Below are 49,731 nucleotides of genomic sequence, written 5' to 3' on the forward strand. Positions count from 1 at the left end.
GCGCACCCGGTTGGTTCCTGGGAAAATGCGGCTCTATCGCCGCCCATCGGGCGTCCGAAAGCCAAAACAGCTGGGCCATTCATGCCTCCAATCTCCCGATTGAAGGGTATGAATCTGATCCGCAGACCACGAGCAATACCATGATTGAGTCTGGAGCCTAACAACTATAAATTCTTTGCGGATAAACCATTAAAGAGCATAATCATAGAAATTTATTATAGACAGTGCTAATCAATCAGGGGGCACATTATGCTATTGCAGGTCCAAGATCCAAGATATAGAAACAACTCTGTAACTGAAGATAGCGAAACCCCACACTCGATAATACACCTTGGCTCATATAATGACGACCATATAACTGGAGGTGCCGGTGATGATGTCTTGTATGGAGACAAAGGATACGATCACATGTTCGGCAAAGCCGGTGATGATATGATATTCGGGGGGGAGGGGCATGACCATATCACAGGTGATGACGGCGATGACGTACTGAATGGTGAGGATGGGAACGACGGAATCTCTGGCGGACCAGGTGCCGACATCTTAACCGGGGGACCAGGAGCAGATTATTTCTTCTATGGATCTGCACAAAATACTATCGGCGACATCATTACAGATTTCTTGGGCCTACAAGACACCGTACCGGATAAAGAGCGGGATACTATTTCTCTTGCCCGTACAGGGGCTTATATCTTCAGCTACCATACTCCTCTGCCTTATGCTGTGTGGTATCAGAAGGAAGGCACAAGCCTGGTTATCATAGGTGACACAGACGGGAATCCCACGAATACGGAAATACGCCTGACTCTTGAAAACAAGAGTGCCATATATGCTGGCGACCTTGATATGTCCGCAACATTCCTGTACGGCCTTCTGGACCTGACACATCAATCAGGATTGCAGAAACTTGACCTGAGCGATCCCTCATACAAGGACGTAACCTGTGTTCTGGGATCAATGTACGCGCTTAATGAGATCAAGGGCCACGGCGGAGGACAGAAACTGGTTGGTGGGTATTATATCGATTGGCTGATGGGAGGAGACGGGGGTAACAATATCCTCAACGGCAGGGGGGGGAGACGATACCCTGTACGGGGGAGCCGGAGAACACGACAAAGCCATATACACATACGAAACCCGCAATATAGCGGTGACACTGGAAGAGCCGTACTTCCTTGCATCCGTTTACCTGAATGGTGCATTTGAGGGGATGCTGCGGGATATCGAAGACATAGACAGTGGCTCTGGCGACGACCATCTCATTGGCAATACACGCGACAACTGCCTGCGCGGTAATGATGGAAATGACACCCTCGAAGGGCGCGAAGGGAATGATGATCTGGATGGTGGACCCGGACGAGACAGTATGACGGGCGGTCCCGGGGCAGACCGCTTCCGATTCAGCGGCATGGCAACGGATTCAGTCGATGACCTTGTTACTGACTTCAATGCCAGCGAAGGAGATCGCATACATATCGCAACCAGTATTGATGCCAACGCCACCAAGGACGGAGTACAAGCCTTCACGTTCGCAGGAACAACAGCAGCATCCCCTCATTCCCTGTGGATACACCATACGACCCCAGACGGGGGAGGCGGCATCCAGTTACGGGGAGACACAGACGGAAACGCGGATACGCACGAATTCAGGGTCTCACTACCCGGGATACAAACACTCGACCCCACAACACTGATCATAGAAGATCTAATGTAAGCGTACCGGATCCAAATCAAGGTGCTGGCTCCGGATAACAGCAACCTCAGGCAGCTCTGACATTAGCAAGAAAACGCTCGACCAGCGAACGTAGTTGCCGCGCGTCTTCTGTCAGGGTCTGCGATGCGTTCAGAACCTTCCCGGAAGCAGCTCCGGTCTCTTGGGCCGCATCGCTGACACCGGAAATTGTCGATGTCACAGCCGTTGTCACCGTCGCAGCCTGACTGACATTGGCCGAGATATCCCGGGTAGCGGCGCTTTGTTCTTCTACTGCACTGGCAATGGCGGCCGCAGCATTGGTTGCCTCATCGACAGATGATACGATCATCTCGATGGCATCTGCGGCATTTCCGACAGCTGTCTGAATGGCGTCAATACGTTGCCGTATTTCTTCTGTGGCTCTTGCCGTTTGCGAGGCCAGATCTTTTACTTCACTGGCTACAACGGCAAAGCCCTTTCCATACTCGCCGGCACGCGCTGCTTCTATTGTGGCATTCAGGGCCAGCATGTTAGTTTGTCCGGCTATATCGGTAATCAAGTTAACAACAGCCCCAATTTCTACTGCCGTAGATTTAAGGCCCAGCACAGCATAAGTTGCGTCATGGGCCCGCATCATGGCCGAACGCGAAAGCTCGGAAGACTCATGAACCTGACGGCTGATTTCCTGAATTGAGGCCCCAAGCTGTTCAGAAGCACTGGCAACCATCTGAACATTGGTTGATACCTGTTCAGAAGATTGAGCAACCGACAAGGCTTGAGAGCTGGTTTCCTCGGCAATGGCAGACATGGACTGGGCCGTTGCATTCAGTTCATCTGTCGCACTGGCCACCGTTTGCAGAAGAGTTCCGACATCACGATCAAAAACCTGCATCAGCTCACCCAAACGGACACCTCTGGCAGCCCTGGCTTCAGCATCGGCTTGGCGCTCAGCCTGCAATGCCTCATTCTGGATCATATTGTGCCGGAACACTTCAAGTGCCGATGCAATTTCCCCAATCTCGTCCTTGTAGTCCAAGGCTGGAATGGCAACCGTCACATCACGCTCGGCAAGTCTGCGAATGGCGGCGGTAATGGACTTGAGGGGGTGACTGATGCCAAGCGCTACCACAGACGCAAACAAAATACCGGCCAACAAGACAAAAATAGCGATAATGCTAACTGTTGTCCGGGTACTGGCAAGAACATCAAGCGCTGCCGTGGATTGCTCGTGGAAGCCACGGACCCCGGCAATACGAATATCTTCTGCCATACGCACCAAGGCGGCACCGCGCTCTGCCATCTCGGGCTGAATAACATCCCTGTTATACAGGGAGATCTCGGCGACACGACTGAAGGAAGCCCTGTATCCCGTAATCAAACCAACAAGGCGGGCACCCACGTCGGCTTTCCCAACGCGTGCCAATTGCTGACGCAAAGACGCTGCACCAGCAAGAGCCTCATCCAAGGCCGGAATGACAGTCGAAGCAGGATCTTGTCGGTCATCAACCAAGAAACCGCGGGCAGCAAAACGCGCCGCCGTAAATTTCTCGGAAATCTCCGCTGCGCGAAGAGCCACAGAAGCCTGCCCGGCAGCCTCCGCATCTGCACGTACTTTGTTAAGCAAGGACAGGGTATCCGGCCCGAAGCGATCAATGGTCTCCTGAACCATCTTGTTGCGTTCCTCGGTCAGCGCTGCCCGCTTCTCGAAACTTTCCAGATAAGAAGCAATCTGCTTTACAGCCTGCCGAAGCTGGTCTTGCACATAGGGGTCCTGGGTATCCAGAATCAGGTTGTCAAAGTGTTGACGGACAACAGCCGCCTGGCGCCGCACAGGATCAACGTGCGACAAGTCATTGGTATAGAAAAACGCTGTTACCAAGCGCCTCATAGTCTGTAAATCGGCATCTGCCGCTGTACTTCTGACGGTCAGCTCGGCCCCAAACGTAATGGCACTCAGGGAACGCGCCGATTCCCGACCACTCCACCACAAAGCTGAAGCAAAACCAGCTGTTACAAGCAGCAAAACAGAGAAACCCGTAAAAATGCGCGTTGAAACCCGGAACTGCGACATCGCCTTGAACATGACAGAGTCTCTCCCCCAAGAGCAACAGTCACTCTGGCAGATCTGGAATCTGCAGAACGTGACTGAAACACAGAATATATTCTGCTACCAGGGGCTTCAATAATAACAAAATAAAACCATTGCAATTAGAGGCTGGAAATAAAAGAAAAAATATAAATTATAAATTGAGTATTTGAATTACCTCAATTTATCGATGCTTATGATTTCATAAGATATATTGGTCATAATAATATATAAATGAACATTATACGCAACTAAGTTCATAGAGAAATATAACCAAAGATATACAAAAGATACGCAAAAGGCGTGTCCAATAAGAAAAGTGGACACCCAGCCTGGATGGCATGATCCATGCCCATAAGAGCCATGGCAGCCCTTAGAAAGAGCGACAGGATCCATGGCAACCATACACATCAGCGCAACGCAACGTATTAGAAAAATTACGGAAATCCCTATAGACTTGGACAAACGACACGCGAGCCCAGGATCCAAGATGGCTCTCCTTGAAGCATTCCTGCGTCGCATTCTGCAAACAGGTGCCCTAGAGTGCGAAGATATAAAAGCCATAGAGCACGCGCTCTACCTTACAGAGGAAACAACAAGAGAGCGGAGCCGTATAACAAAACGGCCCGAATATGACACGTAAGGTCCCACACATAGATGGTTTTGGTAGCGTCGCGCCATAAAGTCGCATAACATTGATTATGACTATGAATGACGCAGCATGCCTTGAAGGCAAAGCGGAATAAAACGATACAACTACCATCTTAAGTATTTAGGAAGCGGTGGCTACAGGATGCCAGACAGCGACGACACGCCACAGAACAGCGCACAAAGCAATAAAAGAGGCCTTTGGGGCAGCCTGCGTGGTTTTTTCTCACAGGTAGCGACCCCTTCGCCCACATCGACAAACTCTGCACCGCTCCCCATGGAACCCATGAAGGGCGAAGAGGATCACTGGGTAGATCTTACGCTCGAAGAAATACTGCAACGCAAACCGGAACTGGAGGTCCATCTCGTCAGCCTAACCCAGTTCCGCCAAGCCATTGGAGATACATGGGACCGAGTTGGCGCAAAAGCTATTATGCTTGCAGAGTCAACTCTGCGAAAAGTTGCAGGGCACGGGAATCCGGTACGTGTTTTTGGCGAAGAGGGCGTTTTTCTCTTGGCATTCCCACGCCTTTCAGAACTTGAAGGACGCAGGCGCGCAACTGAAGCCGCGATTGCCGTTGGACAGAAGCTGGTTGGGGCCCGATTCCGTATTGTGGGAGATGGCATGTCTTCTCCGCTCGTTTGCCTCGCATCCAGCAAGGGAAACGAGCTTATTGATCCACAAGGAAATTTCGCAGAGCAGGCGATCCTTGCCATGGAAACAGAAGCAACACCGCTGGCAGAATCTGCGGCTGTTAACAATGCCGAGGCTACCGCAAAAGCAGGGCAAGACAGCACAGACCTCTTCATTTCGATGACTTCATCCGACAGCAATGACCCTGAGTGGTCCCCCATAGACTATGAAACAGACAGGCACGATAATGAGATCAACACGATCGATAAAAATAGCAAGCTAAGCCAATATAACCCAAAGTGGCGCACCATGAAACATAAGAGCCGAAATGAAAGCATAAAACTCATACCCATAGATCACAAAACAAATAGAAAAGAATATTTTAATGAGTGGGTTCCTATAAAAAAGGACAATACATGAAACAATATACAACAACGAAAGATAATCCTACTTACATATTAATCCATTTCAAATAGAATCGAGCAAATCTATCCACACATTTCACTTGTCAAATAGTATCACGCACCATATATAGGGTCTTCGGGAGAGACCACCGTACTTCAGTGCATACTGTCGGAATTGCCCCCACGTATACACCCTGAACATTGACCATCGGAAAAACCACATGGTTTCGCGAGTTCTGTTTGTTGACGACGAACAAAACGTTCTGTCTGCCCTTCGCCGTACATTCCACGGAGAGTTCGAGCTAGAGACAGCAGGGAACGCCGTGGAAGCCATGCGCCTTTTTCTGGATGGAGAGCGCTTTGCAGTTATGGTAACAGATATGGACATGCCGGCCATCAATGGCTTGCAGCTTCTTGAACAAGTCCGGAAACATTCTCCGCGTACCTGCCGTATTGTCCTGACAGGAAAACCGAACGCCGATGCCGCAACCGAGCTTCTGTCAGATGGCTTGGTTTTCCGCTACCTCCTCAAACCCTGCACACCTGCAAAACTACGTGACATTATTCGCGAAGGCATTGTTTCTTATGAGCAAGCTAACCTGCGCAGCAACAATGCTCGACATTTCGATACCCCAGCAACAGAATCGCGTCATGCACGACAAACCCAAGTTTATCGCTTGCGCAACGGGGATGAGGTAGCAGCCAGCGTCTTGGACCGGGATGGACGGGTTCTTGTTTCCAGCGGCACTGTCCTGGACCAAGATCTCCTGAGCAAACTCAGAAAGCTACTGGAAGAAGGCCGTATAGGAGAAAACCTGACCATTTACAGCACCCACTGAGAAATGGACCGAATTCTATGGTGGAGCTGACATACTTTTATATTACTATTGGTATTTCAATAGTCATAGTTCTTGCTCTTCTGCGCCGAAATGCACAGCTCTATACCGCGCACCGGAAGGATACGGCCGAACAGAAACGCATGGCCAGCGTCATCAATATTGCTGCAGACTGGGTTTGGGAGACAGATCGCCGGGGGCGCATCACAACCATCACACCATCCTTCACAGATATAACCGGAATCCCCGTATCTGATGTTGTCGGGAGAACGCGAAGGGAAATTCTCGGGCGACCAAGTAAAAGTTCTCCTCCCGGCTTGGAGAAAGCATTCCGCACGCGTGCACCATTCTCAAACCTGATCTTTACTATCCCCACATCAGAACAACAGATGATGCACATCAGCATCAGCGGAGCGCCCATTCTGGATCGTCACGGTCACTGGAAAGGTTACCGTGGCATAGGGAAAAACATCACCACTGACGTTGCAGCCCGGGAAGCCGTTCAGTCTGCTGAAGCACGCCTTCACATCGCTATAGAGGGAATCGCCGAGGGCTTTGCGCTGTGCCAGACTGACGGCACCATCACGTTGCGTAACAGACGACTGCGGCAGATGATTGAAAAGGCAGGGGGGCGCTTCAATAGTAAGTTCACCTTGCATGATGCGCTCTCATCATGTGCGGAAAACCCTGCCGATGTGCGGGATTTGCTGGACAACTGGTCTACACGCATCATGAGACCGGTGACGTTCCGCTGCTTGAACGGACAGTACTACCTTGTCCGTTTGCAGATCACACCGGACAACAACCTGCTGGTCACTGTGGGCGACGTCACGGAACAACAACGTGCCCAAGATGCCGAAAAACGTCTGGAAGAAGAGCGACGGCAGGCCCAGAAGCTCGAAGCAATCGGAACACTTGCCGGCGGCATAGCCCATGAAATCAACACACCAATTCAATACATAGGCGACAATGTGCGTTTTGTAGCCGGCGTACTGCCGGAACTGATTGCCATTGCAATGGACATGGCAGACAGCGCAAACAATGATACGTCCGTACAAGCGGCAACAGAAAGATGCAGGAAGCTGGATCTTGGTTTTATTGGGCCGGAAGCCCCCTTGGCTCTTGAGCAAGCCTTGGAGGGCATAGAAGCGGTCAGCCGGATCGTGCTGGCCATGAAGGAGTTCTCACATCCAAGCTTGAAAGATCCCGTCCCCTTCGACCTGAATCATAATCTGCAAAGCACCATCACCATATCGCGCAACGAATGGAAACTCGTTGCCGAAGTGGAAACAGACTTTGAAAACAACCTGCCCCCTGTAACCGGTTTGCCCGGCGATCTCAATCAGGTTTTCCTGAACCTGATCGTCAACGCCGCACATGCCATTACGGATTATAATGATACCCAAATGGGAAAGATCACGGTTTCAACCCGTCAGGACGGTGATTTTGTCGAGGTTAGAATTGCAGATACCGGATGCGGTATTCCCGATGGTATACGCGACAAAATTTTTGAGCCTTTCTTCACAACAAAGGATGTAGGCCGAGGAACAGGCCAAGGGCTGGCGATTGCTCACGACATTGTTGTGCGCAAGCACAAGGGCCGGATTGATATTCAAAACCGTGAGGGAGGTGGCACAATCTTCGTTGTGCGGATTCCCTTTGACCCTCCCTTGTCGCAAAATTATGAGGAGTCTGTTGAGACCTTCTCGGAAGAAGGACACTGGTGATGAGTCGCATCCTGTTTGTTGATGATGACCCAAGACTCCTGCAAGGGCTCAAGCGCCTGACCATAAGCCGGGGCAGCACATGGCACTGTGACTTTGCACTCTCGGGGGCCGAAGGTGTGAACCTGCTGCGTCAGGGGGCCTACGATATTGTTGTCAGTGATATGCAAATGCCGCGCATGAATGGCGCAGAATTCCTGGAGCAGGTTCGTATCCTGTCCCCACAAGCTGTTCGCATTGTACTCTCGGGCTACTCACACATAGAAAGCGTTGTTTCTGTTGCGGGGTCAGCCCATCAATATCTGGCAAAGCCATGTTCTTTTGAACAGCTGATGGACGTTATTGTCCGGGCTTTGGCACTACGACAGTCATTTTCAAGAACAGCCCTGCACAGCATCGCCGGCAAACTGCATTCCCTTCCCTCTCCATCAGAACGATACACGCGGCTTCTCGCGCTTCTGGAGTCACCGCTTACATCAACCGATGCACTTGCAACCGTCATGAAAGATGACATTGCCATGGTCGCCGAGGTTCTGAAGTTGACAAACAGCCAATACTTTGCCCTGACAAACACAGCAACGAGCATCGAACAGGCAATCCGGCTTCTCGGTACCGAGATCATACGCATGCTTGTCTTCAATGTCGGCATATTCAGCAGCTTCAAATTGACCGGGCCTGCTGCAATCCTTATGGGCGCCCTGCAAGCACGAGCCATGCGGCTATCAACAGAGTGCGCAGGACGTGCGGCCGATGCGGGATTACCCAGTACAACCGTACAGATGGCACGTATTGCCGGCATGTTATGTGAAATCGGCATTCTTGTTCTGTTGAATGACATGCCCCAGTCCTACACAAAGTTGGCCTGCGATACGGCAGTCACCCGGCTCCGCCTTCTGGAAGCGGAGCAGGAAATCATGGGCATCAACCACGCTGAACTCGGGGCCTATCTCTTGGGATTATGGGGCTTCCAGGATGACATTGTGTGGGCTTTAACTGCACTCTCACCTTGTGCACCGGCCGGGCACGATCCCGGCCCGATTGCCCCTATCCTGCAAAATCTGCTTGCTGAAGATCCGCTTGAATACACCACACAGTCATTGGCCACACCAGCGTGACATCACGCACCGGCCCTCAACCATTCAGACAACATCGCCTGACTATAGAGGCTGGCTACTTCACGAATAAAACGACTGAAGTCAGCGGAAGCGTTATCATCGGCATAGTCTGATATGGTCCGAAGCGCTGCGAACGGAATCTCATAATCCGCACAGACCTGTGCCACAGCGGCGCCTTCCATTTCAACGGCAAGAACCTCAGGAAGATCTTGTCTCAGGCCGTGACTCTTGGATGCATCAGAAACAAACTGGTCACCACTGGCGATCAAGCCTTCATGCAAACGAGGCGCCTGCAAGGCAAACGTATCGACAGCGTCAGCACCAACATGCCCACCGACGTCGGCAAGGATGGTTTGGGCCGCACTCCCCAGACGCGCAGACAACGCCTTGTCAGTCTCAAAATGACTAAGACCATACAGAGGCACTTCATGCCGTGGGAACAGAGGCGAGGCATCCATGTCATGCTGCACAAAACTATGTGCCAACACGACATCACCAACCCTCAGCCCTGTTCCTATGCCACCTGCAACACCCGTAAAGACAATCTGCTTCACGCCAAAATGCTCGACCAAAACGGTTGCCGTGGTTGCAGCAGCCACCTTGCCAATGCGGGAAAGCACTACGACCAGAGAATGACCGTGCCAGTTTCCAAGCCAGAAGTCTCGCCCAGCCACCCGCACGCACTGCTTATCGGGAAAAACATCCAGAACAGCTGCCAACTCTTCGTGCATCGCACTCATAATGCCGATTGAGGTCATGTACGCTCCAAATCCCAATCTGGAAAGAATAGGATTTAGTACGCATAATGATATTGCATATCAATAAAATAATAACGTTATGGATAAAATCTATAGGTTAATTGCGCTGGGACTAAGTTCAAAAACACCAGGCAAAGTAATACTGAATTCTGCCGCGTCAGAATCACCATCTGTATCAGCATACAAGATGATACCATTATCAGATTTTATTAGCCACACAGACCAATCTTCCGGACCATTGGAACTCCAAGCCAAACAGTCGCTGCAGTTTCCGATTTCCATGCCAAGGTCAATGCGGTCGCCTTGGGCAAAGTTAAAATCAAGAATAACATCGTCCCCCAAACAGTCCGGTGTGTAGCTGAAAAAGTCGGCCCCTTCTCCCCCGGTCAGAGTATCGTTCCCCTTTCCTCCTGTGAGCATGTCATCACCGGGACCTCCAACCAGAATATCATCCCCCTCATCGCCGTTCAGCGCATCACAACCCGCATAGCCAAACAGGATATCATCACCGGCCTGACCGGACAGATTATTGTTGCGTCCATTTCCAATAATCGTATCAGCACCCTGCGTTCCGGAAGCATGAAGAACCTCAGCATGCTGCGTCAAATCGAGCACCACCCCAACAGAGGTATCAGCACCGGCGTCAAGAAAATAAAAAACAGGTCGGGGCGGAGCAGGCCTAGGCAAGAGGAAGCTGAACCACGGACCAAAGAATAAAGACGATAGCAGGAAAAACGTAGACCCGGCCCACGAAGGCTCAGAGGAATCATATGAACCAGAGCCAAGATCAACGAGGGAAGCCTTGACTGAAGCCCCAACCCCCACATCAGCAGCGGTCAAAAATGAAATGTCCTCTATGAAAACATCAGGACCATCCAGCAGCAAATCTATTTCTGCTGTTCCCGGATTACCATCAGTATCCCCCAACAGACGCAACGCCCCCTGCGATTCCTTGCGTGTCCACAAAGCATGGGGCATCGGCTTGTCTGCAATAAAGGCAAAATGACCAACACCAGAGAGATTTATCGTATCTTCACCGGATACAAAATCTTTGAGGATATCGCCCTTAACCTCTGCCACAGAAGCATAGACAAATTCGTCGCGCCCCTCATCCCCATAGAGACTGTCTGCGCCAAGACCACCCCGGATAACATCATCACCTTCTGCCGCAAAAATCAGATCATTTCCGGCGTCCCCAAAGATCCAGTCATTAGAGATATGGCCATCGATCCGGTCGTCACCATCTGTGCCACGCACGCCAATGTCCCAAGCCGCAGGGCGACGACGCGCAAGGTATACGATATCCAGCAGGGCATCACCCAGAGGGGCCATGTGACTGCCATCAAGAATCGACTTGTTCATCCATTGCTCTCCCGCCGTTATGCTTCAATCGCTAAGAGAGCATAACACCTTATGGATGAACATAGAGATATTTACCACCATAAAAACGCAAGGTGTTTGGCAGATGGTTTGCCTCAGTGTCTGTTTATAGACAGAAGCGATCTGGAGTTTGGTTGCCCTGATATGAGAAGAGGTATGTTGCAACTCTCTTCTCTGAAAAATATACACACAGCGATTACCAATGATTATCTGGCCAGATGTAAGGCAAGCAGTATAATTGAAGCTGGAAACACTTTCCCACTATTTGACCGGACCCATACATGGTTGCACACCACGCTGTTCGTTTTCTTCAGCTTATCCTTGGCACGTTATACCTGTGGAGCATGTCAGCAGAACACGTAATGGCACAGGATCGCGCTGCCTTGGAACGCTATCTGCACGAAGTTCGTATTCTCCTGCAAACGGACATCTGCGCACATGAGGAAGAAGCGTACAGTCTCCTTGCCAAGAGCCCTGTATCACAACGGAACAATCCCGTGTCCATGCCTGAAGGTAACTTGGCGCAACGCTTGAAACAGGCTGTTGTCATGGTGGTAACCCCGACGGACAGTGGCTCTGGCTTCTTCATAGACAAGCACCACATTGTGACCAACTATCACGTCGTCTCCTCTTCCGGCCCCGAGGGGGTTTTTGTAGCCGGTCCGGGATCGGTGGGAATACAGCGGGCTGAGATTGTTGCCACCCTTTCCGGAGAGGCGGAAACCGCCTCCGACTTCGCCTTGCTGAAAGTAAACGGCCCCCCCTCACCTGGTTTTCTACCACTTGCCGAGAGTGCTGCAGAACTGGACCACGTCATTGCAGCAGGCTTTCCTGCGCTTGTCCTTGGCAACGACGTTGGGTTTCGTCGTTTTATGAAAGGCGATCTGTCCACACTGCCCGACGTGATCCTGTCTCGGGGCTCCATCATGGCCATTCAGAACCGTAAGACAGCAGCCCCCAGCATTGCCCATTCCGCTTCCATCTCAGGGGGAAGCAGCGGCGGCCCGCTGGTTGATGCGTGTGGACGAGCCATCGGTATCAACACGTTCATTCGTGTTGATGTCAAACAGGCCAGCAATACCGGGTACGCCATACCGGCCGAACCCCTGATTCAGTTTCTGAAAGGACAGGGTATCCAACCAACAATCCAGACAACACCTTGCCCCAGCAGCTAATCAAACCTTACTGCCCCAGAGCCCGGTCTACCTGTCGGCTCAGGTCTTCTTTCTGACGCTGCAAAGCATCAAGACGCCGTTTCTTTTCCGGGACAGGTGTTACCGGATCGCTCCGCAACTGGGCAATCTTTGCTTCCAGAGATGCTATCTCTGCCTTCAGGTCATTGTTATGACCCTTGGCTTTCTCCAGCCTGCTCTTTAACGCACGCAGCTCTTTCTCAAGCTGGGCATAGCGCTTCTCTGCAGCGGCACGATCTTCCGCAACAGACGCTTGTTCCTGCTGTGTCCGGTCATATTCGCGTTTCTTCTGGGTGTTGAGGTCTTGCTCATTCTCCAGGGCTTCCTGCCTCTCCTTGACCCGTTCCTCATAGCCCCCGGATGCCAGATGACGAATGCCGGACAAAAAGCCGCCTTGGGCAGGATCCGTGTTGGATGCGCACCCCGCCAGCAGAACACCAAAGGACACAACCAATCCACGACACACCAACCGGAAAAACACCATCTTCTCTCCTGCCCTAGCCAATACGGGATACCTTGCGACGCTGCACAAGACCGTCCAGATCTTTCTCAAGCACGAAGATCTGCTGCTCCAGACGTGATATTTCGGCATCCATTGTCGCCAGTTTCTGTTCTGAACCCTGTGTCTTTCCACGGGCAATGGCATATTCCTCGTGTCTTTTCTTCAGGTTTGCGACCGTCTGTTCCAGATACTTGGTATTGTCATCAACACCTGCAAGCTGGGTACGGGCCTGCTCGCGGCTGATCTGCCCGGCTGCAATCTGTTTCTCCAGACGCTCGATCGTTTTTGTATCCGTTGCAATAACCTGGCGGCTTGCATCAATCAAATCAGCAAGCCGCTGATTGTCAGCACGCACATCGGCGGTCATGACATCCAGCCGCTCTTCCGTCGAAGCATACTCCTCCTGCTTGTCTGCAACGTAGTACCCTGCAGCACCACCAACAGCCGCGCCGGCTGCACAGCCCAAGGCAATGCCACGACCACGCTCACCACCCCCGCGCCCGGAAGCCAGCACACCAATCAACATGCCCGCCACGCAGCCCAAGGCAGCACCTTCGGCAATCGTTTGATTGAACGTTGCAGCCTGGTCGCGCATACGCTTCTCAGCCGGTGTCATGGATGACTCATCCCGTGTTGTCGCACACCCGGACAACAACAGGCTGACCCCAAGAATAAAGGCCGTTACTTTCCCCGCTACCCTCATACATAACCTCTTGCCGACGGCTACAGTTTAACAAAGTCCTCAAGCCAAGCTTTTCGGCGAATCTTCTGGTTTGCACGATATACCAGAACGTGTGATAGATGGCGATCGATATACGGCACTAGGTGAGACAAGCCCAAATTCTTCATCTCGACAACCAGAATACTCTTTTGCCGTGACAAAGTGGCCTCGTCATACTCTTCTGCTGTACGAACAACCGTATCAGCGTAATACCTCAGATTATCCTGCAAGGCCGCAGTATTTTCATCAAGCTGTTGACGGTAGCTTGATGCCCGCTCTCCTTCGGGATCGCTGTTGTGCTGGCTCTTCCAGATTGATTCAAGCTGGGCAACCCACTGTCCATCATCGGATAGTTTCTGCCCCAAAAAGGCCCCCATTCTGAGCGTAGTGCGTACAGCCCGGTCGCGAGCCTCATCACGGGCGGCCAGGTCAGCCTTCAGTTTGTTCCCTATCTCGCGCAAACGACGCTCCAGAGCCGGGTCGGCAACCGTGTCAGCCAGAAGAGACAAATCCGCAGACGGTGTTTTACCTCGTGGCGCCGTCCCGTACTCACCCCCACCTGTCTCTGATCCCAAATGGTTCCACGCCTCCTGGACAGATTTTACAGCAGCACGGGACGTCAGGGCCGGAACAGATATCACAACACGGAAACCTGTTGTTGCTGCCCGGCGTGGCCCCAACGCATCAAAGAAAGGAATTTCGGAACGCAGGGACGTGCGTATGTCTGCTTCTGCGGTCATATAGTGCCCCCCGCGCACAACAAAACCACCCGGCTGACCGTGATACCGTCCAGGTCGGACCAAATGAAACGTATCAAGCACAATCTCGTCCAGATTACCCAGCATGTCATGCAACCCCAACGGACCTGGCTCGAGAAGGCCGACAAACTGTGGCTTACCGTTGGCAGATTGCGTGCCGGCATACCAGGCATGGCGAGACAGCGATTCCTTGATGGGAAAAACAGGCTCGTTAAAATCCGCAGGGGATACGGATGCACCACCCCTGGCCGCATATTCCCATTCGGTCTCGGTAGGCAGACGGATAAAACCGGCCTCATCTCCCTGACGCGGAAGAAAGTCAGGCTGTGTCTTGCGCAACCAAGTGGTCAACTTCTCGGTAAAAGACAGCGCATCGAACCAGCCGACAGACCCTTGTGGCAACCGGCCCTGAGGTCTGGGAACAGGGCAGCTGGAACCCATGACAGACTGATATTGAAGAACATTGGTTTCATATCGCGCCATCAGGAAATAGGTCTGAACCGGGCTGTCGCGGAACCCTCCCGCCAACCACTCGGTTCGCGTGCCCTCAAGATAGCCGGGACCGCCGGAGGTACTGCCAAGAACAAGACGCTTGTCACCCAAGGGGCCATCAACCGGTATCGCCACCTTCCGGAAGACCATGGCTCCGTCACATGGCAACGGAATGATGACATCATCCTGCATGGGCTTCGGATTATAGTACTTCTCATCCCATCGTGCCCACGTTGCTGATGAGGAACACAAGAAGAGCAGGAAAATAAAAAAGAACCTAGACATCCCGCAGACTCTCCGCTGGCTCAAGTGCCAGAACCCGAAGCACCGCAACCGCCGCCGACAAGGCAGACAGAACCAGGGTCAGAAGCACCGCGATCACAACAGACCAAGGGTCAAGATCACACACGAATCCTTCCCCAGACAGGTTGGCCGTCAAGGTTCTGTTGAACAAGGCGGCCACAATGGCATACAGCACAAGTGACACAACAATACCGCATACCGCCACCAGAAGCGCCCGTGTTACCGGGAACAAGGCTACAGAACGACTATCAAAGCCGACAAGGCGCAACAGTGCCAGATCACGCTTTCGTCGCTCGACATCAGCCCATAATCCTGCCGCCATGGACAAGACAAACCCGCCCGTTGCCAATAGTGCAAGAACAGAAAAAATGTAGGTCAGAACCCGGTCTACAGCCTGCACCATCTCGATATCATCAGCACGTGTTCTGACCTCCATCCCCTCCGCACGAAGACGGGCTGCCAAGGCAACAACACCATCAAGATCACGCGCGAAAAGACGTGCGCTGGCAAAAGAGCGTGTATCCATATTCGCGGGGTCTGACAGTGTATCTGCGCGTCCGTCACGCCAGTCCTCAGCGGCAACAAGCAAGGACAAGGAAACAAATGCAGCAGTCCTTGGAAAACGGTCTTCGGACAAGATAGCGGCAACGACCAGCGGCAACTTTATAACCTGCCGTTCTCCGGATATGGCACGAGTCAGGAAGCCTGTCAGGGCATCCTCTTCCTTGACCCCCAGCCGATCTGCTGCCGCCCGGCTCAGAGCGATACGGTCAAAGCCGGATGGGAAAAACCCGTTCGGTGGGAACAGGGGATCCCTAGGACCGGAAGGCACAAGCTCCATACCCTCGACAGAGCGACCAGAAGCCGTACGCACATCCAGCGTTGCCGACAGAGAACGGGTCCGCGGTATCACAAATCCAACCTCTGGCAACTCTCTCAAGTGGCCGAACCAGTCCGGACCCAGCCGATAGTTCCCGACAAGCAGAATCTCCAGATTCCGAGGATCTTGGAGAAGACGGGATCGCAGGGTCTCGACAATACCGGTTTTCAGGCCCAGAAGAACCAGAAGCGGCGCCATAACCGCAGCAAGAGCTAAGATCTGGCACATCGCAACACGCCAGTCATGGCGACAATCGGCCCACGATAACCGGATAATACGCCAGGCTATCACGGGCAGGCTCCATTCCATGTAAAAAGGGTCCGGGGACCGGATGCATCCTGTGCAGGCAACGCAACCAGTGTCGGCAAGTCCATGCCACCAACAAGGGACTGGTCATGACTAACCAGAACCAAGGCAGAACCGGATGCCTTCACCAATTCCAGCAACAGGGCCATGACATCAGCAGAACGGGCCGGATCAAGCGCCGCCGTTGGCTCGTCAGCAAGCACAAGATCCGGCTTATACAAAAGGGCACGGGCCACAGCCACCCGTTGGCGTTCACCAATAGATAAAGCCGAGGGCATCAGAGATATAAGGGGGCGTAAACCAAGCACATCAACAAGATAACCTTCCCATGCGGGGTCAAAGACGGCTGCCTCTCGCGCTGAAAGTCGTATGTTGGCCAACACATCCACGAAAGGTAACAATCCCCCGGTCTGAAGGATATAACCAAGACGTTCGGCCCTGACCCGGGCCAAGGCATCCTTCCGCCGCGATGCCCACAAAGCTGGAATATCAATACCCCGAACCTGAAAGGTGCCTGCCGATCCTGGTTGCAGTATCAAGCCAAGGATATCCAGCAAGGTACTTTTGCCACAACCGCTTGGCCCGGTCACAATTATTGCCTGCCCGGAAGACAAGGACATGGCCGGAAGAAGGAAACGAAATCCCCCGCGAGACCCTTCCAAGGACTGGATATCCAGAACACACGTGCTCACGGCATGGCATCCAGAGGAACCGGGTACACCGCCTCCCCGGGATCAAGGCCGCCATCCAAGGAGACCCAGCGGCTTACATCATCATTATACACCTGGTACAGGCGGAGTTTCCGTTCTATTTCATCAAGGAAAGCTTGCTGCTGGCTTATGCTCCAGCTTGACCATGTCTGTTGGTCAAGGTCCAGAACCTTGGACCGATAAGGCAGGTCATCCAGATACTCACCAAGCAAACCCAGATCCGCCAACCGACGGGCCTGGTCACGTTTGACAATGTTGGGATCACGACCCAGCGTCGCCGCAACAGACCGCAGTTGGGCGAAGAAATCGCCCGGTGACAGTTGCGCTGCCTGCCCTGCCGTGCTGATTGTCTGCAACACCTGCTGCAGATCCGAAAGCTGGTTCCGGGTCAGTAGAACACGAACTTCGGTTGTTGGTATCTCAGGGTGTTCAAGGTCACGATCAGCAATCCATGCCGAAAAGAGAGGCGGAGCCTGTGTTCCTTCCGTACGACCAAGCCAAGCCAGCTGCATGGCATGCCCCAGCATGGCAGCATCCTGACGAACACGCGAGAGGCTGCCCCCCGATTGCACATAGCCGGGATCTGCTGTCCGGGCAGCACCCGGAACCGATTCACCGCGCCGGGCAGCACCAACCTGCTCGACAATCGCATCACCCAAGGCATCAACCATTGACCCAAAAACATCCACGGCCCCTGATTCAACAGGATAATACAGTGGGCGCTGCAAAAGGGGATGACGGGTCAAATCCTTGTACTGGGCCTCCGCTTCAGCGTGATTGGCTTTCCCGGCCGGGGTTTTCAGGTGAAGGGCATAAACGGCAAGCCCGCGGTGCTGAGCCTCAAGACGAACCTGAGCAGCATCCAGTCGGGTTGACGACAAGGGATCCTGCCCCTGCAAGGCGCCGGCATCGGTAATAAGGATTACATACCGCCCACCGAAAGAAGACCATTGGATACGCTCCACTGCCGTCATGATACCGGCATAGGCATCTTCGGAGAAACGCGCAGAAGACACAGTTGCCGCCTTCAAGTCAGCAACACGATCCAGGAATTCTTTACCGCTGCGCACCTCGGATGGATCGGCAAACACCCTGGACACATACTCTAGTTCTGGAGTGCGATCGACATTGGAACGAAAGGCAATCATACCGAACCGTACCTGATCCAGAAGCCCTGCCTTCTCGATATGCCCGTAAATCCGCCGCACCGCTTCACGGGTACGGTCAATGTAAGGGCCCATTGACACTGTGGAGTCAATCACAAAAACAACAGCCGCAGTAAAGTTCCGCAACGCGCTTACCCCACTGGAAGAAGGGGTTGGCGCAGCAACTGTCTTGCCCTCATCACGACTGACGGAAGCAATTTCCAGCATCCGGACACGGTGCCCATGGCCGCTGAATGTTTCCTCGGCTTGGAGGATAGGGAGCAGGTAAAAATGACTGGCAAGGTCAACATAGTTTTCAGGCTCTACAGACACGACATGGGGATCATGCCCACCTGCCAGCACAGCTTTGCGCAAGGGGTCGATACGCGAGGCCGGTTGATCGGCTTCGACAATGGCAGCAAGGCTGTCACGATCCCGGAACAACAACGCCCGCTCGCGCCCGGACGGATTGGTGAAGGCCAATGTCAGCTGCTGTTTCCAAGGTAATGTAAATCCAGCCTCAACCCAGCCATCGACTTGGCCGTTTGCTGTCAGGCCAACTTCAAGCCAGGGGACATCGCCTATTGTCTTGCGGTCATAAACATAGAAACGGGTCAGGGCTGGCTGTTGCATACCCGGTCCATCACCCGGGCTGCGCTTGAGGACAGCCCCCGGACGGGCTAGTACCCTTTCATAAAGGGTTGTCTTGCCGGGCATGATCAGGGGGGAACGCGCGTGTGCGGCAGAAGCCTGTCCAATGCACAGGAGCACAGCAAAGAACACCAGCATGCGAACTGACGCGCGATAAACGGCAACTTTGGCCCGCACCATCCTATTCTCCCAGATCACGCAGAACCGACTTCGCCACGTCATCACCGGAGGCCGCAGCCTTGCGCAACCATTCCAAGCCTTTTGTGCGACCATAACCATTCGGATCAAGAGCGAGAAGAATCTGGCCCAACCGTCTTTGGGCTTCTGTATTGCCGGACAAGGCGGCCGGCTCATACCAATAGGCTGCTGTTTCCGCATCCGGCTTTTCAATCGGGCTGGAACCTGGCTGATGTGTTTCAGGATCATAAAATCGTCCCAGGGCCAGAGATGCACCGGGATCCCCTGACCGTGCAGCATACCGATAGGCGAGCATGGCCAGATCAGCCTTCTCACGGCGCATCAGATCATCAGCCAAAGCAACCGTTGCATCCGCAGAAGGTGATCTGCCAAGAAATGTGGCAAGATCCTCGCGCGTTTTTACGTCTTCTGGTGCTGCACGGTGTTCTGCATCCTGTGCAGACGGAGGAACAAAGGGATCAAACGGGGCACGAGTTTCATTCCAGTACCAGAAACCACCGACAACGACACACAAGGCCAGAACAAGAACGGCGGGAAACAAGAACCTGGCCAGAGAAGAACCCGAACCGGAAACCGGGGGCGGTTCTTCGACAGGAATATCCGGGACAGGATCAGGCAGGACAACCGGCTCAACCACGATCGATTCAGATAATGGCTCCGCATGCGGAGCCGGAGCATCCACAACGGCAGCATGGGATGGATACAGTCCTGTTACCCCCTGCACACCACGTGCCACAATCCCGAAAGCTTCGGCCGTCAGCTGAATACGGGCATTGGGCGGCAAGACCGCCAGACAATCCGTAATCAGTGGACCAAGAAAAGCTCTTCCTGTGTTGTCAAAATGTACATCGTGCCAACACTGCTCAGCCTGCCAAACCCCACCGGAGGTCAGAAAATCCCGACCTTGGTTACGCAGGATCTGTAAACGCCCATTTCCCGCCGGAAACCCGGAAATTTTGAGAACAGAATATCCTGGCCCACGCTCGACATCAGGGACAAGTTCAGCTTTTGACACCATAAACAACGGTTCCATCTATCAGGAGACAGGCGGCCCCTTCATGCGATCCAGAAGACGCCCCAAACGACGATTATGCTCCGGCCCAATCTCACTGCCAGCAAGATGACCGGCATTGGACACAGCCATCTCACGAAATGCATCTATCCAGTCGACCAGATACAGCGCCGGATAGTTGATCGGTGAATCTGGCAGATCGGGGGGATCAGCAACAGGAGCGGGGGCAGAAAAGAGGCGACGCCCCGCAATATGCGAGGAAACAGGCCGCTTGTCAGTAGGGATACTCCCGAAACCAAGCCAATCTACCCAAGACCCAAGACATGTTGCCGCAACCAATGTCTGCCGATCTACCAGTTGCCCACGGGTTGTCGAGGCCCTTTCCTCGGCTTCCCGCAGGGCATCGATCAACTGAGCCTCCAGACGACACCGTGTCATACCTGTTATCAGCTCATCGACCAGAATTTGCAGGGTGTCCCCGGTCATACCCAAGAAACGGTGCATCTGCGTATTGGCGGGAATATCGCGTATACTCCGCATCCAGTCAGACATGACAGCACGGGCATAGCGGGCTGCCCGCCCCCCCTTCCCAGGTGAAGAAGCAGGGACAGGATCCGTAACAACTTGGCCGAAGCCAGACAGATCAAGGCTGAACAGACTCCCTGTCTCCAGATCAGCATGATCCTGCCCTTCGTCAGCACCTGTTTCTTCCAAATCATAATACAACGTGCGCAGCCGTTCCGGTGTTGGCTGCAAAGCGTGGACAAGCTCTCCAAAACGGTCAAGCCGCTGCTGCAAGGCAACCTGTATCTGACGAGCCAGATCCTGTTTGTGAGCAACGGCACCCTCACCATCAACCTGATAGAAAGGACCAAGAACAGATGAAACCAGACGCCCCCGGATATCGGACACCTGCTCGGCAATACGCCCCAGCTTTACATCTGGTTTTGCCACCGTACCCAGATAGGCCGCCAAACGCGCCATACCCCCGTCATCAAGTGTCAAAGCAGCATCCCATGCCGCAGCAGGATCACGAACATGGCGCCTGACGCTGTCATCCTCAACGAAGGTACCACGCATGGCCGCCAAGCGTTGTTCCTGTCCTTTTGCAAGGGCAACTTCCTGCCGTCCCTCCATTTCAATAACGCCCGGCGCCATGCCGGGTTTGCGCACAAGAAACACCGTGTCAAAGGGCTGGTTCGGGGCCCAAGTGTTAACCCACTCAAACTGTTCAAACTTCTCCAGCAACGTCAGGCGCATCATCCCGCCCCATCCCTCGCGGATCAAATCCATGGTTTCATCAGGGCGAGGTTTCAGACGCTCGTCAAACATGGTGATTGTCCATACCAACCCGGAATCGCGGCGGGAACGTTCTTCCGGCGTTGCCCCCTGTGTCGACTCGATCCATGCCTGCAATGCCGGCCCCAGATCATTGACATCAGACTGTTTATGGCAGGGCGTGCACAGGACCAAGGCATTCATTTCCTGGTCTTCGGTATACCGTTCAAAAAGGTAGGCAACCTTGCCGCGCAGAACCAGTTCCGCAACCGGGTCACGGCCCTCAAGACGCTCTGCCACATCTGCCAGACGCCCCACATTCAGACGACCGCGGTACCCTGGAAAATCAAGAAGATCAACCTGTTCAAGCATGGACGCCTGTGGTGGGTCCGCCAGGCAAAAACTCATCTCGCAGGCCAAGGCCGCCAGAACAGGGCGAGCAACAGCAACAGCGCTTTCCTTCCCCGAACTCTGATGGGTTACAACTTGAACCACCCCCATATTATCGCGCCCGAGACCGCCCAGCATATCAACATTCATGATGCTGTTTTTCTGGCTGAAGCCACCCGCTCCATCCGGCACAACCAAGGCATCAAGTGCAGCAAAAACCCGTGGAGCATGGCCGATTGACCGCAGTGTCTCTGCCAGATGGGTCCAGGCGACCGTGAATTCCGGAATATCACCCCACAACAGGGAAAACAGCTCTGCCCGGCCCTGTGTATCCAAGCGGGGAACAAGATCCACAGCCCGCAACCAGAACCCAGCTTTGTATGGCTCCATGTCACGCGGAAAGCGACTGTTGAAATAATCCATCAGATCAACAACATCAGAAGCTCCCATCCCCCCCGTTGCACCGGGCGATGCCTTGCGGGCAACAGTATCCAAGCGCAGGGCAATCACAGCCGGATCCGAACAGACGCTGACCTTCTGGCGATCAAAATCCATAAAGAAGCTGTTACCAATAATCCGCACCAGATCTGCCTCGCTGAAAAGACGCAAGGCAACAGGAAAACCCGCTGGTGTTGGCAGGCGACGGCGTGTGAAGCGGGTTACGATGCCCGTTGCTTCCTTGCCTCCTCCTGGTGGGTTGATATGGGCAATGAAGTTCAGGCGCTGGCCATCCATATCTGTTTCCAAGGCCCCGTTCTTTCCACGGGCCAGGGCCGATATCAGATAAGATTTCCCCGCCTGGGACAGACCGAAGAAGCCGACAGCCACAGGCTGTACCACAGCGGCAGCCAACCTTTTGGCACGGCTACCCTCGCGGTGCAGATGGATACTGATTCCATCCGCCTCCCGGTCAAGCCGCGCACTGTCCGGCCGCACGTCCCGAACCCAGGCAATCCCCTCTTCCACACCATCGGCAAGAGCCTTACAGGCCTCAACCAATCCCTCGGGAGTAGCCGTCACAACTGCGGGCCCTTTACTCACCGTCTGCCTCCATCAACCAACAACACTGCCAGTATCCAGCCAATAGCTGTCTTCACCAATTCCCTGTGTCAACAAGGTGAAAAGGCGGATCTTCAGGGCATCCCGGCTGAATGTCTGCCCGTCGCGATCACCTCCTCTCACTGAAATCCGGCTGATTTCCAGTTTTTCAGCCCGACCGCGACCGGGGCGCAAGGTAACATCCAGCACCGTGGCATCGCCCTGGCCAGCACCATACAAAGCCGTATCAGCCTTGCGATTGTTTCTGTTGAAATCAATCAGGTATAATGGGCTTGCCCCCCAACGCGGGACGGAAATCTGGCGAAATCCAAGAAGGGTCCGCCCCCGGATTTCAAAGCTGACATCCTCGGGCAACTGATAGTCAGGATTATCCCAGTCAATATCGCGATAATAGACATCCTCGTCCTTGATGAGACGATTGCTGTCCATCAAGCCAACATGACGCACGGTGGAATACAAACGGAATACATTGGAACGGAAGAAGAAGCCGGGAATACGCCCCTGTCCCAGAACACACAGCATGGCCCCGACAGATGCTGTTGTCTTGGGGTCATTGATGCAGGCATTACGGTGGAAGGGATACCACGTTCCCGTCCGATAACCATGCAGAGCCACCAGACGATCAGGAGGTAACGCAAGCAAACTGCGGAACAGGGCCTGTACGCCCGGCAAGCGGGATGGACGCCCTGACAAAAGCAGGACATCGCAGTCATATGCATAAACAAGTTCACACAAAGCCTGCACCGGCTTGCAGATCTCCATACCGCCGCTCAGAAACAAGCGGTGCAAGCGCCCCGGGTCGACAACAAGACGAACGGCCAAGAGGTTGAAGGGTAGCCCTCCTCCCCCTTCTGCACGTGCGACACCGGCAGCAAACCAGCCATGCAAATCTTCAGGCACGGCAGGATCACCCTGTCCGTCGTCTGCCAACAGTTCTGCTACTGTCAAAGACTGTACATCTGCCCCGACAACGGGGTCATGAGCCTCACACCTTTTCAGAACCTGCAAGGCCAAGGGATAAAGAACCTGGAGTGTCAGCTGCTGGCGCTTGACCTGATCGGGCACTGGAACAGCCTCGTTCCCGGCAAGACGCGACAGGACAACCGCCGGCGTTACAACCCCGTGATCCTTCAGAGCTTGCTCAAAGGCAGGAAGGATCACCTTGCGAATCACATCAAGAACAATATCATCCCCGGCGATCTTAAAGCCATCGCGGAACCGCTGTTCCGGCAGGATATAAACATTCCCCCCGCGGCCATCATCCAAAGTGTAGTCTGTCACCACAAGATCGGTCGTACCGCCACCAATATCGATTGTTGCAACCCGCAGGCGACGTCCTGGATCATCGCCACGGGGTTTGCGCATGACGTGGAAGAAGTCTTCCGGTCTGCCACCGAAATTGTTGACCGTTTCCGAATACAGCCATACAGCCTGCGCACACGTGGCCTCATCCCACTGGATACGCCGCTCGGGCAAGGGGGGCCAGCATGCGTCCTGCTGTTCCCGGGTATTGGTGTCCGGGTCTCCCGGGAACCATCCCATAGAGCGCCAAACAAGACCAACGGCCTGTTCCAGGGCATCGTGAAAAATCTGTTGCTCCGGACGGGGCATGGAGGGAGGAACCGTCAGAATAACAGAACGAAGACAGCGTGGCAGGTTGGCATGGCTCATCTTTAGACGTTGGCCAGTACTGTTCATCTGTACCAGAGCCTGAACCAGCACCTCAGCCAACATGAATGTCATCAGCGCACTGCGACTGTAGTGCGGCACAAAAACCTGGATCTGCTCCTCTGGCGGCAGGGTAAAAAGCGCTTTTCCCTCTTCATTGATCAGGTTCCCGAAAGGAGCCGCCGTTGCCAAGGGTTCTGATTCAGAGCGGTTAAAAGCATCGTTGAAACGCCAGCCAGACTCATAGCGTTCGTCATCCCACAAATACCGCTTTGGGCTTGAAAGGCCGGTTGACCCCTCACTGCCCTTTCGTCGCGCAGCCAACCGTGCGGCCTCGGGCCCGACACGGGCAAGGGTTGGCCACAGGAATGCATCATTACGGCCCGAGAGAACCGACTGGTCAACCCGGCCAAAACTTGCCTCGGCAAACTCCAGGCGACTTTCAAAGGGGTCTGTACACACCTGATGGGCACGCCCCAGATCCCGCAGTTCAAGCGTATAACTCAATTTCAAGCCGTTTGCCTGCTGGGGATGATCCTCGATCAGAATGCCGCAGGTGCGTGAATTACCAACATCCAGAACCATATCAACCGGAATGGACGGCAAAACATCATCGGAACGATTGGACAGGATCTTGATGCGAGGGGGACGAACCAAGGACCCAATCAAACTTATGATATTCAGATAATGGGTATAGTGCAGACCCGCTTTGATGCCTGCCTCAATGTCCTCACGCGACAGGCGCAGCCGGGCGACCGCACTGTCCGAAAATTCCTGCTCCAGCCAGCCGGAAACCCACCTCTGGGCCATAAACCAGGCAGGATCCTCACCCTGCCAAGCCAAGGAAAAACGCACGCCCCCTTCAACATCACCCAACGTTGGTGCCAGATAGGCTGTACCCACACGTTCCTCTGTTACACTGGTATCAAAGGCCAGAACAAGACGGTGTGTATATCCATCGCGGTCCTGTCCAGTTTCAAGGGGAAACAGGCGGGCACGAGCCCAATTAGCCGGCCCTTGGACAAACGTTGTGGCCTGCTGTCGCAGGAACGGGACAGGAAGCCACGTATCAGACAGCAGGGTAAGACTGTCTCTGACAGACGTCTCAAGTTCCGGATGATCCTGCATCGGCAGACGTGACCGGGGATGAAGTGTTGCATCCCGCACAGGATCAGCCTCCAGCCGAACAGGTACCGGGCTCTCCGCCACCCGGGCGAAACGACCGGGGGCCTCACGGCGGGCATCAAGCGTCAAGCCAAAATCCACAAACTGGATCCCGGTTCGCATAATCAGCGTGATTTCCTCTTCCGACCGCCGGGTAACATCCGCCAGCATGGCTATCCTTTCACAGAAACTCAGGGCCATATTTCTATAAACATTCGGGTAGGTTGATCAGTGACCGGACTGACGCCCTATATCAACATGGTACTGTGCTCCATCGGGATTAACCCCCTGACACCGGGCCTTGCCGTTTGTATCACGATCACACACAACCTGTGACGGCGCAAACTCGCGACCATCGGGACAGCGGACAGATTCTGCTTGATCGATGTGCAGACGCCCCTGGTTCATACGAGCGTTTCCGGGACCTGTACAAACCACGCCGTCGCCGCGACGAATGGTCATGGTTCCAACACCTTTGTCAAAAGAATATTCCACGTCCAGAGGCAAACTGGTAGCACCATCAACCAAACCGGTATGGGAACGCCATGTTCCATTGAGGAAATCAGTCTGTCCGCTTTGCAGCGCATCTGGTGGAATATGCAGGGCTTTTGCACCAGAGGAAGCTTCATCCAGCGAAACAGACGGCGGTGAGCTTCCCTCCTCTGGTGATGATCCGGATTTGTCGGTTTCATCTGCTCTGTCTGTAGGCGAGGACTCAGGGGGAGAATCACCCTGTCCTTTATCAGGCAGTTCCGACTCGCTGGGTGGAGAAGTGGCTGTCACGTCACCTTGTTCCGGATCAAGGGCAACCGCTTTTCCACTGGTACCATCGATGACAATAGCCTGCCGAGGTGGAAGAAAGGGAATAATGGAGTGTTGCTCCTCAAGAACAGTCCCCAGCAGCCAAGACGGCAACAAGTCCCTCTGTTCCTCAGGAAGGGACAACGCCCACCACCGCATAAACCAGATCAGAAGCAGCAGAAACAGCAGAACAAGCGGAACCGCCAACAGAAACCACAACCACCACGGCCACCCAAACCTAGCTGGCTGGGCCGTTGGCACAGATGCTATCGGGGTTTGCGCAGGGGACAAGGAAAGACCGGTCAAAACATCTCTCCCACCCGGTACAGCCAATGGCGAGAAACCCCAGAATGTCACCACAGGCTGCCCATCCACCAAGTAGATATGCGTTTCATCCGGAATAAACAGGGCAAACGGCAACAAGCGGGCAAACAGCTCCAGGTCTCTGGACAGTGCTGGCCGATCCGCCAGAAGACCCGCATGGGATAAAACACGGTGACGTGCAGACTGAAGCCCTGGGAGGACTGCTTGCTGCTCCTGTAAAGTCGCCGCAGACCAAGGTATAACCCTTGAGCCTGCAGGCGCATACCAGTCGATTGTCACACCATCAGCCCTGATTTGGGGAATCGCCATCAGGGAGGCAACATCATCTCCGATCTGACGTCTGATGGTTGACCGCATCTGCAAGGCTGTCGAGAACAAGGATGTTCCGGAAATACCCAGCATACAAAAATCACGCAGAGAACCTGTTCGCAACAGCGGACCTGTATCATTCTGATCATGTGCCATTGTATCCCTGCCCCGGGTTCTATCAGCTTTCAATGTTGTCATTTCATTCACACCCCTGCGGTACAGGTGTATGGCCACTTGCAGCGCGGAACAAATCATCCCAGCTTTGGCCGTCCTTTGGAAGGATCAGCTTTCCCCCCGTCGTTTCGGCCATACATCGCCCATCACCGGAACCATCAACGCTGATAACATTAATGCGGATGTTGGGCTTCCGTGCCTTCAGGTCACGGGCAACGGCACAAGGATCGCCCCCGCAACTGTCTTCACCGTCAGTAACAACAACAATAGTTCCGGGCACCCTGACCCCATCAAGCATGGTTCCGGCACGTTCCAGACCACGAGCCAGAGGCGTACCTTGACGGGGTGTGATCGAACGCAGTTGTTCCAACAAACGGGTTCTCTCGTCAGCTTTGAAGAACTTGTAATTATCTGTTCCCTCGCAGCGCCCAAAAACCAGAAGACCAAGATCAATATGACGGGGTAGTGTCTTGGTCAAATCTGCCACTGCATCTTTGGCTGCATCAAGACGAGACCTGCCGCCCTGTAACTTCGAAAGCGCAAAGCTGTTCCCACCCATAACCTGCCGCATGAGCATCTGAACCTGCGAGGGTTTCAAGTCTGCTGACAAACCCATACTGCCTGACGCATCAAGCAAGACAGCCACTTCGGGATTCTCCCACGCTTTTGGTTTGGGAGGACAAGAGGCAGGCCGCGTATTCTTGTTTGCCCGTTCTTTTGGGGTATCATCGGTCCTGCTTGGCAATACAGGCGGTTTCACAGCTGGAGCCGGTGGTTTTACAACCTCTTCAACCGGATTCAGATAACCAGGAGAAGGAGTGGTAGATGCTGGGGCAGGCAAATCCAGCATCGCATTTTGATCAGGTACACGACACTCGGCTAAACGGCGCATAACCTCACGTTCAGCATCAAGAATATCTGCTATCAATGCATTATGATCCTCTTCTGCCACAGGTGCCTGCTCTACCTCTTCACCTGTCGAGGGAAGAAGACCATTACACCGGTACAGAAAAAGACTGATCAAAAGCAACAATAACAGGATAGCAAGCAACCACAGCCACCAGCGATGTCCTGAAGCAACAGAGCCTGTATTATAGAATACGGGTAGATTCAATCCAGAACCTGCATATCCCCATCCAACAATAACCGGCTGACCATTTTGCACCAGAACCTGATCAGACCCGGGAGTTACAGTCACTTTCTCAATCAAGTCCGCAAAAGCAACGTTGCCAGAAAGGCGGTAACGTTCCCCTAACTGCCGTACAAGCCCCAACCTCTGGAACAAAAGATCACGAACCCGATTTTGTTCAGGCAACGTTAAGGAGGACAACAGGACAGGCTGTCCCGGAAGGGACGACCACCATTCCAAGTCTTTCCCATCATCCGATAACAATGGCTCTGCAAACAATCCCGGAATGGTATCGGGAAATGCCGGTGAAAGGATCGCTGTTAATTCCAGCCAACTACGTTGGCGATAAGATAATGGATCAGATTCGCTCCCGACAAGCCAACGTGTTGGCTCACAACGATACAGTCGCACGCGCACAGACATGCTGGTTCAGCTTTCTCTTCTTGCAACGATTGCAGGTTTATGGGGAAAGCTTGTCACATACAACACTCCAGCCTGTTTCATATTAGTTATAATTCAGGATTCGTGTCGGGGTTATCCTGATCACTCAGGAATATCGCTTATCCCGCCTCCGAGGCCAACCAATTATCTATGGCCTTCTGTAGCTTTGGTGACGCCAAGGCCTTACCGCGTTCCAGCTTGGATAAATAACCCTGCTTTATGCCCAGAATTTCTGCAACCTGCATTTGGCTTTGTCCTGTTCTCTTACGATGGGACTTAATCGCTTCAGCCAACCCATCGGGGGACACCTTGTGTTTGGCCGCAAGCGGGGAAATAACCTGAAGGGCTTTACCGGACGGAACATCACGGGACAATTGCCTGTAGTAGTCCTTGACCTCATCCGGGGCTTCTATTGCTATGGTTGCAAGAACCCATTCCTGTCCCCACCCGCGCTTTTCAATAATTTTTTCGTTCCAACGGTCATACTGCCACCCGGCAATGACACCATCAGCTTGCAACTGCTCCAGTGCTTTTTCGAGCCTAGCCCGTGTTTTTGATGGATAGCGTTCGTTGACAACTTCTCCCACAGCATCAAGAAGAGTCTGAACACGATAGACCTGAACGAACTGACCCGTTCTGGCAATGGCCCGCCAATGCCATGAAACATAGCGGGTGAGTCGTTTTTCCCATTTCCGCCTATATGGATCATACTGTAACGCCTTGCGAAACAATAATCCTGTCTGCCGACCAGACCCGAATAAAAAGCTGGCAAATGCTTTGCCCGGACGGAATATGAACCGTTCAACGTCCATATAACCATCCAGCCTGATTTGGCCCATACGATCCGTGATAATAAAAGGGCGGCTCTGCAACGTCTTGGTTACAGGCTTTTTCGATCTTCCCCCCTTGGGGTCATTCTCGTAAACTTTGACTTCGGCAATATTGAGCCAAATGTTCTGAATATGGCTTAGAGCACGGATAATCTCTTCCCGTTGTTCAGGTTCATATCCTCCTCGCCGACCTTGCCCACCTCGCTTGGGCTTCAGGCCACGCATAGAGAGAATTTCATCAACATCAGCAATCGCCCCATCTTCAGGGGTTCTGGCTTGATTAAGATAAATAGCACACAGGGCATCCAGAGCATCCGCGTCAATATCTGATAATTCTGACTGTTGCTTCCACATTGTCTGCGCCCACGCCTGAACCTGGTCACGAGGTAAATGAGGATCATGTTCAACAACAGGGGGACGAAGCTGGGCATATCCTGTTGATCCACCACGGGTTAACTCGGCTGTGGGCCAAGGGGTACCATCAACTCGACGAAAGGTATTTTTATAAAGGGCTTCTCGTAAACCTTGAAAGTGTCCTGAAGAGAGGACCACTAGCATATCGCGGGGTAGTCCCGGGCGTATATCATGGCCAGGATCCCGGATACCTAGTATTTCTTCCAGATATGGCAATGGCTTATGAGGAGGAGATAACAACTCAGCGATAGCCTGTGCAGCTTCCTCGGCATAGACACCGATCAGGCTTCCTATCATATCTGATGTAACGGGAACAGAGCGCCTCTCGTCCTCTGCCTTCCAAGATGAAGCATTCAACACAAGCCAACGGGCAAGTTTTGACAGGTATGCCTTTTCACGGACCATGTCTTCAGCCATGCGCCGACATACGAGCTGAGTGCTCTTGAAATTAATTTCTCGTTCTTCCGGAGCTCCGTGTGTTTCCTTGATATAACACTCAATCAAGCTCTTTTGTATAACTGCTTCAAGAACATCAAGGATACCATTTGTGCTCTTTTCAAGGGCATCACAGACATCTCTTGTCAGCTGCTCCTTGTCATCATCGTCGAGATCAGGGCCAAGGACAAAACCAGCAATTACAACTTTAACGGGATAAAGTGTCTGATCATCATGACGCATGGCAGAACTGTCAATCACAACCCGACGACCGTCATGAAGTGTAATCTTCAAGGACTCGGCTTCAGCTGTATCCCTCACAAGTCTATCCTTCCAGTTGCCGGATAATAACACTTATTACGACAATGAACTGCTGGGTACAAAGGAACAATGCCTCCGTATGCTTTCTATCAGACTTTTTCTCTTTTACGCAGTGCATGGAAACTGGCAAGAGCATTAAGCTGACCTGATGGTCGCAGAAGCATTCCCGCCAGGAAAGCCGGCCTACTTTTATAAATATATTCTTGGGGTTTCATTGCAGCTACAGCAACAGCAAACGTTACCTGTAAAGAACCATGTTGTTGGCAGCCTGTTTTCCAAGTCCATTCGGATACTCCTAACTGATGTGCCAAAATCCTTGCCGCATGAAACCATTGGTCAGGCTTCGCATTTTCAGGACTTTCAAGAAACTGGGACACAATAACAGCGGACAGGGGTTTGCAAAAACTCTTCAGGAGATCCGTTTGCGACTTTCTGAGAGACGTTAATGGTTTTGCTGCTACCTCTATAAAGCCAGGTAAGAGAGGATCGGAAGAGTTTCCCGTAGAGCCGACTATTTTTTTTGCCAAGCTTATTTTTGTTTTGTTTTCTTTTGTAGATATATGGTGGAAACCGGTTTCCTGCTGGCCGGAATCAACTTCATAAACACTACACATACACGACCATGTTAGCATATGAACATATCCTGCAGAGTCGATCATATTCCTCTCTAGGTTAAGTATATCCTGTTCAATACGAGCTTGCTCGTTAACCGACGCTGATGAAAACCGATTGTAAAGACATAAAAACTGATCAAAAAGCTGCTCTGATTGCAAAAGGGCATGGTGAGCTGTCTCTAACGTTTTTTGAAGAGCAATATTATCAGGATGTTCCCACAACAAAACATCCAACGCATCAACAGCCGTACGAATATCTTGCAAAGCCGCACCGATAGAACGCCTCTGGCTTTTCAACCTGTTGCGTTGCGCTTTTAATTCTTGGGCAAGGTCTTGAAATTCTTTGTGTTTCTCAACAACAGGCGCTAAATTTATTCCATAAGCTGAGACAATTGAACCATCCGCAGCCCTGACAGGAGTACGACGGTTTCCAGGGCCCCGCTCGATGGAAATAAATCCTGCTTTCTCGAGTGCAGACAGGTGGTTGCGTACTGTCCGTTCACTGACACCTAGGCACCCGGCTAATTCCGCATTACCAGGAAAAACGAGTGGCGAACATCCGGACGTCCAATCGCTTGACGAGGAATAGTCAAACAAAAGCTCCAATGTTGAGAGCGCCTCACGGGAAAATGGAAGGTAATTCCCGCAACGGCGGAAAGGCTCCAACAGTTGTTTTGGATGATAAATCCTTTCAGGAAGACCTTTCCAGGTTGCTACGGCAACAGCCGCATCAAAATGGCCATAGGCCTTGCGGACATGCCCCGTTGGTGCTGGCTTGGCACAACCAGCAGAACGATATTGTGAAACACTCACGTCTCAACTCCTTGCCGTCTTTAACCGCGAGGACGCCAAGAGGCTGCTTCATTTTGACATAACCAAGAGGGTAGTACAGGCACTACCTAACGGCTCTTCCTTGTGCTACAAGGAAAGTGTGTGAGCCCTGATTAAGCATGCAGCGAACTCTTTGTCTGCGGCTTTGTGTGAAGGGATCTTCGGGTGGTTGACGTCTCGCACACGTCAACCACCCGTCATATGTTTTTTGGAATCATCTTTTTCTCCCTACTCTGCGCAATGACTCCAGATCCAGCTGCTAACACCGGCTCTAGTGCGATGTAGGAAATAACATGCTTACCCTGATAGACTTCGAGTGGATTGGTCCCGTAAAATTAATAAATGTTTTAGGAAGGAATATCCTGTACAAAAGAGTACGTATAACATGCTGTTTTATAGAAACTATCCTTGATAATCGAGAAAAGTCTGCGTGAAGTTTGCCCCCGATTTTGGGGCATGATCACCTCGACTCTTTCTACATATAACCCCGATTCATAAAAAGCAGAAACTTAACGCCTTGTCATATACGGTCACGATAACCCCAACATTATTCCTTCAAGGAATATATGGAGTGATCTGATATATAAGAGAAAAGGTGATAATGGTCTTGATGGACCCGACTATATTCTCACGATCACATCCATGAATATACCTCTTGTCGAGGTTATAAGTAACATGCCCACCCCGCAGGAACAGGCATGTGGCAGGATGAATTGTACAGAAACAAAAATCTAGGCTCCAGACTCAATCATGGTATTGTTCGTGGTCTTCAAATCAGATTCATACCCTTCAATCGGGAGATTGGAGGCATGAATGGCCCACCTGTTTTGGCTTTCGGACGCCCGATGGGCGGCGATAGAGCCGCATTTTCCCAGGAACCAACCGGGTGCGCTGCGTGTTGATGACCGGCGCGTGATCTCCGGGATCATCCATGTCCTGAAGACGGGATGCCGATGGTGCTATTGCCCGCCGGATTATAGCCCTTCGACGACGATCTGCAATCGCTTCAACCGGTGGTCTCGCAGGCGCTTCCGGGTGGGCCTGCTCGACGCCTTGTTGCTGCTTGACCGCAATTTCTGAGCTGCTAGTCTTGATCAGCGCTTTGCGCCTTGATTCCACTTGATAATATCGCGATGTGGCGGTGTATTTTTTGCACACATCGCTCCTATAGCAACACCAGTTGCGACGGATTTTCGCGGGCCCTCCGCCGGTCCTGGTTCGAAAAGTGAACGATGTTGCGGAACTGACGGTCCGTAAGAGCCAAAATCTGGACGTCACCCTTGTCAGGCAAGGCCTGTTCAATGCGACGAATGCGGGCCTCAAGAGCCTCCTTCCCATTCACAAAACGACCATAAGCCGAAAACTGGCTGCGTTCAAAGCCTTCATCAAGGAGAAAATTCCGGAAGTCCGTAGCAGCCTTGGCTTGGGCCCTGGTCCCGACCGGCAGATCGAACATGACCAGCACCCACATCAGACGATATCCGCTGAGATGATACGTGGTTCCATTCATGATCCCAAGGCACGAAAGGTATCGATCGAAGGGAGACCGGGCAAGGCAAGCGCAAGACGACGCGTTTCGAAGCTGCGTGCAAGCGAGGAAGCCAGGCGCCCAAGCACTGTGGCCAGGGGTGTCGTTTCATCCGCCAACGGTAGGTCAAGGGCAATAAGCCGGGCCAAGGCTGCCTTGGCGGACGGTGTGACGTCTGTACCTTCCCGCCTGACGATCTCCCGGACAGTCATGTCAATAAACGGACGGAAGGGTTCCATCAGATCATCGGCCAAGGCAAAAGCATTGCCGCGGTTGGCATGAAAAATACCGATCGCAGGGTGCAGACCGGCACCGGCAACAGCCCGTGCGGTGGCGGCACGCAGAACAGTATAGCCGTAATTGAGGAGCGCGTTGATGCCGCTGCCATCGGTATTCCGGCGGAAATCCGGCCCCATCATCAGTGGCCAGTAAAGGCGGGCTGCCTGTGCCTCGATGTTGCCTGTGTCACCGGACCGCACACGACGCGCCATCATGCGAAGAGGAGCTGATGGCTGTCCGATAGCTTCGAGCGATGCAGCCTGTATACCGATCTTGGCAATGACGATGGCCTTCCAGGCCCCCTTCACCAGAGGTACGGGCGCAGACCATTGGGCACGAATGCGCGCACCCTGCTGGTGGTGCCCCTCCATCGACCACAGAAGACCCGTCGGGCGATGATTTGACCCGCAGATGACAACAGGCGTGCCCTGTTCCGCGAGCGCAGCCAGCAGCGCGTTGGACCAGGTTATTCCGTGGGCATGGGCCAAAACTGCGGCGACCTGATCGAGAGGCACGCGGGCGATCCGCTTGCCTCCCTCGCTCACGGTCAGAAACCCACGGTCACGGGCCAGATGGCGACCATCCTGTGTGAGGTCAATGATCTGATCCATGGCCGGTTCCCCTCTCCCCCGCCGAATGGATTCAGCCTACAGAACCCGCAGGAACCCCGTTACCCTTTTCTGCCAGGATCACGGAAATGACCTGTTTCATCCACAATAATACGACGGGCACCCTTCTTGATCAGGGTGCGGGCCGTGAAACGCAGATAAAGGTCTTCTTTATGCTTCTCATAGCGCTCCCTTGCATTGGATGCGGTGTGCGGGACCAAGGAAATCCCGCCATTACGATCGAACATCACAACGGTAGCAATAACCGGACCGAACTTGCTGTCGTCCAGCTTTACCATGTCGGACTTGAACAGACGCAAAAGCCGCTTGGCCGCAGGGTGTGGGCGTGACCCGGGGCCAGGTTGGTGGGCATCGAAGGTGCTGACGATGTGTTCGGTGACGGCTCCTCCGGGTAACCTCCAGACCTCAAAGCAATGGTTGGAGTCGCCTCTATAACCTTTGTAGGCCCGTCCGGATGCATCCCGTATTTCGATCACGCTGATCGGCTCGATCAACCGGACACGGCGGATCCCGTGGTAAGGACCCGGACTGTCGCGGAAGTGTGCCAGCGCCTTGGAAAACGCCTCGCCTTTCTTTCCGGCGGTCACTGCCGCAAGAGCCGCCTTCAATGGTTCGTCCCTGATCTTGCCGATCATGGTGGGCGTCAGGCTGTCGAAGGGCTTGCGGGTAACCACAAGCGGAACACTCTTCTCGGATTGCCCGGTCAGGCCATAGGCCATGTCGCGGTGCAAGGGGCCGGTTGTCTGGTCGCGCCCTTTCATGCGGGTCGTGAGGTCGATCCGGCCATGATCGGGGCGGTGGCTGACAATGATACGGTTGACATGTTCCGCAACCGCTTCACGGAAGCCGGGCCACGGGGGCATGATGGATGAGGCCAGTGCCTCGCGGCCCTGATCGACATCTGTACGCGCCTGCTCGGCCATCGCCTTGATCAGGCCGCGGTCTGTTGCTGCCACCACAGCAGCATCAATGGCGTGGTGGCGGTGGTCCATCCGGTTCTTCTCTTTTGTGACATCCCGCAGCGGGTCAGTAAGAATCCCGTTCAGACCCCAATGCCGGCGCAGCATCTCTGTCAGCCGCCCTGGAACGACCCAGACATGGCTCTTGCCATCTGCGCTATCATAGAGCGTTTCAAGATAGGCCTTGGATATTCGCGAAAGGTACTGGGTATCCACCAGCGCCCGCGCCTCGAAATCCCGCTCGCCCTCAAACCGTGCCATCGCATCTTCGGCAAAGCGCCAGCGCTTGAATTCAGGAATATGGCGCAGATTGTCGTCTTCAAGCGCCCAGATCCGCATCCCGTCCCGCCGGGCTTCCGATGGCGATTTGTTGCGCTTCTGGCGATTGGCTTCCTTCATGCACAGGGTGCGGTTGGCTGTGCTGTCGTCAAGTGTACGGGAATAGGGAAGGATGTGATCGATGTCGATCGCGCCCGAGAAGAGCAAAGAGGGTGAAATGATTGTCCCGGTATAGGGGCAACGCCGCATCATCGGATCTTCGTGGAGTTCCTGCCACAGACGAACATACATGCGGTTCGCACCCGTATCCGGAACACCCCATTCGGTCAGGAGAGCTGACCGTGCCTCGGCGGCCTTTCTGTTTTTGACATTCAGGGCTATGACCGCCTTTTTTTGGCCAGGGCTTTGCTTCAGGTCGCGAGCCAGTTCGACCACGATCTCTTCTGGTTTACCATGGCGGGCGATGATCCGGTTCACCAGGCGGCGCAGCTGGTTCAGTCCGATGTGAACCGTCGGGTTGGTGATCCGTCCAAAACGTGTGATATCGTCATGATGCGGCTCACCGGTCCCCGGGATAACATGGGCCTGCAGCACTTCACCATAATAGGGAAGTGTTTCCAGAATCTCGCCCGTCCGGCGGTCGGAGTGGTGTTGATCGAGCGCCTTCCCCACCGCCTCGCTATAGGTCAGGACCTCGGCTTTCAAGCAGCTCAACAGCTTCCGTGTTGCTGTCTCCCCAAGGCGCCCATAGCCTTCGGGCAAGGGGGCATCAGCCGTTGCGCGTGCATGCGCAACGTCCAAGCCGTGGACCTGCTTCAGCCACTCAACCAGTGCCCCGGTATCATCGTCATCACGAATACGCCCGACGATTTCGGCCTGCACCTCAGCCTCAAGAGCCAACCAGCGTGTGCCGAAGCGGTCGGGGTGTGACAGGCTCGCCCGGACCGGATCGCAGGCGATGTAATCGCGCCCCTTTTCCAAGGTAAAGGTTTGCCCGTCACGCAACTTGAGATGTTTCGCGATGGCCTTCAGCGACAGTTTCGCGGAGGCTATTGCCTTGACCGGTACTTTGCCGTCCAGAAGCATGATGACTTTATCACGCTGCTCCTTGCCGAGGGGAACAGCGGCCCCGCTTTCGGTCCTGATCCGCAGCGCATTGACTGTTTCATAAAGAACGCGTCGCTGTGTCAGCGGATGAGCCCTGGGCAGACGCGGTTCCGGGAAGAACAGACACCGTCCTACCGCTGGTGCCTTCAGGGGGCGCTGAAAGAAGATTGTTTCGAACACTTCATGGCGCTGACTATCCGTCAGCACCGGGTGATGTGCGGCCTGTGCGGCCCAAACCTTGTTGAACTCTTCCTCAAGGTGCCGTCGGTCCGGGTAGAAGTCATACCCCGTTTCTGCTTTCCCACCGTCAACGGACCGCAAGGTAAGCCGCGTGCGAACAGACGACACACGGCGCAGATCTTCGGCCTGGCTGCGACGCAGGTGCAGGAATTCGCCATAGGTCCGTGCTCCGACGGCCATCATCGTCTGATCCAGTCGTGCAGACCCATCGATGATCTTGCCGCCCTCGTTGTTGCCACGGTCCGTTTGGCGGTTCGATTTGAAGCCCCGCCGTTGGTTAAGATGGAACAAAGCACGCCCGAGTTCGATAAGTTGCAATCGGCGATCTAGGGCCTCGGCCCGCAGGCGATAGGGATCCAGTACTTCCAACTGCTTCGCCTGATCTGGTTGTTCCGGCATCAAACCGGCCGCCGCAAGACGCTTCATCAATGCTGCACGACGGCGCAGATATCGGTCACGCCGTCGCCGCAACGCACGCGCATTGCGGCGCTCCACAGCTGACGAAACGCCCGTCTTCGCGTCCCGGCCATCCGAGAAGAGTCTCACGCCACAATCTATAATCTCGGCAATCATGCCGTTGGTTATGCGATAGAGAAACCAGCCGATGGATGTGGAACCGATGTCGAGCCCAAGACGAAGCATGTTACGAACCCAAATAAAAAAGACGGGGGAATAATTGTTCGACCCTTGATTTATGTCAACACACAACGCTATCTAGGGTAGCGCTGCAAATGAGCAAACATCGGGCGTCCCAAATCTGATCGGACAGACCTGATCATCTTCCGGGAGAAGGTGACCGATTGCGCCTTGACAACTCACGGCAAATAAATGAAATCTTGGCTCTCAGAAATTGCGGTCGAGCCGTTAACAAGCTCGACAGAGCACCACATCGAAACCCGGGGCTACGGCCCCGGGTTTCCTTTTTGTCGTACCCGATCATGAACCCGGGTGCATACCGTATCCTTATTGGCCATGGCCGCTCGCAAAAAAATCTTCAGCTGATCCCGCCACCCCCAAACCGCATGGCCCCGATCTTGTCCTGCCCCTTGGGACACTCCCCCCGAATGCTGCGGACATGAACAAAAACATACAATTAATGAAAACATATTAAACGTATATACGCCTATCCGTATTTCTGTAAAAGTAAGTCCCGCAACTCATCTGAAATCTTGCTGCCACGCATCGCACACTGGGCCTTGATAGTACGGTGCAAATTTGCAGGGATATCAATTGTCAACCTCTTCATCGGTTCCTCTACATCCCGACTATCCACCCATGCATCCGCAGAAACAGGAGCTGGCTTGGTTGTCGGCCTGGTCCCGATTGAAACTTTCTTGCTCATACTTTCCCTCTCCGTGATTACAAAAACCGCCTATGGGCAGAACACAATTCATTCATGCCGGTTCTTTCAACCTGGCAAATTCGAGCAACTCGTCTGTAAGCGCCTCAATCTCGGATACAGCTCGTACAGCGCCATCAACTTCGTGAACAGAAAGTCCGCGAGCTGCGGCTTCAGCAAAAATAACGCGCTGGGTAAGAGATGACTCAAAAGCAGGAACATCTGGATAAGCTGCCAGCGCCTCACGCCCGATTGCCGTATTTGATATTTTACGATTTATAACAAATGCGTATTTAAGATTTTCTTTAAAAACAACCGCTTCGCCAATAAGTTTGACAACCTCATCTGAGGCCCAGATATCGTAAGGCGATGGCTGTGTAGGGATCAGAATAACATCGGCGGCCATAACGGCAGATCGGGCTAAATCAGTGACACGGGGTGGCCCGTCAATCACAACGTGATCATAGCCATAACCAATCTGGCCTATCTCTTTATGCAATGTTGGACGGGGAAGACCCGCAAGAAGCTGAAGACGGCAATGGCGATGATGTCAGACCGTGATAATGCCGCATGCGATGTCGCGGCTGAATTCGGTGTGTCTTTGTCGACGCTCTATGCTTATGTCGATGTGAAGGGAAATCCGCGCGCTCGAGCCAACGAGTTACTCGCCAAGCACCGAACCAAGCGTGATACGACAAGTCAGGCCTGACCAAGTTGCCGGTAGGATTCCTAAGCGATAGTCAGGCCAGAGAGTATGCCCGCTTCAACGGGGAACTGACACCCGACCAACTGGCCCCCTATTTCCACCTCGACGACACCGATCGCAAGTTCGTCGCCACGCTTCGCGGCGATCACAATCGTCTGGGTGTTGCCGTCCAGCTCGGATCTGCGCATGCTGGGCATCTTTCTCGAAGACCCGGGGCAGGTTCCGGCCTCGGCCCTGCGCTTTACCGCCCGCCAACTTTCTCTCCCCGAACCCGAGGAATTGATCGCGGAATATGCACACAGTGAAGGACGTTGGCGACATGCTCCCCGTATTCGCCAGCAATATGGCTATCGCACCTTTACCGATCCCGGTGTCGGGTTCCGGCGCAATCGTTTCCTTTATGTTCTGTGCTGGACCGGATCGGATCGGATCGGATCAAGCTTCCGCCCTTTTCGACCGAGCGACCGCCTGGTTGCTAGAGGCTAAGGCTCTGCTTCCTGGTCCATCCGTTCTTGAACAAACCGTGGCTAGAGTACGCGCACGAGCGAACGCCCGCCTGCACCGACTGTTGATCAAGACGATGATACCCGAACAACGTGCGCGGCTCGACAAGCTTGTCGCAGTCCCGGAAGGGGAGCGACAAGGCTCTCTCGATCGGTTGCGAAACGGTCCATACATCCAGAGCAACCGGGAAGTCCGCCGCGCGCTCGACCGCTTGGAAGAGATCCGGTCTCTCACAAATGGATTGCCCTCTATTGATCATTTGCCACCGGGTAAAATTACGACTTTGGCGCGGTTCGCCAGTACTGCCAAGGCCCAAGCTGTTTCCCGCCTGCCACCGGATCGGCGTGCAGCAACTTTGCTGGCATTCATCCGGACCCTTGAAGCCTCCGCTGGAGATGATGTCATTGATGTGTTCGATGTGGTCTCGACCTCAATGTTCAACGAGGCGACCAAGGCGGCGAAACAGGCCAGATTGCGATCACTCCGTGACCTTGACGCCGCGGCACTGAAGTTGCGGGACGCGGCGATCGTCCTCCTTGATCCGGAAACGCCTGATGACGCAGTGCGAACTGCTATCTTCCAGCTCGTAGACATCGCCTCGCTTGCCGCAGCCATCGATCGCATCGAAGAACTGGCCTAACCCCATGACGACACCTATTTCACGGAACTCAGGAAGTGCAGCCGCAAGATTTCTTATACACCAGGGCTGCTCACTGGCCTCAATCTCGGCGCCGCACCAGCCGGACGACCGCTGCTTGAGGCGATCGAATACCTCCGCGCTGTTCACTCCGGGCGCAAGCGTATCGGACCACCGACAACTGCTTTCGCACCCAAACAGTGGCAAACCCAGTTGAAATCGGCCGATGGTTCCCTCGATCTGACCGGTTACCGGCTTTGTGTTCTCGACGGCCTTCGTCGCGCGATTCGCCGGCGCGATCTCTTTCCGGTAAAGTCGTTACGGCACACCGATCCTCGCAAGGGGTTGTTATCAGGCGCGGCATGGGAAGCTGCCGCACCGTCGGTGTATCCGGTGTCGCCGATGAAGAGCTCGGACGACTGTCACAACGGCTCGACCTCGCCTTCCGTGAAACCGCCAGCCGTATGCCCACGAACTCGGCCGTTTCCATCATCTGCACACCGGAAGGACCGGACCTTTCCGTCGAGCGCCTCGAAAAGCTTGAAGAGCCGGCAAGTCTGATTGCGCTGCGCACGGCGCTCGAGGCTCGCTTGCCCAGACTCGATTTGCCCGAGCTAATCATGGAAATGCACGCCCGGACTGGTTTTGCCGATCTGTTCACCCATGCCAGCGAAGGAAGCGCGCGGGCAGAGGATATTGCGACAAGCGTTTGCGCCGTCCTACTGGCCGAGGCCACCAACACCGGGTTTGAACCATTGATCCAGCTCGATGTTCCGGCGCTCAGGCGATCACGGCTCAGTTGGGTGAAGCAAAATTTCCTGCGCGCCGAAACCCTGATTGCCGCCAACGCTGCCCTGGTTGCCGCGCAGAACGCTATCCCCCTCGCCAGAAAATGGGGCGGCGGCGAGGTGGCCTCCGCCGATGGACTGAGATTTGTCGTGCCGGTCCGCACCATACATTCCGGTCCCAACCCGAGATATTTCGGGAAAGAACGCGGCGTCACATGGTATAATCTCGCCTCGGACCAGTTCACCGGTCTCAATGCCATAACTGTCCCGGGGACCTTGTGCGATAACCTCAATCTCCTCGCTGTCGTGCTCGAGCAGGAAACCGAGTTGCGGCCGACCGAGATCATGACCGACACAGCCGGATATGCCGATACCATCTTTGGCATATTCTACTTGCTCGGATACCAGTTCAGCCCCCGTATCGCTGATGTTGGCGGCGCGCGGTTTTGGCGCGTCGATGGCAAGGCTGATTACGGCGTTCTCAACGATCTCGCCTCGAACAAGATCAACATGAAGCTGATCTTGGATCACTGGAACGACTTGCTGCGTCTTGCCGGCTCGCTCAAGCTCGGCGTGGTTCGGGCCGCAGACCTTACCCGAGCGCTCCAGACCAACGATCGGCCCACACGGTTGGCCCGCGCCCTTCAGGAACTCGGCCGCCTCATCAAAACCCTCTACCTTCTCCGCTTTATTGATAACGAAGCCTATAGGCGGCGTATTCTCGTTCAACTCAACCGGGGTGAAGGGCGACACCAGCTCGCTCGCGCCTTGTTCCACGGGAAGCGCGGGGAATTGCGTCAACGCAACCGTGAAAGGCTGTAAGGTCAACTTGGAACGCTCGGCCTGGTCGTCAATCTCGTCGTGCTCTGGAACACGATCTACATGGATGCCGCCCTGAATCAGCTCATGACAGAAGGCCACGACGTGCGACCCGAAAACGTTGCACGCCTATCGCCGCTTGGCTCAAAACACGTCAATATGCTCGGCCGATACGCCTTCTCTCTGCCGGAATTCGTGACCCGAGGCGAACTTAGGCCGCTACGCGATCCTCAGAAGACTGACCCTGACGAGCCCTGAAATCCTTATGTAGGTTTTCTGTTCCGTTGCTACTCAAACCCCAACAGCTGCGCTCCAATGATATCCCACTCCTCGTCTGTCAGAGCGCCTCGCGCATCCCTCCGCTCTCCGCAAAGACCAGCACCAAGGCACATCAAGGCCAACCCAAGAAAAATCTGCGTCAAGTGGAGCTAGCTAGATACATGATTTTGTCTTCAAGTTCAGCAATACGATCCAGGTAAATATCCATTCTCTTCTTATATATCATTTCATTATCTTCTGCCGTGATGCGCGATATCAAATTCGCACTCGTTCGCGTACACAAATCAAAGTATATTTCGGGCGTCATGGGCGGTAGGTATGTTTTGCTTCCAACAAGAAGATGACGCACCATTTTCGTGTCATTGCTGATGCACTTGGCCTTATGGTCAAGATATACGTCGGATGCTGTAATGGAGGGAATCTCATCCTCTAGACGCTGCCGCATTATAGTGTACAACTCAGTATCAACGGGATTAAAATCTGCGCAGCGTGCGAGTAGGGCCGGGTCAACATCGAGCTCATCCCAAGGCGTTTTATTGACCCGGACTCGCTTCCATATTTTAACATTAATCCATGGAAAAAGTGCATTGAGGAGGAATTGGCTTTCTTCAAATAGCTCTGTTATGCCAACTAGGGCGTAATCATTTTTCAGTCTACGAAGCGCTTTCTCGAATAGCTCATCATCAGATCGAAACGTATCGCCAAAAAGCGATAGTATGTATTTCGCCGCATAGTTTGGTTGTGGGCCATTACTTCTGGCCCCGTCCATAATACGTTCCATCCATTTTAGTGTCCCCTCGATATCTCCTTGAGGCGGAGGAGGCTCTCCGGTTGGGTGAAAGTATATTCCATTGTAGTCTGAACAATAAATGAAATATGATATGCATACATTTGCAGGATTCCTAATCATGGTAATTCTATGACATTTATTATCCGTTAGTTCATTGAAATGATGCACGTTGTGACCATAACAGAATAGAATCTTTTTCCTTGAATCTTTATCCATACTATGAACAAATTCATTAGATAAATTTCCTGAATCACCATAGGATATGCACTGATCCTCTCTGAAGTTCTTACTTATCGCATAAGCAAAAGTGAGTCCACCAGAACTACCAGTCATATCAAATATAATTGTTGTGGATTCTTTTTCGAATATGCAAACCATTATTAATTCTCCTTATCATCTACTTTAAAATAACATGATAATTTATTTTTCATATTGTTTATATTTCGTTAATTTGACTAGGCTCCAGACTCAATCAGGATATTGATCGTGGTCTTTAAATCAGATTCATACCCTTCAATCGGGAGATTGGTGGCATGAATGGCCCACCTGTTTTGGCTTTCGGACGCCCAATGGGCGGCGATACCGAGACCGTCACCTGATCGAAAACGCCTTCTGTCACATCAAGGACTTCCGCCGCGTCGCGACCCGCTACGACAAGCTCGCCAGAAACTTCCTCTCCGCCGTCGCTCTCGCAACCCTCGTCGCATTCTGGATATGATTGAGTCTGGAGCCTAGTTGGCATAGGTGTCCTGCCCCTGCAGTTCAAGGACGGAACCGACCGCAAAACCTTGGAGCTGGACGGAACGGATATCTTTGATATCAGCGGCATTGGAAACGGCACCAAACCGCGCCAGGACGTTCAGGTCACGATTACCCGCGCTGATGGTTCAAAACAGACGATCACGGTCCTGTGCCGCATCGATACGGCCGATGAGGTGGAATACTACCGGCATGGCGGTATCCTGCAAGCCCTCTCTTTTTTATGATTTATTCATGGGGAGCCGGATAGCAACAAATAACATGATAAAATGCAGACCGAAAAATTTATACACCCATTCATTGATTGAATTTGATCCTTGTTAATAATAATTATATCATGTTCTCCGTGATCCTCTACGAGGTTTTGAATACCATAAGTATGCGGAAGGATTCAGATGGAGTTCGGGAACTATACAGGATTAGCTGAGCCGTACTCTCGTTACAGACCAGACTATTCTTCGTCTGTCCTTCGGGCAATTCTGGCCTTGGCAGGGAAAAACAAGACAGATATGGATGCCGTCGACATTGGAGCCGGGACGGGGATATGGACCCGAATGCTGTCCGGGAGCGAACTACGCTCCGTAATCGCTGTAGAGCCCAATGATGATATGCGCCGTTGCGGACAGCGTGATACCCCTGATGTTTCGTGGCAGAAAGGAACAGGAGAGCATACAGGACTAGCGGACAACTGCGCCGACTTGGTCAGCATGGCATCATCCTTTCACTGGGTCGATACCGAAGCAGGGCTATACGAGTTTCACCGTCTCCTGCGCCCCGGAGGACGATTCGTAGCTCTCTGGAACCCACGCATGACGGAACTATCACCCGTTTTGAGTTCTATCGAACAAAAACTGGCAGAATTACACCCAAACTTGCAGCGTATATCCTCTGGGAAGGGGAACTTTGCTGCCAAGATGAATGACATTTTGTGGCATAGCACTTTGTTTGACGATGTTATCTATCTTGAAGGGCGACATACTGTACACCAAACTCCGGAGGAGTACTTGGGAACATGGACGTCTGTAAATGAAGTGCAAGTCCGGCTCGGACCATCCCTGTTCCATGTTTTCCTTGATTATGTGCAGAGTGTGACCAGAGACCTGCCCTACGTGGAAACCACTTACATGACCCGAGCTTGGTGCGCGCGCAGAGTCAGTTAACACTACGTCTCTGAGCTTAATTCAGCTCATTTATTGCCCTAATACCCAACAATAAACGGGCTAATCTACATGGTTAAAGGAAATGTGCTGATTATGGTGTCAGAATAACACAAAAAGGCAATCTACTATACCGGTAATGGGAAAGAATCTGGGAAGGCGGGCCTAAGTCGCTCCGCATCTCCTAGACCGCGGGGATCCATGCAGGCAAAACAGGAATATTCTCCCCGACAAGGGACTCTCTGGTGGATTACCGGCCTCTCCGGGGCTGGAAAAACAACAGTCGCACGCATCCTCCGAGACCGGTTAAGCTCTTCTGGACGTCAGGTTTTTCTGATGGACGGCGATACAATGCGCCATATTCTGGGGCATGTACACGGATACAGCCAAGACGATCGTCTGTATTTGGCTTCTGTTTACGGGCGCTTGGCCCATGAGATGGTGAACCAGGGGCTGGATGTCGTTTGTGCGACAATATCCATGTTTCATGGCATCCAGAAATGGAATAGAGACAATATTAGGAATTATCGTGAGATATACTTGAAAGTTCCTGTAAAAGAACTGATCAAAAGGGACAATAATGGCCTTTACTCACGGTCACGAGCAGGAATAGAGTCCGGAATCATCGGCATCGATATTGTACCCCATGAACCTGTTAATCCTGATCTTGTTGTGGATTGTTACGGCCAGGTTAGTCCGGAAGAAGCAGCCAGACGAATCATGAGCTTGGAGGATATTCATGGTGCGAACCAAAGCTGAAACTTTGGAATGGCTCTCATCCAGGCTGCAGGCAGGTCGCATCATGCCTCTGTTTTACTTCAGCGCCCAAGACTGGAAAGAACGGAATAACGATGTTCTGGAGCAATTGCGTCACTCGGGTATGGGGCGCATACCGCTGATTGTCCGGTCCAGTGCGCTTGGGGAGGATGATGCGCGGGAATCCATGGCAGGCCGTTACCTGTCAGTAACAAATGTCATCGAGCAGAATCAGGTTACCCAAGCCGTCGACGCTGTCATCGATAGTTATGGCCCATTCAACCCAAGACACCAAGTTCTTGTACAGCCCATGCTAACAGACAGTGTACTCAGCGGCGTTGTATTCACAAAGGATCCAAGCGGGGGAGGGGACTATCTTGTTATCAACTACTGCGAAGGTGCCGATACCACAGCTGTAACTGGTGGAAGGAACAATAATCAGACAACGCTGTATCTGTGGAAGCATGCCCAGCTGGAAGCGTCCAGCCTGACAGGCAAAATCGGCGCGCTGGCAAAAGATCTGGAACAAATCTTGGGTCAGGATGCCTTGGATTTTGAGTTTGCAATATCCCGAAACAATGACACACCAATCCTGTTTCAGGTACGCCCTCTGATCATGCCAACGCACATGCTGGTTCCACGTACACACCACGAAGACGCCTTGGGCAGTATAGCCTCAAAGCTGTCGTCATCCCTTGGGCCAGTGCCATACCTGCATGGCCGACGCACCGCCTTCGGCATCATGCCAGATTGGAATCCAGCAGAAATCATCGGGATCCGTCCGCGTCCACTTGCCCTTTCCTTGTACAGGGATCTGGTCACAGATTCCATATGGGCCTATCAACGCCATAACTATGGCTACAAAGACCTTCGCAGTTTCCCGCTTATGGTTGACTTCTTCGGCCTTCCGTACATTGACGTAAGAGTCAGCTTCAATTCCTTCATACCTGCCGATATCGACGACGATCTATCAACCCGTCTGGTTAATTATTATGTAGACCGACTTCTGGAGCAACCCGCACTCCATGACAAGGTAGAGTTCGAGATTGTTCTTTCATGCTATACTTTCGATATAAAGAACAAATTAGATGGTTTACCCAAAAATATTTTCACAGATATTGACCGCAATATCCTGAGCACGTCTTTGCGCCACCTTACCAATACTGTCATCAACAGGGAAAACGGACTCTGGCGCCAGGATGCTGCCCGCATTGCCGAGTTGGAACAACGCCACGCTCGTATACGGACAGCCAGCATGGATGCGGTGTCGCGTATTTACTGGCTTCTGGAAGATGTCAAACGCTATGGAACGTTACCGTTTGCCGGACTGGCCAGAGCCGGCTTTATTGCAACACAAATTCTAGAATCATGCGTACAAAAAGAAGTTATCTCCAAACAGGAACGAGACTCTTTCGTAGAGGGCCTTGGCACTATTGGCTCTTGCATAGGAAAAGATCTTGTCACGCTTGACCGGACGGATTTCCTGTCGAAATACGGGCATCTGCGTCCTGGAACATATGACATTCTATCGCCCCGCTATGACGAGGAACCAGATCTATACTTCAACTGGAACAAAACATCGAAACAGGAAATAAAGCAGGCAAAGCCTTTTTCGTTGTCACTGAAACAAATGCGCGACATTGAGCGACTACTGGGGGAGCATGGCATTGATCATACCGTCGTGGGCCTGTTCGATTTCCTTGAAGCCAGTATTCGTGGCCGAGAGTATGCCAAATTTGTATTCACTCGCTCTCTTAGCGATGCCCTTTCCCTCCTCAAGACCCTCGGGGCCGAACATGGTCTAACAGAAGAGGACATGTCCTTTTGTGATATACGGTGTATCCATACCCTGCACTCAGGGGCAGAACGCATTCAATCCGTACTGAAAGACAGTATTGCCCGCGGCAGGGAACGCTATGCCCTGACACGACAGCTGATCCTCCCGCCCTTTCTTGTAGAGCCGGAACAGATATGGGGTTTCCAGCTTCCTGCCTGTGAACCAAATTTTATTACCCAGAAAACCGTTATTGGTCCCGTTCTTGCTCCAAATCCAGCATCATCCCTGGATGGGGCAATTGTTTTTCTTCCCAATGCGGATCCCGGCTTTGACTGGATTTTTTCACGCTCCATCATTGGATTTGTCACAGCATACGGCGGCGTTAACTCGCACATGGCTATCCGTGCCTGTGAACTTGGCCTCCCTGCTGTCATAGGAACCGGGGAAGCCTTGTATGCCCGGTGGTCACAAGCGCACAGTGTGCGGCTGGACTGCCTGAACCGCCAAGTGCAAATCCTGCAATGACACGCCTTCTTGCCATTACACAGCGTGTCGAAATCAAGGCTGAATACGGTGAGCGCCGGGATGCCCTCGATCAACGGTGGACTCTCTTTCTGCAAGCCTGCGGTCTGATTCCAGTGCCAGTTCCCAATCACACAAAGGCAGCACTTGACCTGGTATCTTCTGCGGATCTGTGCGGGATTCTCTTGAGCGGGGGCAATGACATTCATGCAGACGCCCCTGAACGCGATTGCATGGAATACGAACTGGCTGCATGGGCACGGAAAAACAAGAAACCGGTTCTGGGCGTCTGTCGCGGTATGCAGCTTCTTCTCGATCTGTTCAAGGTTCCTCTGCAGCGCATTAATGGCCACGCAGGCATTACACATACACTGGACAATGGCCGAAACGTCAACAGCTATCATCGCTTCGCTGCCGTCGGCGATGCTTCTCCATTTACGGTCCTGTCCCGCACAGACGACGGCTGTATCGAGGAAATACGCCACCCGCAGGAATACATACATGGTATTATGTGGCACCCGGAACGTATGGAACCATCTAACAGGGACGATATTATTCTTTTTCAACGCCTGTTCGCGGAAAAGAGAGCATGAAAGCTATCATTCTTGCCGCTGGCCGTGGCTCCCGGATGGGATCGGCAACTGAAAGCATCCCGAAATGCCTGCTTCCGCTTGGGGGCCGCCCGCTTCTGGAATGGCAGACCGAAGCTCTGCACGCCGCCGGAATAAGCTTGATCGGGTTGGTACGGGGATACAAAGCAGACCTGTTAGAGGCTTATCCGCTGTTCTTCTTCGACAATCCTGACTGGTCTGGCACCAACATGGTGGCATCCTTGTTTCAGGCCGCAGAATGGCTGCGCCAAGGTCCAGTGATTGTCAGTTACTCAGACATCTTCTATTCGACACAAACCATAAGAGCATTGATGTTGGCCCCCGGCAATATCGTGCTCAGCTATGATCCAAACTGGTTATCCTTGTGGTCAAAGCGCTTTGCAGACCCTCTTTCTGATGCAGAAACCTTCCGCCTTAACGGTGAACGTGTCTGCGAGATAGGTAAGAAAACGCAAGACCTTGCGAGTATACAGGGTCAATATATGGGACTAATTAAGTTCACGCCAACAGGCTGGAATGCTGTTGAGGAATATTGCGGTCACCTTCCGACAGAGCTCCTAAATACACTAGACATGACATCCCTGCTGTCAGCACTGATAGAGAGCGGTATTAGCATCGATGCCATCCCCGCATCAGGACGCTGGGGCGAGGTAGATCAGAAATCAGATCTTGAGCTATATGAACATTGGCTTTTGAATGGCGCTTTTTCCTCGTCTCTCTCTTGATTAACAGACGGCTGGAAAAGGTACGATTGTTTCCACAAGATCAAGTTGACTAGGCTCCAGACTCAATCATGGTATTGCTCGTAGTCTGCGGATCAGATTCATACCCTTCAATCGGGAGATTGGAGGCATGAATGGCCCAGCTGTTTTGGCTTTCGGACGCCCGATGGGCGGCGATAGAGCCGCATTTTCCCAGGAACCAACCGGGTGCGC

General features: G+C 53.1%; 36 protein-coding genes and 5 pseudogenes. 19 read left to right on the forward strand and 22 right to left on the reverse strand.

All coding sequences use genetic code 11. The features are described from left to right. Window positions 1-249 precede the first annotated feature (249 nt). The 3 genes and pseudogenes from HEQ72_RS11810 to HEQ72_RS10035 all read left to right on the forward strand — a co-directional run. Window positions 250-399 (forward strand): annotated as a pseudogene (locus HEQ72_RS11810) (hypothetical protein); the annotation flags it as partial. A 9-nt stretch (window positions 400-408) separates the two neighbouring features. Continuing rightward, the gene (locus HEQ72_RS10030; RefSeq protein ID WP_245184316.1) at window positions 409-1,206 is read left to right on the forward strand and encodes a hypothetical protein; all 798 of its coding nucleotides are present in this window, start codon (window positions 409-411) and stop codon (window positions 1,204-1,206) included. A gap of 4 nt (window positions 1,207-1,210) precedes the next feature. Then, window positions 1,211-1,714 carry a M10 family metallopeptidase C-terminal domain-containing protein gene (locus HEQ72_RS10035; RefSeq protein ID WP_168023269.1) on the forward strand — a complete coding sequence of 168 codons (504 nt, stop codon included), beginning with the start codon at window positions 1,211-1,213 and terminating at the stop codon, window positions 1,712-1,714. 46 nt (window positions 1,715-1,760) lie between these two features. Here HEQ72_RS10035 and HEQ72_RS10040 read toward each other — a convergent pair whose 3' ends face one another. Beyond that, the gene (locus HEQ72_RS10040) at window positions 1,761-3,776 is read right to left on the reverse strand and encodes a methyl-accepting chemotaxis protein (RefSeq protein WP_168023270.1); all 2,016 of its coding nucleotides are present in this window, start codon (window positions 3,774-3,776) and stop codon (window positions 1,761-1,763) included. 493 nt (window positions 3,777-4,269) lie between these two features. Between HEQ72_RS10040 and HEQ72_RS10045 the strand changes: the two genes are divergently transcribed. The 5 genes from HEQ72_RS10045 (at window position 4,270) to HEQ72_RS10065 (ending at window position 9,140) form a co-directional block, all read left to right on the forward strand. Next, complete coding sequence (locus tag HEQ72_RS10045; protein WP_168020090.1) at window positions 4,270-4,422, forward strand: hypothetical protein; 153 nt, start codon at window positions 4,270-4,272, stop codon at window positions 4,420-4,422. A 150-nt stretch (window positions 4,423-4,572) separates the two neighbouring features. Beyond that, window positions 4,573-5,481: a hypothetical protein gene (locus HEQ72_RS10050; protein WP_168020089.1), complete on the forward strand. Its 909-nt coding sequence runs from the start codon at window positions 4,573-4,575 to the stop codon at window positions 5,479-5,481. Window positions 5,482-5,686: 205 nt separating this feature from the next. Beyond that, window positions 5,687-6,304 carry a response regulator gene (locus tag HEQ72_RS10055; protein ID WP_168020087.1) on the forward strand — a complete coding sequence of 206 codons (618 nt, stop codon included), beginning with the start codon at window positions 5,687-5,689 and terminating at the stop codon, window positions 6,302-6,304. 17 nt (window positions 6,305-6,321) lie between these two features. Beyond that, window positions 6,322-8,028: an ATP-binding protein gene (locus HEQ72_RS10060; RefSeq protein ID WP_168023271.1), complete on the forward strand. Its 1,707-nt coding sequence runs from the start codon at window positions 6,322-6,324 to the stop codon at window positions 8,026-8,028. Next, complete coding sequence (locus tag HEQ72_RS10065) at window positions 8,028-9,140, forward strand: HDOD domain-containing protein (protein WP_168020083.1); 1,113 nt, start codon at window positions 8,028-8,030, stop codon at window positions 9,138-9,140. Before HEQ72_RS10060 ends, HEQ72_RS10065 begins: the two co-directional genes overlap by 1 nt. A 2-nt stretch (window positions 9,141-9,142) precedes the next feature. On the opposite strand, the gene HEQ72_RS10070 is transcribed toward HEQ72_RS10065, so the two are convergent. Together HEQ72_RS10070 and HEQ72_RS10075 are read right to left on the reverse strand one after the other, a co-directional pair. Next, complete coding sequence (locus HEQ72_RS10070) at window positions 9,143-9,898, reverse strand: 5'-methylthioadenosine/adenosylhomocysteine nucleosidase (RefSeq protein WP_168020081.1); 756 nt, start codon at window positions 9,896-9,898, stop codon at window positions 9,143-9,145. Window positions 9,899-9,988: 90 nt separating this feature from the next. After that, window positions 9,989-11,260, reverse strand: a complete 1,272-nt coding sequence (locus tag HEQ72_RS10075) for a calcium-binding protein (protein WP_168023272.1) — start codon at window positions 11,258-11,260, stop codon at window positions 9,989-9,991. Between the two features lie 299 nt (window positions 11,261-11,559). Between HEQ72_RS10075 and HEQ72_RS10080 the strand changes: the two genes are divergently transcribed. Continuing rightward, the gene (locus HEQ72_RS10080; RefSeq protein WP_168023273.1) at window positions 11,560-12,453 is read left to right on the forward strand and encodes a S1 family peptidase; all 894 of its coding nucleotides are present in this window, start codon (window positions 11,560-11,562) and stop codon (window positions 12,451-12,453) included. Between the two features lie 7 nt (window positions 12,454-12,460). Here HEQ72_RS10080 and HEQ72_RS10085 read toward each other — a convergent pair whose 3' ends face one another. From HEQ72_RS10085 to HEQ72_RS10145, 13 genes are all read right to left on the reverse strand, one after another. After that, window positions 12,461-12,955, reverse strand: coding sequence for a hypothetical protein (locus HEQ72_RS10085; RefSeq protein WP_168023274.1), 495 nt, complete (start codon window positions 12,953-12,955; stop codon window positions 12,461-12,463). A gap of 13 nt (window positions 12,956-12,968) precedes the next feature. Next, window positions 12,969-13,676 carry a hypothetical protein gene (locus HEQ72_RS10090; RefSeq protein WP_168020073.1) on the reverse strand — a complete coding sequence of 236 codons (708 nt, stop codon included), beginning with the start codon at window positions 13,674-13,676 and terminating at the stop codon, window positions 12,969-12,971. A 20-nt stretch (window positions 13,677-13,696) separates the two neighbouring features. Beyond that, window positions 13,697-15,229 (reverse strand): formylglycine-generating enzyme family protein, encoded by a 1,533-nt coding sequence (locus HEQ72_RS10095; RefSeq protein ID WP_168023275.1) that lies wholly within the window; start codon window positions 15,227-15,229, stop codon window positions 13,697-13,699. Beyond that, window positions 15,222-16,418 carry an ABC transporter permease gene (locus HEQ72_RS11760; protein ID WP_168023276.1) on the reverse strand — a complete coding sequence of 399 codons (1,197 nt, stop codon included), beginning with the start codon at window positions 16,416-16,418 and terminating at the stop codon, window positions 15,222-15,224. Before HEQ72_RS11760 ends, HEQ72_RS10095 begins: the two co-directional genes overlap by 8 nt. Next, window positions 16,415-17,125, reverse strand: coding sequence for an ABC transporter ATP-binding protein (locus HEQ72_RS10105; protein WP_168023277.1), 711 nt, complete (start codon window positions 17,123-17,125; stop codon window positions 16,415-16,417). The genes HEQ72_RS11760 and HEQ72_RS10105 overlap by 4 nt, the downstream gene beginning before the upstream one ends. Then, window positions 17,122-19,119, reverse strand: coding sequence for a vWA domain-containing protein (locus tag HEQ72_RS10110; RefSeq protein ID WP_245183265.1), 1,998 nt, complete (start codon window positions 19,117-19,119; stop codon window positions 17,122-17,124). The genes HEQ72_RS10105 and HEQ72_RS10110 overlap by 4 nt, the downstream gene beginning before the upstream one ends. 1 nt (window position 19,120) lies before the next feature. Continuing rightward, the gene (locus tag HEQ72_RS10115) at window positions 19,121-20,155 is read right to left on the reverse strand and encodes a tetratricopeptide repeat protein (RefSeq protein WP_168023278.1); all 1,035 of its coding nucleotides are present in this window, start codon (window positions 20,153-20,155) and stop codon (window positions 19,121-19,123) included. A gap of 18 nt (window positions 20,156-20,173) precedes the next feature. Next, on the reverse strand, window positions 20,174-22,858 hold the full coding sequence (locus HEQ72_RS10120) for a putative virulence factor (RefSeq protein ID WP_168023279.1): 2,685 nt from the start codon (window positions 22,856-22,858) through the stop codon (window positions 20,174-20,176). 12 nt (window positions 22,859-22,870) lie between these two features. Further along, window positions 22,871-25,879, reverse strand: a complete 3,009-nt coding sequence (locus HEQ72_RS10125; RefSeq protein ID WP_168023280.1) for a virulence factor SrfB — start codon at window positions 25,877-25,879, stop codon at window positions 22,871-22,873. A gap of 57 nt (window positions 25,880-25,936) precedes the next feature. Then, window positions 25,937-27,298 carry an SrfA family protein gene (locus HEQ72_RS10130; protein ID WP_168020059.1) on the reverse strand — a complete coding sequence of 454 codons (1,362 nt, stop codon included), beginning with the start codon at window positions 27,296-27,298 and terminating at the stop codon, window positions 25,937-25,939. A 43-nt stretch (window positions 27,299-27,341) separates the two neighbouring features. Then, window positions 27,342-28,868 carry a VWA domain-containing protein gene (locus tag HEQ72_RS10135; RefSeq protein ID WP_168023281.1) on the reverse strand — a complete coding sequence of 509 codons (1,527 nt, stop codon included), beginning with the start codon at window positions 28,866-28,868 and terminating at the stop codon, window positions 27,342-27,344. Window positions 28,869-29,005: 137 nt separating this feature from the next. Further along, window positions 29,006-30,886: a helix-turn-helix domain-containing protein gene (locus HEQ72_RS10140; protein ID WP_209315648.1), complete on the reverse strand. Its 1,881-nt coding sequence runs from the start codon at window positions 30,884-30,886 to the stop codon at window positions 29,006-29,008. Window positions 30,887-30,975: 89 nt separating this feature from the next. Beyond that, entirely contained in the window at window positions 30,976-32,313 is a 1,338-nt protein-coding gene (locus HEQ72_RS10145; RefSeq protein WP_168023282.1) for a helix-turn-helix domain-containing protein, read from the reverse strand. Between the two features lie 831 nt (window positions 32,314-33,144). Here HEQ72_RS10145 and HEQ72_RS10150 point away from each other — a divergent pair. After that, window positions 33,145-33,387, forward strand: a pseudogene (locus HEQ72_RS10150) (transposase); the annotation flags it as partial. A 109-nt stretch (window positions 33,388-33,496) separates the two neighbouring features. Here HEQ72_RS10150 and cas2 read toward each other — a convergent pair. The 5 genes from cas2 to HEQ72_RS10175 all read right to left on the reverse strand — a co-directional run bounded on the left by cas2 (window position 33,497) and on the right by HEQ72_RS10175 (window position 39,145). Continuing rightward, on the reverse strand, window positions 33,497-33,841 hold the full coding sequence (cas2, locus tag HEQ72_RS10155) for a CRISPR-associated endonuclease Cas2 (RefSeq protein ID WP_209316006.1): 345 nt from the start codon (window positions 33,839-33,841) through the stop codon (window positions 33,497-33,499). Continuing rightward, window positions 33,838-34,749: a type II CRISPR-associated endonuclease Cas1 gene (gene cas1 / locus HEQ72_RS10160; RefSeq protein WP_168023283.1), complete on the reverse strand. Its 912-nt coding sequence runs from the start codon at window positions 34,747-34,749 to the stop codon at window positions 33,838-33,840. Before cas1 ends, cas2 begins: the two co-directional genes overlap by 4 nt. Before the next feature lie 59 nt (window positions 34,750-34,808). Further along, a complete protein-coding gene (gene cas9 / locus HEQ72_RS10165; RefSeq protein ID WP_168023284.1) occupies window positions 34,809-37,994 on the reverse strand; it encodes a type II CRISPR RNA-guided endonuclease Cas9 in 3,186 nt (1,061 codons plus the stop codon). A 481-nt stretch (window positions 37,995-38,475) separates the two neighbouring features. Further along, window positions 38,476-38,694 carry a hypothetical protein gene (locus HEQ72_RS10170; RefSeq protein WP_168021342.1) on the reverse strand — a complete coding sequence of 73 codons (219 nt, stop codon included), beginning with the start codon at window positions 38,692-38,694 and terminating at the stop codon, window positions 38,476-38,478. A gap of 52 nt (window positions 38,695-38,746) precedes the next feature. Continuing rightward, a complete protein-coding gene (locus HEQ72_RS10175; RefSeq protein WP_322099513.1) occupies window positions 38,747-39,145 on the reverse strand; it encodes a hypothetical protein in 399 nt (132 codons plus the stop codon). Window positions 39,146-39,184: 39 nt separating this feature from the next. Between HEQ72_RS10175 and HEQ72_RS10180 the strand changes: the two genes are divergently transcribed. Beyond that, on the forward strand, window positions 39,185-39,400 hold the full coding sequence (locus HEQ72_RS10180; protein WP_209316235.1) for a hypothetical protein: 216 nt from the start codon (window positions 39,185-39,187) through the stop codon (window positions 39,398-39,400). Window positions 39,401-39,405: 5 nt separating this feature from the next. Further along, window positions 39,406-42,403 (forward strand): annotated as a pseudogene (locus tag HEQ72_RS10185) (Tn3 family transposase). A gap of 160 nt (window positions 42,404-42,563) precedes the next feature. On the opposite strand, the gene HEQ72_RS10190 reads toward HEQ72_RS10185, so the two are convergent. Next, the gene (locus HEQ72_RS10190; protein WP_168023285.1) at window positions 42,564-43,592 is read right to left on the reverse strand and encodes a hypothetical protein; all 1,029 of its coding nucleotides are present in this window, start codon (window positions 43,590-43,592) and stop codon (window positions 42,564-42,566) included. Between the two features lie 196 nt (window positions 43,593-43,788). Here HEQ72_RS10190 and HEQ72_RS10195 point away from each other — a divergent pair. The 7 genes and pseudogenes from HEQ72_RS10195 to HEQ72_RS10225 form a co-directional block, all read left to right on the forward strand. Next, window positions 43,789-43,932, forward strand: a pseudogene (locus HEQ72_RS10195) (IS5/IS1182 family transposase); the annotation flags it as partial. 10 nt (window positions 43,933-43,942) lie between these two features. Further along, a pseudogene (locus HEQ72_RS10200) lies at window positions 43,943-44,200 on the forward strand (hypothetical protein); the annotation flags it as partial. Between the two features lie 168 nt (window positions 44,201-44,368). Beyond that, complete coding sequence (locus HEQ72_RS10205; RefSeq protein ID WP_168021416.1) at window positions 44,369-45,133, forward strand: class I SAM-dependent methyltransferase; 765 nt, start codon at window positions 44,369-44,371, stop codon at window positions 45,131-45,133. A gap of 198 nt (window positions 45,134-45,331) precedes the next feature. Then, window positions 45,332-45,889, forward strand: coding sequence for an adenylyl-sulfate kinase (locus tag HEQ72_RS10210; RefSeq protein WP_168023286.1), 558 nt, complete (start codon window positions 45,332-45,334; stop codon window positions 45,887-45,889). Beyond that, window positions 45,870-48,188 (forward strand): PEP/pyruvate-binding domain-containing protein, encoded by a 2,319-nt coding sequence (locus tag HEQ72_RS10215; RefSeq protein WP_168021412.1) that lies wholly within the window; start codon window positions 45,870-45,872, stop codon window positions 48,186-48,188. The genes HEQ72_RS10210 and HEQ72_RS10215 overlap by 20 nt, the downstream gene beginning before the upstream one ends. Next, entirely contained in the window at window positions 48,185-48,778 is a 594-nt protein-coding gene (locus tag HEQ72_RS10220; protein ID WP_168021410.1) for a gamma-glutamyl-gamma-aminobutyrate hydrolase family protein, read from the forward strand. The genes HEQ72_RS10215 and HEQ72_RS10220 overlap by 4 nt, the downstream gene beginning before the upstream one ends. Beyond that, complete coding sequence (locus HEQ72_RS10225) at window positions 48,775-49,521, forward strand: NTP transferase domain-containing protein (RefSeq protein ID WP_168023287.1); 747 nt, start codon at window positions 48,775-48,777, stop codon at window positions 49,519-49,521. The genes HEQ72_RS10220 and HEQ72_RS10225 overlap by 4 nt, the downstream gene beginning before the upstream one ends. The last annotated feature ends 210 nt before the right edge of the window (window positions 49,522-49,731 follow it).

Origin of the sequence: Haematospirillum sp. 15-248 (genome assembly GCF_012102665.1) — a bacterium.
Classification (GTDB): Bacteria; Pseudomonadota; Alphaproteobacteria; order Rhodospirillales; family Rhodospirillaceae; genus Haematospirillum.

What these genes read in the sequence shown, in the direction of transcription:
- HEQ72_RS10060 (WP_168023271.1), top strand. Translation starts at nt 6,322, where the DNA reads ATGGTGGAGCTGACATACTTTTATATTACTATTGGTATTTCAATAGTC.
- HEQ72_RS10225 (WP_168023287.1), top strand. Translation starts at nt 48,775, where the DNA reads ATGAAAGCTATCATTCTTGCCGCTGGCCGTGGCTCCCGGATGGGATCG.
- HEQ72_RS10170 (WP_168021342.1), bottom strand. Translation starts at nt 38,694, where the DNA reads ATGAGCAAGAAAGTTTCAATCGGGACCAGGCCGACAACCAAGCCAGCT.
- HEQ72_RS10220 (WP_168021410.1), top strand. Translation starts at nt 48,185, where the DNA reads ATGACACGCCTTCTTGCCATTACACAGCGTGTCGAAATCAAGGCTGAA.
- cas9 (WP_168023284.1), bottom strand. Translation starts at nt 37,994, where the DNA reads ATGCTTCGTCTTGGGCTCGACATCGGTTCCACATCCATCGGCTGGTTT.
- HEQ72_RS10035 (WP_168023269.1), top strand. Translation starts at nt 1,211, where the DNA reads ATGCTGCGGGATATCGAAGACATAGACAGTGGCTCTGGCGACGACCAT.
- HEQ72_RS10080 (WP_168023273.1), top strand. Translation starts at nt 11,560, where the DNA reads ATGGTTGCACACCACGCTGTTCGTTTTCTTCAGCTTATCCTTGGCACG.
- HEQ72_RS10075 (WP_168023272.1), bottom strand. Translation starts at nt 11,260, where the DNA reads ATGAACAAGTCGATTCTTGATGGCAGTCACATGGCCCCTCTGGGTGAT.
- HEQ72_RS10040 (WP_168023270.1), bottom strand. Translation starts at nt 3,776, where the DNA reads ATGTTCAAGGCGATGTCGCAGTTCCGGGTTTCAACGCGCATTTTTACG.
- HEQ72_RS10085 (WP_168023274.1), bottom strand. Translation starts at nt 12,955, where the DNA reads ATGGTGTTTTTCCGGTTGGTGTGTCGTGGATTGGTTGTGTCCTTTGGT.
- HEQ72_RS10210 (WP_168023286.1), top strand. Translation starts at nt 45,332, where the DNA reads ATGCAGGCAAAACAGGAATATTCTCCCCGACAAGGGACTCTCTGGTGG.
- HEQ72_RS10050 (WP_168020089.1), top strand. Translation starts at nt 4,573, where the DNA reads ATGCCAGACAGCGACGACACGCCACAGAACAGCGCACAAAGCAATAAA.
- cas2 (WP_209316006.1), bottom strand. Translation starts at nt 33,841, where the DNA reads ATGAATGGAACCACGTATCATCTCAGCGGATATCGTCTGATGTGGGTG.
- HEQ72_RS10190 (WP_168023285.1), bottom strand. Translation starts at nt 43,592, where the DNA reads ATGGTTTGCATATTCGAAAAAGAATCCACAACAATTATATTTGATATG.
- HEQ72_RS10215 (WP_168021412.1), top strand. Translation starts at nt 45,870, where the DNA reads ATGGTGCGAACCAAAGCTGAAACTTTGGAATGGCTCTCATCCAGGCTG.
- HEQ72_RS10205 (WP_168021416.1), top strand. Translation starts at nt 44,369, where the DNA reads ATGGAGTTCGGGAACTATACAGGATTAGCTGAGCCGTACTCTCGTTAC.
- HEQ72_RS10070 (WP_168020081.1), bottom strand. Translation starts at nt 9,898, where the DNA reads ATGACCTCAATCGGCATTATGAGTGCGATGCACGAAGAGTTGGCAGCT.
- HEQ72_RS10055 (WP_168020087.1), top strand. Translation starts at nt 5,687, where the DNA reads ATGGTTTCGCGAGTTCTGTTTGTTGACGACGAACAAAACGTTCTGTCT.
- HEQ72_RS10130 (WP_168020059.1), bottom strand. Translation starts at nt 27,298, where the DNA reads ATGGCACATGATCAGAATGATACAGGTCCGCTGTTGCGAACAGGTTCT.
- HEQ72_RS10115 (WP_168023278.1), bottom strand. Translation starts at nt 20,155, where the DNA reads ATGGTGTCAAAAGCTGAACTTGTCCCTGATGTCGAGCGTGGGCCAGGA.
- HEQ72_RS10110 (WP_245183265.1), bottom strand. Translation starts at nt 19,119, where the DNA reads ATGGTGCGGGCCAAAGTTGCCGTTTATCGCGCGTCAGTTCGCATGCTG.
- HEQ72_RS10180 (WP_209316235.1), top strand. Translation starts at nt 39,185, where the DNA reads ATGCAATGTTGGACGGGGAAGACCCGCAAGAAGCTGAAGACGGCAATG.
- HEQ72_RS10095 (WP_168023275.1), bottom strand. Translation starts at nt 15,229, where the DNA reads ATGTCTAGGTTCTTTTTTATTTTCCTGCTCTTCTTGTGTTCCTCATCA.
- HEQ72_RS10135 (WP_168023281.1), bottom strand. Translation starts at nt 28,868, where the DNA reads ATGTCTGTGCGCGTGCGACTGTATCGTTGTGAGCCAACACGTTGGCTT.
- HEQ72_RS10045 (WP_168020090.1), top strand. Translation starts at nt 4,270, where the DNA reads ATGGCTCTCCTTGAAGCATTCCTGCGTCGCATTCTGCAAACAGGTGCC.
- HEQ72_RS10125 (WP_168023280.1), bottom strand. Translation starts at nt 25,879, where the DNA reads ATGCTGGCGGATGTTACCCGGCGGTCGGAAGAGGAAATCACGCTGATT.
- cas1 (WP_168023283.1), bottom strand. Translation starts at nt 34,749, where the DNA reads ATGGATCAGATCATTGACCTCACACAGGATGGTCGCCATCTGGCCCGT.
- HEQ72_RS10030 (WP_245184316.1), top strand. Translation starts at nt 409, where the DNA reads ATGTTCGGCAAAGCCGGTGATGATATGATATTCGGGGGGGAGGGGCAT.
- HEQ72_RS10090 (WP_168020073.1), bottom strand. Translation starts at nt 13,676, where the DNA reads ATGAGGGTAGCGGGGAAAGTAACGGCCTTTATTCTTGGGGTCAGCCTG.
- HEQ72_RS10065 (WP_168020083.1), top strand. Translation starts at nt 8,028, where the DNA reads ATGAGTCGCATCCTGTTTGTTGATGATGACCCAAGACTCCTGCAAGGG.